The sequence below is a fragment of the Streptomyces sp. NPDC093064 genome (assembly GCF_044754605.1).
Classification (GTDB): Bacteria; Actinomycetota; Actinomycetes; order Streptomycetales; family Streptomycetaceae; genus Streptomyces.
The window spans coordinates 1-56,819 of record NZ_JBIVPK010000036.1 but is presented as its reverse complement, the minus strand read 5'-3'; the positions used below and the strand labels follow the sequence as shown (position 1 = coordinate 56,819).

The following is a 56,819-nucleotide window of genomic DNA, read 5'->3' as shown; positions in this document are numbered from 1 at the left end:
CACTAAACCTTCCGGCCCGACCTTACGGTCCATGACCACCGAAAACCGGGCGAGTTGACCGCACCTCGGGGAGAGCCATGTGTCCGCGAAACACTCAGGGCCGGAATCCATTGATTGGATTCCGGCCCTGAGCCTTCAGTAGCGGGGACAGGATTTGAACCTGCGACCTCTGGGTTATGAGCCCAGCGAGCTACCGAGCTGCTCCACCCCGCGTCGTTGTGACACCAGTATATGTCATCCGGAGGACTGCTCGCACCCACCTCACCTGCCACTGTTCGTCACACGGTTCCCGGCCGTGCGACGAGGTCACGCTCAGCCGAGCAGATGCCGGTTCGGTTCCCTGGCCGGCTCCTCGAACTCCGGCACCACGACGGCGTCCGCGCCACCGGCCGCCAGCACCCCGGTCCCGTCGGCGCCCTCGACGAACGTGTCCGGCTCCCGCCACGCGGTCACCACCCGTCGCACCCCGGCGTCCAGAATCAGCCGGGCGCACGGACGCGGCCGGGAGGCGCGGCGGGCGCACGGCTCCAGGCTGCTGTACACCGTGGCGTCCGGCAGCCGCGGATCCGCCGGGTCGACCTTGGCCAGCGCCGCCTCCTCCGCGTGCACGACCGGGTCGCCGCCCTCCCGCGAGTACCCGCGGGCGAGTTCGGTCCCGTCGGCGGCAACCACCACGGCGCCCACGCTGAACGCGGTCCGGGACGGCGGGCACTGGGCCGCCAGTTCGCAGGCGAGCCGGAGCCAGTGCCGGTCCGCGGGCACGGCGCGGCCGGCGGTGCCGGGAGCGGTGGGCTCGTAGCGCACGAGGACGACGTCCTCGATGGTCCGCGTCTCCACCAGCCGCAGCCGCCCGCCCTGGTAGGTCCCGGGCCCGAACAGCCGGGGCGCGTCCGCGTCCCCCACGAACAGGGGGGCGAGCACGAGCTGCACCTCGTCCGCGAGCTGCTGCTGGAGCAGCTGCGTGTGGACGGTCCCGCCGCCCTCGACCATGAGCCGGCGCACCCCGCGTTCGTCGTGCAGGTGCTCGAGGAGCCGGGGCCAGCCGAGTTCGGCGCCCAGCGGCACCACGTCGGCGGCCAGGCCCGTACGCCGCAGCCGCAGCGCGCCCTCGTCGGTCGTGTAGAGGATCTTCTCGCCGCCGGTGTGCCAGAAGGGCGCCCCGGGATCCAGCTCGCCGGAGGCGCTGACCGCGACCTTCAGCGGGTACTCCGGCTTCCCGGCGGCGCGGCGTGCGGCCCGCCGCTGCGGCGAGTTCAGCAGCAGCCGCGGGTTGTCGGCCCGCAGGGTGCCGGCGCCGATCAGGATCGCGTCGGCCGACGCCCGTACCTCGTCGACCCGGTCGAAGTCGGCGGGGCTGGAGAGCAGCAGGCGCTCGGGGCCGGTGTCGTCCAGGTAGCCGTCGAGCGAGACGGCGGCGGACAGCAGGACGTACGGGTGGGGCATCGACGCCCTCTCTCTCGGCGGCGGACTGGCTCCCAGTGTGACCGACCCCGCCGATCGCGAGCGGGGCCCCACCGTGGCGCAGCCGCGCACGCGACGCGGGCGGGCCGCCCGCCGGTCGGTGGGGGTCAGTGACCGAGGTGGATGCGGAACCGCAGGCGGCAGATGACGGCGTCGGTGTGGCGGCGGACGGCGCGGTCCAGGACGGCACCGCGCTGGTTCTGCAGAAGCCGCTGCCAGGGCCTGGGCAGGTGCATCTCCGGGATGAGGACCACGATCCGGTCCTGCCGCTCCTGGGCGGCCAGCGCGCGCAGATGGTCGACGAAGGGCCGGGTCAGGGAGCGGGTGCGGCTGTGCAGCACGGTGAGGGGGACACCGGGCTGCCAGGCGTTCCAGGCGGCGTGGACCTCGTCGGCGGAGGGGGCGTCGCGGTCCTCGGGGTGTACGACGGTGACGGCGCGGACCTCGTCGCTCAGTGACAACGCGGCGCTGATGGCCTCGCTGGTGAGCAGGTTGACGGCACCGACGGGAACGACGACGACCGAGTGGCGCGGCTCGGGCCGTGCGGGGACTTCGCCGAGGTGCAGGGCCGCGCCGATGCGCTGGTACGTGCGGTGCACCGACTCGAACACGGCCACCAGGACGGCGACCGCGGCGAAGACGAGCCAGCCGCCCTCGCCGAACTTCGACACCAGCTCGATGACCAGGGCCGCGAAGGTCAGCAGCGCCCCGAGGCCGTTGACGGCCGCCCGCCGGCGCCATCCGGGACCCCCGTCCAGGTGCCAGTGCCGGACCATGCCGGCCTGGGAGAGGGTGAACCCGATGAACACGCCGATGGCGAAGACCGGCACCAGTTTCTGGGTGTCGCCCTCGGCCACGACCAGCAGGACCAGGGCGGCGGCGGCGAGCACGACGACGCCGTAGCGGTAGACCTGCCGGTCGGCGCGCAGCCCGAAGACGTGCGGCAGATGGTTGTCGCGGGCCAGCAGGGAGGTCAGGACCGGCATGCCGCCGAAGGAGGTGTTGGCCGCGAGCGCGAGCAGCGTCATGGTGGCGAACTGCACCACGTAGAAGCCTGCGTTGTGACCCAGGGACGCCTCGGTGAGCTGCGCCAGGACGGTCTTGGTGCCGCTCGGCGCGACATGGAACTTGCCGATGAGCAGCGACAGCCCGATGAGCATGGCCCCGAGCAGCGCGCCGAGCGCGACCTCGGTGCGCTGCGCCCGCCGGACCCTCGGGGTGCGAAAGGTGGGGACGGCGTTCGCGATGGCCTCCACGCCGGTCAGCGCCGAGCAGCCCGAGGCGAACGCCCGCAACAGCAGCAGGACTCCGACCGCGGAGACGGCCGGGGCCGTCGGATGGACGGGCGGGACCGCCGGTGTCGGGCGCACCAGCCCGGCCACGACGACGGCGGCGATCGCCGCGACGAACACCACGGTGGGAGCGATCATCACCTTGGCGGACTCGGCGACCCCGTAGAGGTTGACCGCCGTGATCAGCCCCAGCACGATCACGCACAGCGGCACCCGGTCGCTGTACAGGACGGGGAAGGCGGAGGTGAGCGCGGCCACGCCGGCGGAGACCGACACCGCCACGTTCAGCACGTAGTCGATGATCAGCGAGGCGGCGGCGACCAGGCTGACCCGCCGGCCCAGATGCCGCCCCGCGACCGCGTACGCGCCGCCCCCGTTCGGGAACGCGGCGATCACCTGCCGGTAGGAGAACGTCAGCGCCGCCAGCAGCACCACGATCGCCAGCGTCACCGGCAGGGTGAAACCCAGGCCCTGGCTGCCGGCCACCGCCAGCACCACCACGATCGCCTCCGGCCCGTAGGCCACCGAGGCGAGCGCGTCCAAGGACAGCGCGGCCAGCCCCTGCGGCACCGTCAGCCGGTCCCGCTCCTGCCGTTTCCCCACGATCCGCCCGGCAGTGCGCCGCCGACCCGCATCCTCGGCCCTCGCGCCCACGGCTCCACCGCCCTCACGTCGCCTTCGGAACCCCAGAGGCAGGATCCCCCGCAAACCACCGAATTCGGCGCAAGAGAGGTGTTAAAGGTCGTCCAGGGTCACCCGCGTCCTGCTACACCGGAAGAGGCAGGCAGGAGGTGCCCACGATGTCCGACCACCTCGTCAGAGGGCCCATCGCGATCGTCGCCGCCCTGGTGGCACCGCTCGCGGTCAGCGCGGTGCTGCTGCCCTTCCGCGCCGGCCTCGCCAACACCGTCGTCGCTCTCGTCCTCGTCGCGGTCGTCGTCGCGGCAGCGGCCCTCGGCAACCGGCCGGCCGGCGTCCTCGCCGCGGTGTCCGCGGCCGTCTGGTTCGACTTCTTCTTCACCGTGCCCTACCAACGGCTCACGATCACGAGCACCGCCGACATCACCACCGCCGTCGTGCTGCTCGCCGTCGCCCTGACCGTCTCCCAACTGGCGGCCCGCGCCCGGCGCCTGGAAGTCGTCACCATCACCGACACCGACTACCTCGCCCAGATCCACCACGCGGCCCAACTGGCCAGGGAGGCGACCTCACCCGACGCGGTGGTCGAGGCCGTGCGCGCGCAACTCGTCGGCCTGCTCCACCTGCGCGGCTGCCGCTTCGAGTACGGCACCCTGCTCGGCCACGCCCCCCGCCTGGAATCCGACGGCTCCCTCACCGTCGGGCGCAGAACGTGGGACGTCGACCGACTCGGCATGCCCGACCAGGACATCGAACTGCGCGTCCTCGCGGGCGGCCACTTCCACGGCCGCTTCCTGCTCCGCCCGACCCCCGGCCACACCCCGCCCCTGGAGGCCCGCCTGGTCGCCGTCACCCTGGCCGACCAGGTGGGCGCCGCCCTCCAGACCACCTGGAGAACCCCGAGGCCCACAGCCTGACCCACACCGCACCCCAGGCCACGAAAACGCCGCAGCGCCCGGACCGGCCGAAGCCGAACCGGGCGCTGCGGAGCAGGTCGGAGGTGTTTCCTCCTCCTGCGGCCGTAGGCCCTGTGGGACTCGAACCCACAACCAATGGATTAAAAGTCCACTGCTCTGCCAATTGAGCTAAGGGCCCAGGCGATGTTGCCTACCCGAGCATAGCGGGAGGAGGGCCCGTCGCCGATCGGGTATCCGGGGTGCCCGGCCGGAAGTTCGGCGCGATCGGCGGTGACCGGGTGACCGTTGCGGTCGGAAGATCCCCTTGTAGCCCTTCCAGCCACCGGAGATCTTCGTGCCGGGGTGCCGGAGCAGTGGCCGCCGCCGGGGCCCGCGGTGGTCAGCGAGGCACGGGTGGTCAAAAACCGAAGGGCCCGTACGACAGGAGTCGTACGGGCCCTTCAGAGTGGGTTCACCCGGCGTCAGCCGTTGCGCTTCCAGCGCGGCTTGTCGTCGCGGCGGCCGAAGGAACCGCCGTTGCCGCCGCGGTGGTCGTCACGGCGGCCGTAGGGGCGCTCGTGGCCGCCGGAGCGGAAGCCGGGGCGGTCGCCCTGGCGGTCACGGTTGAACGGGCGGTCGCTGCCGCGGTGCCCGCCGCGCTCGTCGCGCCGGGCCGGGCGGTCGTCACGACGGAAGCCACCCCGGTCGTCACGACGGTCGAACGAGCCACGGTCGTCACGGCGGTCGGAGGAACGAGGCGCGCGGTCCCGGTCACGGTGGAAACCGCCCCGGTCGTCGCGCCGCTCGAAGGAACGGCCACCACGGTCGCCCCGGTCACCGCGGTCGTCACGGCGGAAGCCGCCCCGGTCGTCACGACGGTCGAACGAGCCACGGTCGTCACGGCGGTCGAAGGAACGGCCACCGCGGTCGCCACGGTCGCCCCGGTCGTCACGGCGGAAGCCGCCCCGGTCACCGCGGTCCCGGTCCCGGTCCCGGTCACGGTTGAAGCCACCACGGTCGTCACGACGGTCGAAGGAACGGGGCGCACGGTCCCGGTCGCGCTGGAAACCACCGCGGTCCTCGCGCCGCTCACGCCGGTCGTACGACGACGGGGCCGCCGTACGCTCCTCACGCTCGGCGCCCTCTTCCCGGTCGATGCGTTCGACGTCCCGGGCGGCCGGCTGCTCCGGCACCGACACCTCGGCCACCGCCTGCTCCTCGGCCACCGCGTCCGAGCCCTCGGACGTCACGGTCTCGCCGCGCTCGCGGGCGAGCCGGGCGACCAGCCGGTCGGCCTCGTCACGCAGCTCGGCCGCACGCCGCTGCGCGCGCTCCAGCTGCTTGGCGAGGTGGGTGACCTCGCGCTCGGCCAGCTGGGCCGCGGTGCCCGCGGACTCGGCCTGAACCTCGGTCATCGACCGAGCGCCGGTGATCTCGGCGACCTCCGGGTCGAAGGCCGCGCCGCCCTGGATGATGTGGCGCGAGGCGTCCACGCCCGCGTCCTCCATGAGGCGGAAGATCTGACGCCGCTGGTGCGGCAGGGACAGCGAGACCACCGTGCCCGTACGGCCCGCGCGGGCCGTACGGCCGGCCCGGTGCAGGTAGTCCTTGTGGTCGCCGGCCGGGTCGACGTTCAGCACCAGGTCGATGCCGTCGACGTGGATACCGCGGGCGGCGACGTCCGTGGCGACCAGGACGTTGACGTAACCGTCCTTGAAGTCGGCCAGGGTGCGGGTGCGGGCGCCCTGGGTCATGCCGCCGTGCAGCGCCTCGGCCTTCGCACCGGCCTCGCGCAGCTGCTCGGCCACGCGGTCGGCGCCCAGCTGGGTGCGCACGAAGATGATGGTGCGGCCCTTGCGGGAGGCGATGGCCGCGGTGACCGGCGCCTTGTCCTTGGGCTTCACGATCAGGATGTGGTGCGACATGGTCGTCACCGCGCCCTGTGCCGCGTCGACCTCGTGGCTGACCGGATCGGTCAGGTAGCGGTCGACGAGGGTCTTGATCTCGTTCTCCATCGTCGCGGAGAACAGCATCCGCTGACCGCCCGCCGGAACCTGGTCCAGCAGCTCGGTGACCTCGGGCAGGAAGCCCAGGTCGGACATCTGGTCGGCCTCGTCCAGGACCGCGATCTGCACATCCTCCAGGGAGCAGGCGCCGCGGTTGATGAGGTCGCGCAGCCGGCCCGGGGTGGCGACCAGGATGTCGACGCCCTTCTCCAGGGCGTAGATCTGGTTGCCCATGGAGGTGCCACCGCAGACGACCTTCATCCGCAGGCCGACGACGTCGCCGTAGGGCTGAAGGGCGTCGGCCACCTGCATGGCCAGCTCACGGGTCGGGGTGAGGATGACCGCACGCGGCCGCTTCCGCTCGGTGCGGCCGCCGGCCAGCGTGGTCAGGGTCGGCAGACCGAAGGAGAGGGTCTTGCCGGAGCCGGTGCGGCCCCGGCCCAGGATGTCCTTCCCGGCCAGGGCGTCCGGGATGGTCGCGGCCTGGATCGGGAAAGGCGTGGTCACGCCGTTCTGCGCGAGCTTGCGGACGACGCCCTCGGGCAGGCCGAGGTCCGCGAAGGTGATCTCCGGGGCCTCGTTGTTCTCGGGAGCGTCGTCGGCGTTCTCGGGCACGACGACGTGATCAGTGGCAATGGACATGCGAATGCGAAACCTTCCGGAGTCTCGTCGGCACGCGCCCGTCAACTCCGTGATTCGCGCCACGACCGCCTCGATGCGGTCCGCCACGGCAAAGGAGAGTACGCGCCACACGGCGCGCTCTGCGTGGGCGCCGGGCAAATGGGATCAAACGATCTGCCACCATACGCACCCTGCACCCCCGAAGGCAAACCGACGGCGCCGCCGCAGGTCAGCCCCTCGTCCGGTGCGGTTGCCGGCCCGGCTTGTACGAGCGTTCCCGCTGCTCCAACTGCGACCCCGTGCCATCGTGCGCCGAAGGCGACGGCTCGGCCGACGGCGGATCCGAAGACGCCGGCGGAGCGGGCGGCGAAGCCGGCGGCTGCTCGGGCGTGGCGGACGTCTGCGGGGGCACCGACACCGCCTCTGTCGGCGTCGGCTCGCCCGGCTTCGGCGGCAACCCGCCAGTGCCCGGCGCCGCCGACGCGCCCGGCTCGTCCGACGGCGAGGCCGACACGGACGGCGACTCGCCGGGCTTCCCCTTCCCCCCGTGACCACGCTTGCCGTCCCCACCGCCACCCGTGCGGCCCGCGCCACCGCCGAACACCGCGTCCTCACCGCCCGGGGCCCCGCCGCCCCGCTCTCCGGCGGAGTGCGACGGCCTGACCGCGCCGCCGGCGTCCTCCCCCACGCTCACGCAGCCGGCGGCGGCGGTGACGGCGGCGACCGCGGCGGCGAGACGGACGGATACGTACAAGGGGCGCACGGGCAGCCACCTCCGGGATGAGAAGTCACCATCCCCAACTCCGTTCACCCGCCGGAGGACACGCGACCGCACGCGGCGAGGGTCAGCCGTACCCCAGCGCGTGCAGACGTTCGTCGTCGATCCCGAAGTGGTGGGCGATCTCGTGAACCACCGTCACCTCCGTCTCCGCGACCACGTCCTCCCGTGTCTCGCACATGCGCAGCGTCGGCCCGCGGTAGATCGTGATCCGGTCCGGCAGCACCCCCGCGTACCACTCACCGCGCTCCGTCAGCGGGGTCCCCTCGTACAGCCCGAGCAGCTCGGGATCGTCGGCGGGCGGCTCGTCCTCGACGAACACCGCGACGTTGTCCATCAGCCGCGTCAGCTCCGGCGGAATCCGGTCGAGGGCCTCGGCCACCAGTTCCTCGAACTCCTCGCGCGTCATCTCCAGCACACCGTCATTGTCCGGTACCGCCCGCGCGACCATGCCGCGCACGGGCATACCGGGTGTCGGGCATGGGCATACGCGCCCAATGCCCCGCGTCCCCGCCGCAGACCCGAACCGGCCGAACCCCCTCCGCGGCATACGGAGGGCGGTGCACGCCGTCGCCCTCCGCCGCCGATCGACCCGTCCGCGCCCGGACCTCTCACTGGCGCACGAGCCGCGCCCCTGGGCACGCGCCGCCGGACTGGTGGCCGTCGTCCTGGTCGGCGCCTGGCTGGGGCTGCTCGTCGTCGGCAACGTACGGGTCCCGGTCGGCCCCATGAACACCACGATGACCCTGCGCCCGTCCCTGACCGGCGGCACGAAGATCAACGTCTCTCCGCTGGGCTCCCTGGAACTGGACAGCCATATCGCCCCCGTCCGCCTCGACGTGAACGTCGACCAGCTCGACCCGGCCCGCTCCCAGGCCCTGGTCGTCCACCCGGAACGCCTCTCCGGCCTCCAGGACGAAGTGGCGCACGACGTCGAGCACGGCACCCTCGACCTGGCCCTGCGGTCCTGCGTGGCCGTCGTCTCCGGCGCCACCGCGCTCGGCCTCGCGGTCTACCGCCGACCGCGCCGCGCCCTGGCGGCCGGCGGCCTGGCCCTGACCCTGCTCGCCGCGTCCGGGGCGACCGCGTTCGCCACCTGGAATCCCAAGTCGGTACTGGAGCCGAAGTTCTCCGGGCTGCTGTCCTCGGCGCCCTCCGTGGTCGGCAACGCCCGCAGCATCGTCACCGAGTTCGACGTTTACCAGAAGGAACTGGCACGCCTGGTGACGAACGTGACCAAGCTCTACGACGTCACCTCCACGCTCCCCGCCTACCAGCCGGACCCGACGACCATCCGGGTCCTGCACGTCTCCGACATCCACCTCAACCCGGCGAGCTGGAAGATCATCGCCTCGCTGGTGGAGCAGTACAAGGTGAACGTGATCGTCGACTCCGGCGACACGATGGACCACGGCACCGCGGCGGAGAACGGCTTCCTGGACCCGATCGGGGACCTGGGTGTCCCCTACGTCTGGGTGCGCGGCAACCACGACTCGAAGGTCACTCAGCGCTACCTGGAGCACATGAAGAACGTGCACGTGCTGGACGACGGCCGCGCCGAGACCATCGCCGGCCTGCGCTTCGCCGGCATCGGCGACCCCCAGTTCACCCCCGACCGCTCCGGCGCGCCGGGCGCCGACGCGTCCGAGGAACTGGCCGGCGCCCGTCTGGCATCGGCCCTGCGCGACCAGCGGGCCAAGGGCACCCCCGTCGACATCGCCATCGCCCACGAACCGTCCGCGGCCCGCGAGACCGACGGCACCGTGCCGCTGGTGCTGTGCGGCCACCTCCACCACCAGGGGACCGAGGTCCTCAGGTACGGCACGCGGCTGCGCATGGAGGGGTCCACGGGCGGCAGCGGGCTGCGCGCGGTCGAGAGGGAGCACCCGGCCCCGATCGAGGCGTCGATCCTCTACCTCGACCGGGACAGCCGCCGCCTCCAGGCCTGGGACGCGATCAAGCTGGGCGGCCTGGGCCTGACGACGGCCGAGGTCAGCCGCCACCTGCCCGAGGAGAACAAGCCCGGCGCCACGTCCTCCCCGACCGCGCCCACCCCCTCCACAGCCTCCCCGTCCGCGCCCTCCCCCTCCGGCTCGTAAACGGTTTTGGCGATACCCCCGGCCATCCCCTATGCTTTTCACGTCCCCGACGCGCTGAGAAGCGCCCAGGCGGGCCGATAGCCCTCATCGTCTAGCGGCCTAGGACGCCGCCCTTTCAAGGCGGTAGCACGGGTTCGAATCCCGTTGGGGGCACGCAGTACGGTGTGCGACACTTACGTTCGTTGGTTCGCACACAACCATGGTCCTGTGGAGCAGTTTGGAGTGCTCGCCACCCTGTCAAGGTGGAGGCCGCGGGTTCAAATCCCGTCAGGACCGCTGAGGTTTCACGTGAAACCTCAATGGCTGGGTAGCTCAGTTGGTACGAGCGATCGCCTGAAAAGCGATAGGTCGCCGGTTCGACCCCGGCCCCAGCCACCAGAGAAAGATCCCGCCCATCGGGCGGGATCTTCTTTTTGTTCGCCGGCACAGCCGGCAGGCAGCCGCAGCCCTTCGGCCCCGGAGCGGACAGGACTCCGACCGAGGACGGACGCGTACACCGGAGTGCCACCGCCCGCAGCCGGCGGCCCGCGGCAAAAGCGTTAGCCAGGATTTTCCTGGGGATGAGATCCTGGGTCCCGTATGTCTACGCATCCCGCCCCCGCCCTCGGCGCCCTCGCCTCCCGCCTGAACGAGTTGTCGCTGCGTGACGCGCACCGGCTCGGCCGCAGGCTCGAAGGCGCGCGCAAGATTCGCAAGCCGGAGGCGCGTGCCGCCGTTCTCGCCGAGGTCGAGGGCGAGGTCGGGAAGGCCGAGGAGCGCATGTCCGCCCGGCGTTCCCGGGTGCCGGCGATCGGCTATCCCGAGCAGTTGCCGGTCAGCCAGAAGAAGGACGAGATCGCCGACGCGATCCGCGCTCACCAGGTCGTCATCGTCGCCGGTGAGACGGGGTCCGGGAAGACCACGCAGATCCCGAAGATCTGCATGGAGCTGGGCCGGGGTGTGCGGGGCATGATCGGGCACACTCAGCCCCGCCGGATCGCCGCCCGTACCGTCGCCGAGCGTGTGGCGGAGGAGCTGGACACCCCGCTCGGTGCGGCCGTCGGCTGGAAGGTGCGGTTCACCGACCAGGTGGATCCCGACGCCACGTTCGTGAAGCTGATGACGGACGGCATCCTGCTCGCCGAGATCCAGACCGACCGCGAGCTGCGGGCCTACGACACGATCATCATCGACGAGGCCCACGAGCGGTCCCTCAACATCGACTTCCTGCTGGGCTATCTCGCGCAGCTGCTGCCGCGGCGACCGGACCTCAAGGTCGTCATCACCTCGGCCACCATCGATCCCGAGCGCTTCTCCCGGCACTTCGGTGACGCCCCGATCGTCGAGGTCAGCGGGCGGACGTATCCCGTGGAGGTGCGGTACCGGCCGCTGCTGGAGGAGGACTCCGACGACGCCGACCGGGACCAGATCACCGCGATCACGGACGCGGTGGAGGAACTCATGGCCGAGGGGTCCGGGGACATCCTCGTCTTCCTCTCGGGGGAGCGGGAGATCCGCGACACGGCCGACGCGCTCAACAAGAAGAACTACCGGTTCACCGAGGTGCTGCCGCTGTACGCCCGGCTGTCGCACGCCGAGCAGCACCGGGTCTTCCAGCCGCACACCGGCCGCAGGATCGTCCTGGCGACCAACGTCGCCGAGACCTCCCTGACCGTCCCCGGCATCAAGTACGTCATCGACCCCGGCTTCGCCCGGATCTCCCGGTACAGCCACCGCACCAAGGTGCAGCGGCTGCCGATCGAGCCGGTCTCGCAGGCCAGCGCCAACCAGCGCAAGGGCCGCTGCGGGCGTACGTCCGACGGCATCTGCATCCGGCTCTACGGCGAGGACGACTTCCTCACCCGTCCGGAGTTCACGGACGCGGAGATCCTGCGCACCAACCTCGCCTCCGTCATCCTCCAGATGACCGCGGCCGGCCTCGGCGACATCGAGAAGTTCCCGTTCATCGACCCGCCGGACCACCGCAACATCCGTGACGGCGTGCAGCTGCTCCAGGAGCTGGGCGCGCTGGACCCGGCGCAGAAGGACCCCCGCAAACGGCTCACGGAGACCGGCCGCAAGCTCGCCCAGCTGCCGGTCGACCCGCGTCTGGCCCGTATGGTGCTGGAGGCCGACCGCAACGGCTGCGTCCGCGAGGTCATGGTGATCGCCGCCGCGCTGTCCATCCAGGACCCGCGCGAGCGTCCCGCCGAGAAGCAGGCCCAGGCCGATCAGCAGCACGCCCGCTTCCGGGACGAGACCAGCGACTTCCTCGCCTACCTCAACCTGTGGCGCTACATCCGCGAGCAGCAGAAGGAGCGGGGCTCCTCGTCGTTCCGGCGCATGTGCAAGCAGGAGTTCCTGAACTTCCTGCGTATTCGCGAATGGCAGGACATCTACAGCCAGTTGCGCACGGTCGCCAAGCAGATGGGCATCCATCTGGACGACCAGGACGCGCCCGCCGACCGGATCCACGTCTCGCTGCTGGCCGGTCTGCTCTCGCACGTCGGCATGAAGGACGTGAAGGAGTCCAAGGACTCCGGGCCCGGCGCGCGCAAGGACGGCGGCCGGAACGAGTACCTGGGTGCCCGCAACGCCAAGTTCGCGATCTTCCCTGGCTCGGCGCTGTTCAAGAAGCCGCCGCGCTTCGTGATGTCCGCCGAGCTCGTCGAGACCTCCCGGCTGTGGGCCCGCGTCAACGCGAGGATCGAACCGGAGTGGGTCGAGCCACTGGCCGGGCACCTGCTGAAGCGGACCTACAGCGAACCGCACTGGGAGAAGGACCAGGCGGCGGTGATGGCGTACGAGAAGGTCACGCTGTACGGCGTTCCGATCGTCGCCCAGCGGAAGGTGAACTACGGGCGGATCGACGCGGAGCTCAGCCGGGAGCTGTTCATCCGCAACGCGCTCGTCGAGGGCGACTGGCGCACGCACCACAAGTTCTTCGCCGACAACCGCAGGCTCCTCAGCGAGGTGGAGGAGCTGGAGCACCGGGCCCGGCGCCGGGACATCGTCGTGGACGACGAGACGCTGTTCGACTTCTACGACCGGCGGGTGCCCGAACACGTCGTGTCCGGGGCGCACTTCGACTCCTGGTGGAAGCGCAAGCGGAACGAGCAGCCGGACTTCCTGGACTTCGAGCGGGAGATGCTCATCCGGGAGTCGGCGGAGGCGGTCACCAAGGCCGACTATCCGGATTCCTGGCGGCAGGAGAACCTCAAGTTCCGGGTGACGTACCAGTTCGAGCCGGGCGCGGACGCGGACGGCGTGACCGTCCACATCCCGTTGCAGGTGCTGAACCAGGTCACGGACGAGGGCTTCGACTGGCAGATCCCGGGGCTGCGCGAGGAGGTCGTCACCGAGCTGATCCGCTCGCTGCCCAAGCCCATCCGCCGCAACTACGTTCCGGCGCCGAACTACGCGAAGGCGTTCCTGGAGTCGGCGGTGCCGTTGCAGGAGCCGCTGACCACCACCATGGCGCGGGAGCTGAAGCGCATGGTCGGTGTGCCCTTCGAGGCCGAGGACTTCGACTGGTCCAGGGTCCCCGACCATTTGAAGATCACCTTCCGGATCGTCGACGAGCGGCGCCGCAAGCTGGCCGAGGACAAGGACCTCCAGGCGCTGAAGCTGCAGCTGAAGCCCAGGGCGCGCCAGGCCCTGTCGCAGGCCGCCGCGGCGACCGCGGAGCGGCAGGGCGGAGAGTCCCTGGAGCGCAAGGGCCTGACCGACTGGACCATCGGCACGCTCACCCGGGTCTTCGAGACCCGCCGGGCCGGCCAGCCGGTGAAGGCCTTCCCGGCGCTCGTCGACGACGGCGACACCGTCTCCGTACGGCTCTTCGACACCGAGGCCGAGCAGGCCGAGGCGATGTGGCGGGGCACGCGGCGGCTGATCCTGCGCAACATCCCGGTCAACCCGGCGAAGTTCGCGTCCGAAAAGCTGAGCAACCAGCAGAAGCTCGCTCTCTCGGCGAACCCGCACGGCTCGATCCAGGCGCTGTTCGACGACTGCGCGACGGCGGCGGCGGACCGGCTGATCGCGGACTTCGGCGGGCCGGTCTGGGACGAGGAGTCGTACCGGAAGCTGTACGACAAGGTGCGTGCCGACATCGTGGACACGACCGTGCGGACGGTGGGCCAGGTGCAGCAGGTGCTGGCCGCCTGGCAGGCCTGTGAGCGGCGTCTGAAGGCCGTACGCAGCCCCGCGCTGCTGCCGAACCTGGCGGACCTGCGGGCTCAGCTGGACGGCCTGGTGAAGCCCGGCTTCGTCACGGCGTCCGGGGTACGGCGTCTGCCGGACCTGATGCGCTATCTGGTGGCCGCCGACCGCCGCCTCCAGCAGATGCCGACGAACGTCCAGCGGGACACCACGCGCATGGAGAAGGTCCACGAGATGCGGGACGAGTACGCGTGGCTGCTCGAGCAGATGCCGCGGGGCCGGCCGGTGCCGTCCTCGGTCCTGGACATCCGCTGGATGATCGAGGAGCTGCGGGTGAGCTACTTCGCGCACGCGCTGGGCACGGCGTATCCGGTCTCGGACAAGCGGATCGTGAAGGCGATCGACGCGGCCGTGCCGTGATGGCACGTGCACGCTAAGTGAGTTCGACCCCGGGCTCCTGCTCCTGTACAGTCTCTTCTCGCAGCGCAACGCACGAATGGCGCCGCGAAACCTGGTCCTGTGGAGCAGTTTGGAGTGCTCGCCACCCTGTCAAGGTGGAGGCCGCGGGTTCAAATCCCGTCAGGACCGCATTGTCAAGAGGGCCCGACCCCCCGAGGGGGTTCGGGCCCTCTTCTCGTGTGCTCGCATACTCCGTCCGCGCGGCCCCTTCCGGAGGGGCGGAGGGGCCCTGTGGCGGCCTGTGGCGCGCCGCCGTGTCTTGACGGCGTCACATTCCCTCGGTACCCAAGGAGCAGGTTCCCTCAGTACCCAAGGAGCAGGCTCCGCTCCCCTGCGGTCCACTGGAGGTGGCGTATGGCGGCATCGGCCAGGCACGAGACGCGGGCGCTGCTCCGCGCACATCTCGCGGCAGCCTCGTCGTACCGCCATCTCACGCGCCGCTGCGCCGTCTGCCGTCAGCTGCTGCGACTGGAGATGGCCGGCGCCCCGTGGGCGGCCCCAGGCGCCGCGGAGGAGCCGGTGGAGGACGAGAGCCCCTCGACGGCGTGAACCGCCCCGGGGTGCACCTCGAATCCCGAACTCCCTTGCAGGCGTGGGGCGATGGAACCGGAGCTTCCACTAGCGCAGAGACACGGCCGGCAACAAGCGCCTCGGCATGTGACGGGTGTCACCGAATGGGTTTCTGAAAGTGCGGTACTTACGCCCGCCCTACACAGGGTCAATTTAATATGTGCAATTGCACCGCCCTGTGTGTTGCTCCACAGATGATCCGCCGAGCCTCCCCAGACTCCGACAAGCCCGCTCACAGAGCCACCCCGCGGGCTCCGGAAGGCACACAAAAAAGATCGCGCTGGACCCGGCGGAGTCCAGCGCGATCGACGACGCACCCTTGTTCACTTGCCTGCGGAGCTCAGACGGCTTGGGCGTGGGGCCTGTTGGGGCAGGACCCGTGTCGCTTGGAGCTGCGGTTCCGGGCGCCTCGGCCAGTGGGGGACCAGCCGGTTCGTCCGGTTATTCGGTTGTTCAGGCCTCGCTGCGCTGCTGCGGAATACCCGCGAGCAGTGCGCGGACCTCAGCCTCGCGGTATCGGCGGTGCCCGCCGAGCGTGCGGATCGACGTGAGCTTGCCGGCCTTCGCCCAGCGCGTGACCGTCTTGGGGTCGACGCGGAACATGGTGGCGACCTCAGCCGGGGTCAGCAGCGGCTCGGCATCAGGGGTGCGAGCGGTCATGAGCGGCCTCCTCGGGAGAACCGAACCTTCTCGGTTCTTTCCTCTAAATTCTGCACCTTGACCCGCGTTGCCCGAAATGGCGGACGCGAGTCGAGTCGGTTATAGGACGAACGGCTTGTCCTCGGCACTACAACTACACCATCTGTCCAGCCGCGTCGGCCAAACCGATGGAATTGCCCTCCCAGGTGTTCATCAGCGACGGAAGCCGATGGACCATGCCATAGCGGACAGTCACGCGACTGTGACGATCAGTCACAGCACGATCAGGAGTCGCCAGACCCCCCAAAGAGTGCAATGCGGAGATTCCACCCACAGTGGAGCACAGTTGGACGGATGGAGCCCTCCCCGGACTCCTTGTCCTATTTTGGCACGAGGAGTGGCAAGCGGCGCAAGGGTCGGGTAAGTGCCGTCCGTCACCCTTGATGCAAACGCCCGGATCGGAACCTACGTCCCGTCAGCTCCCGGAAACGCCCTCGACGGTACGCCGTTCACCATCCGTTCAACCGTGATCTGCGTCACCCCGGACACGAGGTCGCCCGAGGTCGCGCGAGGTCGGACGGGGTCGGACGGGGTCGGACCTGGCGTGGCGTCAGTTCGCGGAGCGCCGGTCGCGTACCGCCCGCCAGCGCTCCACGAGCCGCCCGTACGCCTCTCCCGCGGCCGCCCCGTCGCCCTGGCGCAGCGCCTCGATGCCCTCGGCCACATCGGCGGCCGAGTGGTCGCCCTCCAACTCGCCGACCGGCAGCGCGTGCACCAGCCCGCCGTAGTCCAGCTCCACCAGCGAGCGCGGATGGAACTCCTCCAGCCAGCGTCCGACGTCCACCAGGCCGTCGATCAGCGGCCCCTCGTCGATGGCGTCCTTGAGCGCCCGCAGCCCGCGCGCCACCCGCCGCCGCGCCTGCACCATCGGCGTCCGGTAGCGCAGCACCGGCACGTCGCCACCGAAGCCGCCGGGGTCCCCGGCCGCACCGGAGCCCTTGACGTACTCCCGCTCCTCGTCGGAGACCAGCACGAACCAGTTCAGCGGCACCTGCCAGGTCGCGGTGCGGATCCAGGGACGGGCGTCGGGGTTGTCGGCCAGCCAGCGCTCGTAGTCCTGGGTGGCCTGGCGACGCACCACCGGCGGCAGGACCGCGTCCAGCACGGCGGCCGGGAACTCCTCGGCGAGGTCGCCCAGGGCCTGCCAGCCGCGCAGCCGGGTACGCCAAGGGCAGACGCAGACCACCCCGTCGACGTCGAGCACGAACGCGTCCGGGCTCTCGTGCACCGGAACCGGCACCGGCGGGGTGGGCAGCAGGTCGGCCAGTGAGCGGCGCAGTTCGTCCTGGTAGGAGGGGCGGTCGGGGCGGCGGGCATAGCGCGCCCAGTGGCTGCGCTCCGGCTCCGGGAAGGCGGCCAGCGGCTCGTAGACGCGCAAGTAGGTCGCGTACGGGACGACCACGGAGGACACCTTGGGCACGCCTGCTCCCTCCCCACCGGACCGGACCCGAAACCCGCCCGGCCCGCACCCGGGTGGACGGAAAACCACTGCAAATCGTCCCACGCCCGGGTGGCGGCGTACTCCGGGGGAGGGTGATCCCCACCACCAGGGTCATGGAAGGCGGGGTCAGGGTCTAATCTCCTGCTGAGCGGCCCACCGGCCGCCGCACACCACCCCTCCTCCCGCCTCCGCCACCACAACGCGCGGGGGTCTTCGGAGGGCCAGTCCCCGCTCGCCGCTACTTCCCCGGGAGTCACCACCGTGACCGACGTGACCAACGGCGTCCTGCACACCCTGTTCCACTCGGAGCAGGGGGGTCATGAGCAAGTCGTGCTCTGTCAGGACCGCGCCAGCGGCCTCAAGGCCGTCATCGCCATCCACTCCACCGCTCTGGGCCCCGCGCTCGGCGGTACGCGCTTCTACCCGTACGCGAACGAGGAGCAGGCCGTCGCCGACGCGCTGAACCTCGCGCGCGGCATGTCGTACAAGAACGCCATGGCCGGCCTCCGTCACGGCGGTGGCAAGGCCGTGATCATCGGTGACCCGGAGCAGATCAAGACCGAGGAACTGCTGCTCGCCTATGGGCGGTTCGTCGCCTCGCTCGGCGGGCGCTACGTCACCGCCTGCGACGTCGGCACGTACGTGGCCGACATGGACCTCGTGGCGCGCGAGTGCCGCTGGACCACCGGCCGCTCGCCCGAGAACGGCGGCGCCGGCGACTCCTCGGTGCTGACCTCCTTCGGTGTCTACCAGGGCATGCGCGCCTCCGCCCAGCACCTGTGGGGCGACCCGTCGCTGCGTGACCGCAAGGTCGGCATCGCCGGCGTCGGCAAGGTCGGGCACCACCTCGTCGAGCACCTGCTCAAGGAGGGCGCCCAGGTCGTGATCACGGACGTCCGGCAGGACGCCGTGCGGCGCATCGTCGACAAGCACCCCGCGGTTCAGGTGGCGGCCGACACCGACGCGCTGATCCGCACCGAGGGGCTGGACGTCTACGCCCCCTGCGCGCTCGGCGGCGCTCTGAACGACGACACCGTGCCGGTGCTGACCGCCAAGGTGGTGTGCGGCGCGGCCAACAACCAGCTCGCCCACCCGGGTGTCGAGAAGGATCTGGCCGACCGCTCGATCCTCTACGCGCCGGACTACGTGGTGAACGCCGGCGGTGTCATCCAGGTCGCCGACGAGCTGAACGGCTTCGACTTCGACCGGTGCAAGGCGAAGGCGTCGGAGATCTTCGACACCACGCTGGCCATATTCGCACGTGCGAAGGAAGACGGAATTCCGCCGGCCGCCGCGGCCGACCGGATCGCCGAGCAGCGGATGTCGGAGGCCAGGGCCGCCAAGGCCGCCAAGGCCGCCAAGGCCGTCGGGGACGCCCGGGCCGCGGGCTGACGGTACGGCGGACGTCGCGCGTCCGCGCGGTACCTGCCGGTGGACAGTTGGAGAGAACTCTCACTTCCACCGGCGGGTCGTCTGCGGATAAGTGGTTAAAATCGCCATTGACCAGCAAGGACAGGCTTCCTCGACGGTCCTGTGCACACGCGCGTCCGGTGGGCGACGTACCGTATGGGCGTGGGCTCAGGTACCGTGGAAGCCCTACGGACCGGTCTCTCCACGGAGAGCCCGTTCCGGATCATGAACGCGTGTCAGACTCTGGGGCCGTTGAGCCCCGTCGTTGAGGGGGTCGAGCCATGGGGCGCGGCCGGGCCAAGGCCAAGCAGACGAAGGTCGCCCGCCAGCTGAAGTACAACAGCGGTGGGACGGATCTCTCACGCCTGGCCGAGGAGCTGGGCGCATCGACGTCGAATCAGTCACCGAACGGTGACCGTTTCGAGGACGATGAGCATGACGACGACCTGTACTCACGGTACGCCGAGTTGTACGAGGACGACGACGAGGACGAGGACGACAACTCCTCGCGGCAGCACCGTCGCGGCGCATAGCGTCCGCGGCGGCTCAGCCGTTTCCTGCGTGCCGTAGGCATCGCACCTCACCCGGTCCGGGGCTCACGCACCGGACCGGGTTTCGTGCGCCCGCCGACGCCCATGGGGCGCCGGCGGCCGGAGCGTGCCGGTCACGCTGCGGTTCACGCGTGGTCCCCCACCAGGGCCGCGCCCGTGGTGTGCTCGCCGCGGTCGGTGATCTCGCCGGCCACCCAGGCGTCGAGCCCGCGGTCGGCCAGGGTGGCGAGGGCCACGTCGACCGACTCCTCGGGCACGATCGCGATCATGCCCACGCCCATGTTGAGGGTCTTCTCCAGCTCCAGCCGCTCGACGTCGCCGGTCTTGGCGACCAGGTCGAAGACGGGGGCCGGGGTCCAGGTGGAGCGGTCGACCACGGCGTGCAGGCCGTCCGGGATCACCCGGGCCAGGTTGGCGGCGAGACCGCCGCCGGTGACGTGGCTGAAGGCGTGTACCTCGGTGGTGCGGATCAGCGCCAGGCAGTCCAGCGAGTAGATCCTGGTCGGCTCCAGCAGCTCCTCGCCGAGGGTGCGGCCGAGGTCCTCGACGTGCGCCTCCAGCGGCAGCCCGGCCCGGTCCAGCAGCACGTGCCTGACCAGGGAGTACCCGTTGGAGTGAAGCCCGGAGGCCGCCATGGCGATCACCGCGTCACCCGTACGGATGCGATCCGGGCCGAGCAGCCGGTCCGCCTCCACGACGCCCGTACCGGCGCCGGCAACGTCGAAGTCGTCCTCGCCGAGCAGGCCCGGGTGTTCCGCCGTCTCGCCGCCGATCAGCGCGCAGCCGGCCAGGACGCAGCCTTCGGCGATGCCCTTGACGATGGCGGCGACCCGCTCGGGGTGGACCTTGCCGACGCAGATGTAGTCGGTCATGAACAGCGGCTCGGCGCCGCACACGACGATGTCGTCCATGACCATGGCGACCAGGTCGTGGCCGATGGTGTCGTACACGCCGAGCCGGCGGGCGATGTCGACCTTGGTGCCGACGCCGTCCGTGGCGGAGGCGAGCAGCGGGCGCTCGTAGCGCTTGAGGGCGGAGGCGTCGAAGAGGCCGGCGAAGCCGCCGAGGCCGCCGAGCACCTCGGGGCGGCCGGTCTTCTTCACCCACTCCTTCATGAGCTCTACGGCGCGGTCGCCCGCCTCGATGTCGACGCCCGCGCTCGCGTAGCTGGCGCCAGTGGTCTCGGAAGACATGACCTTGGGAACCTTCGTGTCGTCTTGCGTGCTTACGGGCGGCGGATCGCGTCGGCCGCGGCCGTGGCGGCCGGCCCGGCGGCCAGCTCGGACTCCAGCAGCTGTTTGCCGAGCAGCTCGGGGTCGGGCAGCTCCATCGGGTACTCGCCGTCGAAGCAGGCGCGGCACAGGTTCGGCTTGGCGATGGTGGTCGCCTCGATCATGCCGTCGATGGAGATGTACGCCAGCGAGTCGGCGCCCAGCGAGGTGCCGATCTCGTCGATGCTCATGCCGTTGGCGATGAGCTCGGCCCGGGTGGCGAAGTCGATGCCGAAGAAGCAGGGCCACTTCACCGGCGGCGAGGAGATCCGGATGTGCACCTCGGCGGCGCCGGCCTCGCGAAGCATCCGTACCAGGGCCCGCTGTGTGTTGCCGCGCACGATCGAGTCGTCGACGACGACCAGGCGCTTGCCCTTGATGACTTCCTTCAGCGGGTTCAGCTTCAGGCGGATGCCGATCTGGCGGATGGTCTGCGAGGGCTGGATGAAGGTGCGGCCGACGTAGGCGTTCTTCACCAGGCCGCTGCCGAAGGGGATGCCGGACGCCTCCGCGTAGCCGATGGCGGCGGGGGTGCCGGACTCCGGGGTGGCTATGACGAGGTCGGCGTCGGCGGGGGCCTCCTTCGCCAGGCGGCGGCCCATCTCGACGCGGGAGAGGTAGACGTTCCGGCCGGCGATGTCGGTGTCCGGGCGGGCCAGGTACACGTACTCGAAGACACAGCCCTTGGGCTTCGCTTCCGCGAATCGGGACGTGCGCAGACCGTTCTCGTCGATGGCGACGAACTCGCCGGGCTCGATCTCCCGGACGAAGCTGGCACCGGTGATGTCCAGCGCGGCGGTCTCCGAGGCGACGACCCAGCCGCGCTCCAGGCGGCCAAGGACCAGCGGGCGGATGCCCTGCGGGTCACGGGCGGCGTAGAGGGTGTGCTCGTCCATGAAGACGAGGCTGAAGGCGCCCTTGACCTGCGGCAGGACGGTGTGGGCCGCCTCCTCGATGGTCAGCGGCTTGCCGTCGGCGTCGACCTGGGCGGCCAGCAGGGCCGTGAGCAGGTCGGTGTCGTTGGTGGCCGCGACGCGGGTGGAGCGCCCGTTGTTGTCCTTCGGCAGGTCGGCGACCAGCTCGGCAAGCCGGGCGGTGTTGACCAGGTTCCCGTTGTGGCCGAGAGCGATCGATCCGTGCGCGGTGGCACGGAACGTCGGCTGGGCGTTCTCCCACACGGAGGCGCCGGTGGTCGAGTAGCGGGCGTGTCCGACCGCGATATGACCTTGGAGGGAGCCGAGCGAGGTCTCGTCGAAGACCTGGGAAACCAGTCCCATGTCCTTGAAGACGAGGATCTGGGAGCCGTTGCTGACCGCGATACCCGCGGATTCCTGGCCCCGATGCTGGAGGGCGTAGAGCCCGAAGTACGTGAGTTTTGCGACCTCTTCACCCGGAGCCCAGACACCGAAGACGCCGCACGCGTCCTGGGGGCCCTTCTCACCGGGGAGCAGGTCGTGGTTGAGTCGTCCGTCACCACGTGGCACGGCTCCGAGTGTAGGCGAGGTCGACCACTGGTCCGAATTGGGGGATGCGCGCCGGTCCGGTACCGCTCTCGTGCCGCTTCCCGAGCCCTGTCGTCGTTTTAGCAGGTCAGAGAGCTGAATCGATGATCCATCCGCTGACGGAGGTGCCGCCGGGAAGGTACTGCGGACTTTTCCGGGGTGGCCATGAGTGAGGTGTCGCACATCATTCGGGCCGTGAACGCCGTGGGGAGCGGGTTCAGGCCAGGAGCGGAAGCAGCCCACTGAGGTCGGCCCGCTCCCCGCTCGCGCTGACCTCGGCGGACGCCACGGCGTCCTGCCACGCCAGCCGGCCGGCGGCCAGCCGGACCCAGGTCAGCGGGTCGGTCTCGACGACGTTGGGCGGGGTGCCGCGGGTGTGCCGGGGGCCCTGCACGCACTGCACGACGGCGTACGGCGGGATGCGCACCTCGGTCGATCCGCCGGGCGCGCGGGCGGCGAGCGCGTCGGCCAGCAGCCGGGTGGCGGCGGCCAGCGCCTGGCGGTCGTAGGGGATGTCCAGGCCCGGCACGGCGGCGTTCAGGTCGTCGGTGTGGACGACGAGTTCGACGGCGCGGGTGACGACGTAGTCGGCCAGCGGCAGGGCGCCCGCGCTGGTGCCGAGCAGCCGGGTGCCGGGGTGCCCGCCGACAGCGGCCGTGAAGTTCCGCTCGGCGGCGTCGAGGTAGGCGACGAGGTCGGGGTTGCGGTCGGCGAGTTCGCGGGCGTGTGCCGCGATGGCCGGGGCGTCGGCGCCGATGGCCGACGGCCAGTCGAGCAGAGTGCCGTCCTGCCGGGCAGGCTCGGGCCGGTCGAGCAGCCGGCCGACGGCCGACAGGACCATGCCGACGTGGGCGGCCAGATCCCGCACGGTCCAGTCACCGAGCCGCGTGGGCAGCGCGAGCTGCTCGGGAGACAGCGTGCGTACGGCGTCCCGCACATGACCGAACTGCGCCAGCACGGCGGCGCGGGTCTTGCCGGGGTCGTAGGTCCGGGTGCGCTTCTTGACCGTGGGCATGGCGGCGAGCCTATGCCTTCACGGCTTGGCCACCTCGGCCTGTGACCGGCGACCGCGCCCGTGCGGAACGCACAGGCGGGCCCCGCCCTGGACCGGGCGGGGCCCGCACCGCGTATGCCGAGGTGGCTTACGCCAGCAGCGCCGGGATCGTTCCCTCGTGGGCCTCGCGCAGTTCGGTCAGGGGCAGCTCGAACTCGCCCTGGACCTCGATCGCGTCGCCGTCCACGACACCGATGCGGGTGACGGGCAGGCCACGCGCGCCGCACATGTCGTTGAAGCGGACCTCCTCGGAGCGCGGCACGGCGACGATCGCGCGGCCGGCCGACTCCGACAGGAGGAAGGTGAACGCGTCCAGGCCGTCGGGTACGACCAGACGCGCGCCCTTGCCGCCCAGAAGGGCGGACTCCACGACCGCCTGCACGAGGCCGCCGTCGGACAGGTCGTGCGCGGAGTCGATCATGCCGTCGCGGGAGGCGGAGATCAGGATCTCGGCCAGCAGCCGCTCACGCTCCAGGTCGACCTTCGGGGGCAGGCCGCCGAGGTGGTCGTGGACCACCTGCGACCAGGCCGAGCCGCCGAACTCCTCGCGGGTGTCGCCGAGGAGGTACAGCAGCTGGCCCTCCTCCTGGAAGGCGACCGGGGTGCGGCGGGAGACGTCGTCGATCACACCGAGGACGGCGACTACCGGGGTCGGGTGGATGGCGGCCTCGCCCGTCTGGTTGTAGAGCGAGACGTTGCCGCCGGTCACCGGGGTGCCCAACTGCTTGCAGCCGTCCGCCAGACCGCGCACGGCCTCCGCGAACTGCCACATCACGGCCGGGTCCTCGGGCGAGCCGAAGTTCAGGCAGTCGGAGACCGCCAGCGGCTTCGCGCCCGTGGTGGCGACGTTGCGGTACGCCTCCGCCAGCGCGAGCTGGGCGCCCGTGTACGGGTCGAGCTTGGCGTAGCGGCCGTTGCCGTCGGTGGCGAGGGCGACGCCGAGGCCGGTCTCCTCGTCGATCCGGATCATGCCGGAGTCCTCGGGCATGGCCAGGACGGTGTTGCCCTGCACGAAGTGGTCGTACTGCTGGGTGATCCACTTCTTGGACGCCTGGTTCGGGGACGCCACGAGCTTCAGGACCTGGTCCTTCAGCTCCTCGGCCGTCCGCGGGCGCGGCAGCTTGTTCGCGTCGTCGGCCTGGAGGGCGTCCTGCCACTGGGGGCGCGCGTACGGGCGCTCGTAGACCGGGCCCTCGTGGGCGACCGTGCGCGGGTCGACGTCGACGATCTTGCCGCCGTGCCAGTAGATCTCCAGCCGGTCGCCGTCGGTCACCTCGCCGATGACGGTGGCGATGACGTCCCACTTCTCGCAGATCTCCAGGAAGCGGTCGACCTTCTCCGGTTCGACCACCGCGCACATGCGCTCCTGCGACTCGCTCATGAGGATCTCCTCGGGCGAGAGCGTGGAGTCGCGCAGGGGGACGTCGTCCAGGGTGACGCGCATGCCGCCGGAGCCGTTGGAGGCCAGTTCGCTCGTCGCGCAGGACAGGCCGGCCGCGCCGAGGTCCTGGATGCCGACGACCAGCTTCTCGGCGAAGGCCTCCAGGGTGCACTCGATGAGCAGCTTCTCCTGGAAGGGGTCGCCGACCTGGACCGCGGGGCGCTTGGACGGCTTGGCGTCGTCGAAGGTCTCCGAGGCGAGGATCGACGCGCCGCCGATGCCGTCGCCGCCCGTGCGGGCGCCGTACAGGATGACCTTGTTGCCCGTGCCCGAGGCCTTGGCCAGGTGGATGTCCTCGTGCCGCATCACGCCGATGCAGCCCGCGTTGACCAGCGGGTTGCCCTGGTAGCAGGCGTCGAAGACGACCTCGCCGCCGATGTTGGGCAGGCCCAGGCAGTTGCCGTAGCCGCCGATGCCCGCCACCACGCCGGGGAGCACCCGCTTGGTGTCGGGGTGGTCGGCGGCGCCGAAGCGCAGCGGGTCGACGACGGCGACCGGGCGCGCGCCCATCGCGATGATGTCGCGCACGATGCCGCCGACGCCCGTGGCCGCGCCCTGGTAGGGCTCGACGTAGGAGGGGTGGTTGTGCGACTCGACCTTGAAGGTGACCGCGTAGCCCTGGCCCACGTCCACCACACCGGCGTTCTCGCCGATGCCGACGAGCAGGGCGTCGTTCTCGGGGGCCTTCTCGCCGAACTGGCGCAGGTGGACCTTGGAGGACTTGTACGAGCAGTGCTCGGACCACATCACGGAGTACATGGCGAGCTCGGCGCCGGTCGGGCGGCGGCCCAGGATCTCCACGACCCGCTCGTACTCGTCCTTCTTCAGACCGAGTTCGGCCCAGGGCAGCTCGACGTCGGGGGTCGCGGCCGCGTGCTCGACCGTGTCCAGAGGCGTCCTGCTCATGCGGTGACCAGCTTCTTGAGGATCGAGGTGAAGAAGGGCAGGCCGTCGGTACGTCCCGTACCGATCAGCGGCTCGGTGGCGTGCTCGGGGTGCGGCATGAGGCCCACGACGTTGCCGGCCTCGTTGGTGATGCCGGCGATGTCCCGCAGGGAGCCGTTGGGGTTGCCGTCCAGGTACCGGAAGGCGACGCGGCCCTCCGCCTCCAGCTTGTCCAGCGTGTACGCGTTGGCGACGTACCTGCCGTCCATGTTCTTCAGCGGGATGTGGATCTCCTGGCCGGCGGTGTAGTCGCTCGTCCAGGCGGTCGACGCGTTCTCCACCCGCAGCTTCTGGTCGCGGCAGATGAAGTGCAGGTGGTCGTTGCCGAGCATCGCGCCCGGGAGGAGGTGGGCCTCGGTGAGGACCTGGAAGCCGTTGCAGATGCCGAGCACCGGCAGGCCGGCCCTCGCCTGCTCGATGACGGTCCCCATCACCGGCGAGAAGCGGGAGATGGCGCCGGCCCGCAGGTAGTCGCCGTAGGAGAAACCGCCCGGCAGGACGACCGCGTCGACCTGCTTGAGGTCCTTGTCCCGGTGCCAGAGGGCGACCGGTTCGGCGCCGGCGAGACGGATCGCCCGCTGGGTGTCACGGTCGTCCAGGCTGCCCGGGAAAGTGACGACGCCAATACGAGCGGTCACTTCGCGGCCCCCGCGACTACGTCATCGGACTCGACCTTGACGGTGAAGTCCTCGATCACGGTGTTGGCGAGGAAGGATTCGGCAAGATCGTGAATGCGGGCGAGCGCGGCCTCGTCGACGGGCCCGTCCACTTCCAGTTCGAATCGCTTTCCCTGACGGACGTCGGAGATGCCTTCGAAACCCAGCCGCGGCAGTGCGCGCTGCACCGCCTGGCCCTGGGGGTCGAGGATCTCCGGCTTGAGCATGACGTCGACTACGACGCGTGCCACTGGCACTCCCGGTGTGTGGTGCTGAGCAGGTTCCTTCAGACTACCCGCACAAAATTTCTACGCGAGTAGACTCGTAGGAATCTACGTGACGCCCGTCACGGCCCCACACCGTTGGGCGGTCTTCGTGAAAAGTTCTGGGAAAGTTCGGTGTTCGGCGACCGATCCGGTATTGCACCGGGACACGCGGACAGATTTAGTCGGGCTTCCCATTGCAATGCCTGGCACTGTACAAATGAATTGGCAACAGCCGATACTTTTCCCGATAACAGGCGGACAGTCGGCATCTCCGAACATCTCCGCACGTCATGCATGGCATGGCGGAGCAGGTGAGCCACAGAGGTGTCGCACGAAGGGACCGATATTCGTGGCGCAGCGTGTCGTGGTCACTCTCTTTGACGACATCGACGGCTCGGAAGCGGCGGAGACGATCGCCTTCGGACTGGACGGCAAGTTCTACGAGATCGACCTGAACCAAGCCAATGCCAAGAAACTGCGTAAGGTGCTCGCGCCGTACGTGGAAGCCGGCCGCAAACGGTCGAAGTCGGGCAAGACCTACCGGCAGACGGAGGTCGCCCCCGATCCCGCCGCCGTCCGCGCCTGGGCGCAGGCCCACAAAATGGACGTGCCAGCCCGCGGCCGCATCCCCAAGAAGGTCTACGAGGCGTTCAGCGCGGCCCAGTGACGGCCGCTCCCGAAGGCGCCCGACCGTGGCCCAGGGCCCGTCAGTGGGCCCTGGGGACAACCGACTTGCGCACACCCCCTGTTGATCAGCTAATGTCTGGAGCACGCCGAGGGGCGAGGCCGGAAGGCCGAAACCCACGGAGTCCATGCGGGTGTAGTTCAGTAGTAGAACATCCCCCTTCCAGGGGGAAGGCGCAGTGTGCAATTCCTGTCACCCGCTCTGCACCGCCGGTCCCGACCACTGCTGTGGATCAGGTAGGCTGGTGCTCGCGCCGATCGGTGGGAGCCGGTCGGAGGCAATGCGGACGTAGCTCAGTTGGTAGAGCGCAACCTTGCCAAGGTTGAGGTCGCGAGTTCGAGCCTCGTCGTCCGCTCGGGAAAAAGACCCCGGTCCATCGGACCGGGGTCTTTTCGTTGTCCCCGGGATCCGCCCTGGTCCGCGGTATCCACCCCGGTCCGCGCTGTCTCCCGGTCCGCTCTGACATTTGTCATGCCGGGTGATGACACCGCGCACTGCTGTGGCGCCCCGGCCGCCGGGACGCTGGATCCATGGACACGGACGAGCACGTGATTGAGGTGACCGGCCTCCAGCGGGTGTACGAGGGCGGATTCGAGGCGGTGCGCGGTATCTCCTTCCACGTGGCCCCGGGCGAGATCTTCGCGCTGCTGGGCACCAACGGCGCCGGCAAGACCTCGACGGTCGAACTCCTGGAGGGCCTGGCGGCACCGACCTCGGGGCGCGTACGGGTGCTCGGACACGACCCGTACGCCGAGCGGGCGCTGGTGCGGCCGCGCATCGGGGTGATGCTCCAGGAGGGCGGCTTCCCCTCCGAGCTGACCGTCGCCGAGACCGCGCGGATGTGGGCGGGCTGTGTCAGCGGGGCCCGCCCGCCCCACGAGGTGCTGGCGCTGGTCGGACTCGAGCGGCGGACGGACGTACGGGTCAAGCAGCTGTCCGGCGGCGAACGGCGCCGCCTGGACCTGGCGCTCGCGCTGCTCGGCGAGCCCGAGGTGCTGTTCCTGGACGAGCCGACAACCGGGCTGGACGCCGAAGGACGCCGGGACACCTGGGAGTTGGTGCGGGCGCTGCGCGACGGCGGGACGACCGTGCTGCTCACCACGCACTACCTGGAGGAGGCCGAAGGGCTCGCCGACCGGATCGCGATCCTGCACGAGGGACGCATCGCGGCCGCCGGGACCCCGGCCGAGGTGACCGCCGCACAGCCGTCCCGGATCTCCTTCGAACTACCCATGGGCTTCTTCCTGGGCGACCTGCCCCCGCTCGCCGAACTGGGCGTGTGCGATCACGAGTTGGACGGCCGCGCCGTACGGCTGCGCACCCACGAACTCCAGCGGACCGCCACGGAACTGCTGCTGTGGGCCCGGCGGGTCGGGGTCGAACTGCGCGCGCTCGACGTGCGGTCGGCCTCGCTGGAGGAGGCGTTCCTCGGCATCGCGCGGGACGCCGCCGCGCCTCGGACGAAGGGGTCCATGGAGCACAAGGAGCACAAGGAGCACGCAGCATGAGCGCCGCCGTCACCACCCCCGCCGGCCGGATGGCCGCGCTCGCACGCGCCGAGCTGGCCCTGCTGGCCCGCAGCCGGAGCGCCCTGGTGGCGGGCGTGCTCCTGCCGCTGGTGCTGCCGTTCAGCGTGCGGACGGCGGCCGCGCAGATGAACCTGAAGGACGCCGGGCTGACCATCGGGCTGGTCATCCTGCCCGCCGCGATCGGCTTCTCCCTGCTGTTCGCCGTGTACTCCACCCTCGTCAGCGTGTTCGTCTCCCGGCGCGAGCAACTGGTCCTCAAGCGGCTGCGCACGGGCGAGCTGCGGGACGCCGAGATCCTCACCGGGGCCGCGCTGCCGGCCGTCGCCACCGGCCTCGTCCAGTGCCTGCTGTTGACCGGCGCGTGCACCGCGCTGCTCCACGTCCCCGCCCCGGGCGCGCCCCACCTCGCCGTCGTCGGGCTTCTGTCGGGTCTGCTGCTCAGCGTGCTGCTGGCGGCCGTCACCGCGAGCTTCACCCGGACCACCGAGAGCTCCCAGGTCACCTCGCTCCCGCTGCTGATCGTCTCGATGGTGGGCTCCGGGCTGACCGTGCCGCTGGAGCTGCTGCCCGAGCGGCTGGCCCGGTTCTGCGAGCTGCTGCCGCTGACTCCGGTGATCACGCTGGTGCGCGGCGGCTGGACCGGAGACCTGAGCGTCTACGACACCCTTCGGGCCCTGGCCGTCGCGCTCGCCTGGATCGCGATCGCGGTGTTTGCTGTACGGCGCCGGTTCCGCTGGGAGCCGAGGCGCTGAGACGTGGCATGAGAGGCAGGGGGAGAGTGGGGGAAGAGACCATGCGCGGGCCCGTTGGCTGGTGGCGCGGCAAGAGCACGCCGGCGAAGGTCGAGACGTACACACGGTGGTCGTTTCACTTCTTCGCGCTGATCGAGGCGGTCACTCTCGGACTCTCGGCCTTCCGGGAAGCGGGGCCGAACCCGGGGACCTGGTTGCTGCTTCTGGCGTGCGGACACTCCTTGACCTGTGCGGTGACGGCGTCCCGGGCGCTGGACTGGACACGCGGCCGCCGTCCACAGCCCGTGCGGATGCTGTGGACGCTGGCCGCCGTCACCGCGGCGACCGCCACCGTGGCGATCGCGGTGGCGGAGCGCGCGCACGGCCCGAAGGCCGACGCGGTCGTCACCGCGGCCGGCTCAGTCTTCGGGGGCGTGCTGGTCCTGGGCGCCGGCATCCTCGCGCTCGGCGTGCGCAACCGGCAGCGTGTGGTCGCGATCGTGCTGGGCTTCGCGGCCGGCGCCGGTCTCTGCGCCTCCCCGCTGGGCATCCGCGGCATCGCCGCGCTGGTCACGGCGGGCGCGGTGCTGGTCGGCGGCGCGTTCGTCGCCTTCACCTCCGTCTTCTCCGTCTGGCTGCTGAACGCCGTCTACGCGCTCGACGAGGCCCGGGAGACCCGCGCCCGGCTCGCGGTCGCCGAGGAGCGGCTGCGGTTCGGGCGGGACCTGCACGACGTGCTGGGGCGCAACCTCGCGGTGATCGCGCTGAAGGCGGAGCTGGCCGTGCAACTGGGCCGGCGCGGCCGGCCCGAGGCGGTGGAGCAGATGATCGAGGTGCAGCGGCTGGCCCAGGAGTCGCAGCGCGAGGTCCGTGCCGTGGTCCGCGGCTACCGGGAGGCCGACCTCGCCGCGGAACTCGCCGGCGCCCAGGGCGTCCTGGCGGCGGCCGGCATCGACTGCGCGGTCACCGGCTCGCCGGCCGGTCTGCCCGCGCCGGTGCAGTCCGCGCTCGCCTGGGTCGTCCGGGAGGCCGCCACGAATGTGCTGCGGCACGGAGACGCCCAGCGGTGCACCGTGTCCCTGCGCGTCGCAGGCGGCCGGGCCGAGCTGTGCGTCGAGAACGACGGGGTGCCCGAGTCCCCCGCCGGTGACCGGCCGGGCTCCGGGCTCGCCGGTCTGCGGGAACGGCTGTCGGAACTCGACGGCACCCTGCGGGCCGGTCCCGCGGAACGCGGCCGGTTCCGGCTGACCGCCGAGGTGCCGCTGCCGCCGCCCGCCGCCGATCCCGAGACCGCCCGTCCGTTGAGCGAGGCCACCCGATGACGACGTCCCCCGTGCCCGTACGGCTGCTGCTGGCCGACGACGAGCACCTGATCCGCGGCGCACTCGCGGCCCTGCTCTCGCTGGAGGACGACCTGCTGGTCGTCGCGGAGGCGGCGAGCGGACCGGAGGCGCTGGCCATGGCGCGAGCGCACGTGCCCGACGTGGCCGTGCTGGATCTGCAGATGCCGGGCGCGGACGGTGTGAAGGTCGCCACATCCCTGCGCGCTGAACTGCCGGACTGCCGGGTGCTGATCGTGACCAGTCACGGACGGCCCGGACACCTGAAGCGGGCGCTTGCCGCGGGTGTGCGCGGGTTCGTCCCGAAGACCGTCAGCGCCCAGCGGCTCGCCGAGATCATCCGCACCGTGCATGCCGGAAACCGCTACGTCGACCCGGAGTTGGCCGCCGACGCGATCTCCGCCGGGGACTCCCCGCTGACCGCGCGGGAGGCCGAGGTACTGGAGTTCGCCGCCGACGGGGCACCGGTCGCGGAGATCGCCGAGCGGGCCGCGCTGTCACCGGGGACCGTACGGAACTACCTGTCGTCGGCCGTGACCAAACTGGGCGCGGAGAATCGACATGCGGCAGTACGGCTCGCACGGGAGCGAGGTTGGGTATAGTTGGCCTCGCGCCACGGCGCAATGCGGACGTAGCTCAGTTGGTAGAGCGCAACCTTGCCAAGGTTGAGGTCGCGAGTTCGAGCCTCGTCGTCCGCTCGGGAAAAAGACCCCGGTCCATCGGACCGGGGTCTTTTCGTCTGCTACGACCAGCTCGTTCCCGTCAGCCGCTCGTACGCCTCCACGTACTTCGCCCGGGTCGCCTCCACGACCGGCTCCGGCAGCGGCGGCGGGGGCTGCTCGCTCCTGCGGTCCCAGCCGGACTCGGCGGACGTCAGCCAGTCGCGGACGTACTGCTTGTCGTACGAGGGCTGGGCGCGGCCCGGCTGCCACTGGTCGGCCGGCCAGAAGCGGGAGGAGTCCGGGGTGAGGACCTCGTCGGCGAGGACGAGCGTGTCCCCTTCGAAGCCGAACTCGAACTTGGTGTCGGCGAGGATGATCCCGCGGTCGCGGGCGATGTCCCGGGCCCGGCCGTAGACGGCGAGCGTCGCCTGGCGCAGCTGGGCGGCCGTCTCCGCGCCGACCTGGCGGGCCACCTCCTCGTAGGAGACGTTCTCGTCGTGCTCGCCGACCTCGGCCTTGGTGGCCGGGGTGAAGATCGGGGCGGGCAGCTCGGAGCCGTCGGTCAGGCCCTCGGGCAGGGCGAGGCCGCAGACCGTGCGGGTCTGCTCGTACTCGGCCAGGCCCGAACCGGTGAGGTAGCCGCGGGCCACGCACTCCACGGGGACCATCCGCAGGGACTTGCAGATCAGGGTGCGGCCCGCCCAGTCGGCGGGAGCGCCCTCGGGCACCTCGGTGGACAGGACGTGGTTCGGGGCCAGGTCGGCGAGCCGGTCGAACCACCACAGGGACAGCTGCGTGAGGACGCGGCCCTTGTCGGGGATCTCGGTCGGCAGCACCCAGTCGTAGGCGGACATGCGGTCGCTGGCGACCATGACGAGGTCACCCGCCTCGTTCTGGTACAGGTCGCGCACCTTGCCGGTGTGCAGATGCACCAGGCCCGGAACCTGGATCGGCTCGGGCTTTTCGACGAATCCGGACACGGTTCCTCCCCGTGGTTCTGTCCAATGGTTCGATTCTCCCGTATGGGAGGGATCGGTTCCGGGCTGGGGTGGCTCCGCGGTGGCGTTCAGTCGCGCTTGCAGATGCGATCCAGGAGGTTGGCGGTGGCGCGCTGGACCCGGGCGTCGACGTGGCCGGGGCGGTCCAGGGCCGGGGACCAGGCGAACGTCCCGGAGGCGAAGACCAGGGCGCCGGAGGGGGCCCGGTACAGGGACGTCTCCTGGTGGCGCGTCACGCCCTCGCCGTCCGTGTACGGGGAGTGGGCGAGCAGGATGCGGTCCTGGTACTCGGGCAGCGGGGTGCGCGGGAAGTAGCGGTCGGCCTCGCCCGCGACCAGGCCCGCGATCTCCTCGCCCTCCTCGGCCCCGGTCCCCTCCCAGAGCCAGTGGTCGGCGTTGCGGACGATCAGCGGATGCGGCTCGGGGACGCGCCCGGCGTACTGGATGCCGACCATCTGCTGCTCGGGCCGGTCGATCTCCCGCCACAGCACCGGCCGGCCGGGGCCCCTGCGCTTGCGGCAGGTCAGCAGGCGGTCGGGGACGCCGGACGGGGAGGGACCCAGTTCGACCTGCCAGTACATGGTGTTGGCCGACAGGAACACCAGGGACGTGCCGTGCTCGCGGGCGAGTTCGACGGTGCGGCGCATGCCCGCCGACCAGTACTCGTCGTGGCCGGGGAAGACCAGGCCGCGGTAGCGGGTGGGGTCGACCCGGTCGGCGTGCAGGTCGCGGGCGTCGGCGTAGGCGAGGTCGTAGCCGTAGCGCTCGGCCCAGCGGATGACGTCGTAGGCGTGGCCCACGTGCAGGGGCAGGCCCGCGCCCGCGTAGGGGCGGTCGAAGGAGACCGTGGTCGCGGCGTCGGCCTCGCCGAGCAGTCGGCCGTGCTGGTCCCAGGCGTGGTAGAGGCTGGCGCCGGTGTGGCCGTCCTCCGGGTAGAGGTTGTAGGCCTGCCAGGTGATGTCGGGCAGGAGCAGCAGCAGGTCCGCGGGGCGGTTGTCGCGGACGGTGAACGGGATGTGGGAGCGGTAGCCGTCGGTGGTGGTGAGCACGGCCACGTACGCGCCGACGCTCCAGGAGGACGGCACCTGCAACCGCCAGGACAGCCACCAGTGGTGGCAGGAGACCGTGCGGTCGGCGGTCAGCGGCGGGGGCTGGACGATGCCGGACAGGCGCGGGCTGGTGGTGATCTTGGCGGCGCCGTCGCCGCCGTAGTGCCCGATGCGGTAGACGTCCACGCCGAACTGCTGGGGCGGGTCGACGGTGATGTGGAAGTCGATCGCCTCGCCGGGCGTGACGGCGCCGGTGGAGACGAAGCCCTTGATCTGCCGGTGGACGTCGTCGGCGGAACGGGGGCCGACGCCGGAGGTACGGGGGGCGGGAACGCGGGGGCCGCCGGGCGCCGGCTGCGGGGACGGATCGACGTACCAGGGGACGACGTGGCCGGTGTCGTCGAAGTACGTCTCGCTGCCGCGCAGCCAGGGGACGGGGCCCAGGCCGAAGGGGTCCGTCACGGCGTGCGCGAGGGCTCCCGACTCCCAGCGGCGAATCTGCTCCGATCCCATGCCCGATCCCCTCCCTCGTGCCCCCGTGGTCTGTCATGCGGCGGTGCGGGTCTGTCGGTGGCCGCGGATGCCGACGGGTCGGGTCGGCGTGTGACGGTCGGCGTGTCCGGCTGTGGCTGTCGTATGTCGCACGCGCTTGCCACGTGCGCTATCGGTCCCAGCACATCACATAACGCGCGCATCCTGTCACTATTCGTTGTGAATTGGCCGAAAGTGGAAGAGGGGCATCCGGTAACGCGGCCGCCGGGACGGCGTCGGCCCGGGTCAGACCAGCCGTACGGGCTTTTCCGGACGTATGCCCGAGTCGACCAGCCAGGTCCGCAGCGGGACCGGGTCACCGTCCTCGACCAGGGCAAGGACCTTGGGGCTGAGGTCGGCGGCCCTCACACCGTTGATCAGGAGGGCGGGGCCGTCGAGCCAGTCGAGGCCCGGGGAGGCGTCGGCGGTGTCCATCGCGGCGCAGCACACCATCGCGGTGACGTGGTCGGCGAGGAGTTCGCGGCCGGTGCGGGGTGGTTCGAGCGGGAAGAGGGGCAGCGAGTCCTCGTTGCGAAGGGGTGTGCCGCCGAGCTGGTCGGCTACCGCCGACGCCGTGCACGCCGGTGGCGCCGACGCCTCCTCGCGGGCCAGCTCGGCGCTGATGCCGGCCGCGAGGGCGGCGCCGCGCTCGCTGCCGAGGCCGGGGTCTTCGTCCGGCGGGGCGGGCTCTTCGGGGGCGGTGTGGTGCTCCGGAGTCGCATGCCGGTCGTGTTCTGCGGGGTCTGCGGGGTGTGTGTGGTCTGCGTGGTCTGCGTGGTCTGTCGGTTCTCGGTACTCGCCGTGACCTTGGTTGTCGCCGTGCTCGCCGTGCCCGCCCTGCTCGCCGTGCCCGCCGTACGGGTGGTACGCGCCGTCGCCGTGAGCCGGCCGGGCGTCGTCGGCCGGGAGGCCCGTCCGCTCGGGGAGCTTGCCGGAGGGGGGCGGAGCGGACAGGTGCTCCAGGACCCGGGCCAGGGTCGGTCCGTGCGGATCGGCGGCGGAGCCGGGGGAGCGGCGGACGCCCAGGGCGTCCAGGACGCGGTGGAGGCGAGCGGCGTCGGTACGCCATTTGCGGTCGACGACCTCGTCCGGGTACTCCTGCCAGTCCACCGGGCACCAGTCCGGGCCGCGCTCGGCGGGGCCGCCGTGGAAGAGGCGCGCGGCCAGCAGCGAGGCGGCCTCGTCGATGACGCCGGGCTCCTCCAGCAGGTCGCAGGCCGGTCGCTCGCCGAGCCGGGAGGCGAAACCCTCGGCCAGGCGGTCGCGGCGGGACAGTTCGGTGAGGGCCGCGACGACACCGGCGTCGAGGCGGGAGGGCCAGCGGCCCATGCGCCAGGCGGGGAGCGCGACCCGGGTCAGCAGCCGGTCCCAGCCCGCGTACGCCAGGCCCACCTGCTCCTGGGCGACGATCCTGAGCCCGTAGTCCACGGCCTGTGCGCGTTCCGCCGCCGCGGCCGCCACGCCGCGCTCCATCTGGGCCGCGTGCTCCCGGCAGCCGCGCAGCAGCAGCCGGGCCACCCAGCCGAGACCGACGTACACCGGGCGGATCAGGGGGCGCCGGCCGGGTGTCGAGGCGACGGCCACCGCCGCGTCCAGACCACGGACGAGACGCCGGGCCGCGGCTATGTCCGGGTGCGCCGAGGGTCCCGTACCGGCGACGACCGGGGCGAGCACGGCCCGCAGTTCGCCGACGCGCATCCACCACAGGAACGGGGAGCCGATGACGAGGACGGGCGCCGCCGCCGTCCGGCGCGGGCGGGCCGAGGAGAGCCCGCGCAGCGCGTCCGGCTCGTCATGGAGGTGATCCTCCCCCGGTGGGGGGCCGTGGGCCGGGTGCGTACGGTCCTCCAGCCAGCTGTCGCAGTCCGGGGTGAGCTCTATGGCCGACGGGGCGGGGACGCCGAGGCGGTCGGCCAGGTCGTGCACCAGGCGGTACAGGTCCGGGGCCGACTCCTCGGCTATCGGGACGGTCGGGCTCATCGCGGGGCGGGCACGGGCCACGACCAGCCCGATGCCCGCGGCCAGGAGCAGGACGACGACCGCGACGGCGCCGACCACCCAGCGGGCGACGTCCCAGCCGCGGCCCACGAGGTGCCCGGCCGAGCCGCCGGCGAGCAGGATCACGGCGAGGGCGGCGGGCAGCAGGGCGAGGGCCAGCGCCCGGCTGCGCACGCGCAGCACGGCCAGGGCCCTGGAGCGCGCGGCCTGCACAGCGACCTCCACACCCATACCGGTCACGACCGCCCGTCACCCCCTCCCGACTGTCCTGGCGTTGCTCATTCCCCCACTGTGGCACCCATGACTGACATCGCAATGCCGGTGGGCCAAGTGCCGGAATGCCTGCGCGCACCCTAGTTGGGCCCCCGGCCCGCGTCAGCCGGATGGAGCATTGCTCACTCGATGGAATGGCTTTGGTCAGAGCCGGACGACAGAGCGCAATGATCAGGCCCCGACTCATGAAGCCGGGGCCTGCCGGTGAGGAACGGGGCCGGTGGGAAGAACCGGTGCGAAGGTAGGGGCGGGCTGCCGCGCTACGCGTTCGCCGCGGCCCGCGCCGCGATGTCCGAGCGGTGCTGGGAGCCGTCGAGACGGACACGGGCGACGGCGGTGTAGGCGCGGTCGCGCGCCTCGGTCAGATCCTTGCCTGTCGCCGTGACGGACAGCACGCGGCCACCCGCGCTCAGAACGGCGTCGCCCTCGCGCCGGGTACCGGCGTGCAGCACGTACGCGTGGGGGGCGTCCTGCGCGGCCACCTCGTCGAGGCCGGTGATCGGGTCGCCGGTGCGCGGGGTGCCGGGGTAGTTGTGCGAGGCGACGACCACCGTGACGGCCGCGTCGTCGCTCCAGCGCAGGGGCTCCAGGTGGGCGAGATCACCGGTGGCGGCGGCCATCAGGACACCCGCCAACGGCGTCTGGAGGCGGGCGAGGACCACCTGGGTCTCGGGGTCGCCGAAACGGGCGTTGAACTCGATCACGCGGATGCCGCGGCTGGTGAGGGCGAGCCCCGCGTAGAGCAGGCCGGAGAACGGCGTGCCGCGACGGCGCATCTCGTCGACGGTGGGCTGAAGGACGCTGTGCAGGACGTCGTCCACGAGCTTGGGGTCGGCCCAGGGCAGCGGGGAGTACGCGCCCATGCCGCCGGTGTTCGGGCCCTCGTCGTTGTCGAGCGCCCGCTTGAAGTCCTGGGCGGGCTGGAGCGGCAGGACCGTCTCGCCGTCGGTGACGGCGAAGAGGGAGACCTCGGGTCCGTCGAGGTACTCCTCGATCACCACCCGGTCACAGGCCGCCGAGTGCGCCCTGGCCGCCTCGATGTCGTCGGTGACGACGACGCCCTTGCCGGCGGCGAGCCCGTCGTCCTTGACGACGTAGGGGGCGCCGAAGGCATTGAGGGCCGCGTCGACCTCCTCGGCCGTCGTACAGACGTACGAACGGGCCGTGGGTACGCCCGCCCCGGCCATCACGTCCTTGGCGAAGGCCTTGGAGCCCTCCAGCCGCGCGGCCTCCTTGGAGGGGCCGAACACCGGAACGCCCGCCTCGCGCAGGGCGTCGGCGACCCCGGCGACCAGCGGGGCCTCGGGGCCGACGACCACGAGGTCGGCACCCAGCTCGGCGGCCAGCGCGGACACGGCCGCGCCGTCGAGGGCGTCGACCGGGTGCAGCTCGGCGACCTCGGCGATGCCGGCGTTGCCGGGCGCGCAGTGCAACGCGGTGACGGCGGGGTCGAGGGACAGGGAACGGCACAGGGCGTGCTCGCGGGCGCCGCTGCCGATGACGAGGACCTTCACGAGGTCAGCCTAACGGCAGCGGCGCGGGGCCCTTTGTGCGGGCCGCCGAGGGGACGGCGGCGGGGTGTTCGTAGGTTCCTCCGAGCGGGGGCCGGTCGAGTGGGCCGAGCCGGGACGGGACCGAGGTCCCACAGCGCCGCTCCGCCCCTCAGCAGCTCCGCTACTCCGCCGAATACTCCTCGACCACCGTCGCGCCCAGCTCCCGCACGATCAGTTCGTGACCGGACAGGGCCGACTCGTCGAGGTCCGGGTCGTCGTCCTCGGGGATGTCGTCCTCGGGGGCGACGGGAGCCGGCTCGGGGGCGGAGGGGCGGGGCGCCGGGGCGGGCGCGTGTGCCGCCGCGGACGGCGGCCGGCTCGGGGACGAGGCGGGAGCGGGCGCCGCCGGAGCCGTGGCCTGGGGAGCCGCCGTACGCTGCGCTGCCGCGCCTCCCCCACCGCCGTAGCCGCCGCCACCGCCGCTGCCGTAGCCGCCGCCTCCGGGGCCCGCGCCGTAGCCGCCGCCCGGGGGCGGGGGCGCGGAGCCGCCCCCGCCCGTCGGGTCGACGATCGCCTCGATCTTCCACTGGACGTTGAACTGCTCGGCCAGCGCCTGGCGCAGCACGTCCTCGCTGCCGCTGCTCGCGAAGTTGTCGCGGGCGCCGGCGTTGACGAAGCCGATCTGGAGGGTGGTGCCGTCGAAACCGGAGACCTGGGCGTTCTGACTGAGCAGGATCCAGGTGAAGCGACGGCGGTTCTTCACCGTTTCGAGGATGTTCGGCCAGAGGGCGCGGGGGTCGAGCCCGCCGCCCGCCGGGGCCGGTGGGGCGGGGGACACCGGTGCGGCGGCAGGCCTCGCCGCGGGTGCCTGCTGTGCGGGCTCCGGGGCACTGGGCGCACTCGGCGCACCCGGTGCCTGCCCACCGCCCGGGGCTGCCGCGGTGGGCCAGCCGCCCGGCCGGCGGCCACCGCCAGCGGCCGCCGCGGTAGGCCAGGCACCGGGCGCGGAGGGTGCGGCGGCCGACGGGGCGGCAGGGGGGGCGGGAGCGGCCGGTGGGGCGGGCGGAGCCGCCTCCTGGGGACGGTCGCTAGGGGCGGGCGCGGGCGGTTCGGGGGGCGCGTCAGGGGCCCCCGTGCCCCGCACGGCCGCCCGAGCCGCGGCGGGCCCACCGCCCGGCGGAACAGGCGGAACAGCAGGAGCCGGAGGTGCCGGCGCCGCACCCGCGGGGCCCCCCGCCGCGGTCGGCGCTCCCCCGTGCACGTCGGGTCCGGGCACGTACCCCATCGCAGGCGCAGCCGCGCCCGTGGAGAAGCTGACGCCGCGCTCGATCCGGTCGAGGCGGGCCATCACCGACCGCTCGTCGCCGTAGGCGGCGGGCAGCAGTACGCGGGCGCAGATCAGTTCGAGCTGGAGACGGGGCGAGGTGGCGCCGCGCATCTCGGTCAGCCCCTCGTTGACGAGGTCGGCGGCTCGGCTCAGTTCGGCGGCGCCGAAGGAGCGGGCCTGGGCCTGCATCCGCTCGACGACGTCGGCCGGGGCGTCGATGAGCCCCTTCTCGGCGGCGTCCGGGACGGCGGCGAGGATCACCAGATCCCGCAGCCGCTCCAGCAGGTCGGCCACGAACCGACGGGGATCGTTGCCGCCCTCGATCACTCGGTCGACGACCTCGAAGGCGCCGGAGCCGTTACCGGAGGCGAAGGACTCGACGACGGAGTCGAGCAGCGAGCCGTCGGTGTACCCGAGGAGCGAGGTGGCCATGGCATACGTCACACCCTCCTCCCTCGCACCGGCGAGCAGCTGGTCCATGACGGACATGGAGTCACGCACGGATCCGGCGCCGGCCCGCACGACGAGGGGCAGCACCCCCTCCTCGACGGGGATGTCCTCCTTCTGGCAGACCTCGCCGAGGTAGTCCCGCAGGGTGCCCGGCGGCACCAGGCGGAAGGGGTAGTGATGGGTGCGCGACCGGATGGTCCCGATGACTTTCTCGGGCTCGGTCGTGGCGAAGATGAACTTCAGGTGCTCCGGCGGCTCCTCGACGACCTTGAGCAGCGCGTTGAAACCGGCCGACGTGACCATGTGGGCCTCGTCGATGATGTAGATCTTGTACCGGCTGCGGGCGGGCCCGAAGAAGGCCTTCTCGCGCAGGTCGCGGGCGTCGTCCACGCCACCGTGCGAAGCGGCGTCGATCTCGATGACGTCGATCGACCCCGGGCCGTTCCTGGCCAGGTCACGGCAGGAATCGCACTCACCGCAGGGGGTCGGCGTCGGCCCCTTCTCGCAGTTCAGGCAACGGGCGAGGATCCGCGCGCTGGTCGTCTTGCCGCACCCGCGCGGACCGCTGAACAGGTACGCGTGATTGACCCGGTTGTTCCGCAGCGCCTGCTGCAACGGGTCGGTGACATGCTCCTGCCCGATGACCTCGGCGAACGACTCCGGGCGATAGCGGCGGTACAGCGCGAGAGACGACACGCATACGAGGTTATAGGCGCCCACCGACAACGTGTCCGGCCGCGGACGCAAGCGCCCCCCACGCACCCGCCAGAGCCGACCTACCCTTGCTGCCTTCCGGCCCTGGGGGAGTTCAGTCAGATAGCGCCGCGTGAGGGGCTGCGCAAAGAGTACCCGATCCTGGGGACCGGGAACGAGTTCGCGAGCACTCCTCCGAGTCATGTAATGTTTCCGGCGGAGGATTCGCCTAGAGGCCTAGGGCGCACGCTTGGAAAGCGTGTTGGGGGCAACCCCTCACGAGTTCGAATCTCGTATCCTCCGCCAGTGCCTCACCGGGCACGATGTCGAGGGGCCCCCTGGAAACAGGGGGCCCTTCGACGTTGTCCTCACGCCTCGTTGTCCTGGCCTTTGTCCACAACGAGGTTTTCCGGGGCTCCCCAGATGGCGCGCTCGGTCTTCCGGGCTGCCTCCTTGAGCATGGGATCGGTCACGTGCAGATACCGCGCCCACATCCGGGCGGCGCAGCCCGGCTCCCATCCCATGATCTGATCGACGACCCGGTCCGGAACCCCAGCAGCATCAAGACGGTGCCGGCCGTGTGGCGAGCGTCATGCAGCCGGCCGTCGCGGACCCCCGCGTCTTCCAGTAGCCGCTTCCAGTCGTGATAGTCCGTGTTCGGGCTGAGCGGCCCGCCCAACCGCTTGGTGAACACGTACTCCGACCCCACCCACAGGTTCCCGGCGGCCTCACGCTCTCGCGTTTGTGCTTCCTTGGGTGAGCAGTGCCCGGTTTGCTGCCGGCGTTCTGCATCCGGCGGTACAGGCTCTCCAGGCGCTCCGGTTCCAGGCGGCCAAGCCGATGCTTGCCGATGCCGGGGATCAGGTGCACCCGAACAGCCACCTCGTAGCCGGCGTAAGTGCTCTCGCTGATCATCTCTACCCAGTGCTCGAGCCACTTCGCGACGGTCCACGGCTTACCGGGCTGACGTGCCGAACCCTCGTCGCGCTGCTTCAACCGCGTTACGATCACGGCCCGCCCGCCCGCACGCCCCACAGGAGCGTCATGCCCCACAGCCGTACGAGACGCGGCCCGGCAGCCGGCGCACTCACCTACGGCCCGGCCGGGGCGACCCGCCCCGCCGACGAGCCATGGCCGTCGGGGAACACAGGTCTGCGCCCCTATGCCCGTACCGTCGTCATCGGCCGCGGGGAGGCGGACTGGCAAGCCGCGGCGGACGCGGTGCTGCGATGGGGCGTCAAGCGGCGCAGCGGCTTCACCGTCAGTGGCCGCGACGGTGCCGGGGAGCGGGTCGTCGAGGGGGCGGAGTACCAGGTCACCGCGGCATTCGGTCCATGCGTGGTGCGGGAGCCGGTCCGGGTCGTCGCCGTCGTCGACACCCCGGACCGCTGCGGCTTCGCCTACGGCACCCTGCCCGGTCACCCCGTCAGCGGTGAGGAGGCCTTCATCGCCCACCGGTCCCCCGACGGCACGGTCGCGCTGACGATCCGCTCCCTGACCGGTGCCGCCCCACACGGGTGGTGGCGCCCGGTGTTCCCGGTGCTGCTGGTCGCGCAGCGGGTCTTCCGGCGACGTTATCTGCGCGCCCTGCTGACCCGTCGGGGAGCGGACGTGGAGTGACCCGCCGTCCTGCAGCCGACGCGGGACGGCGGGCCGGAGACGGGGCGCGGGTGGCTCGCGCCGTGGGGAACCGACGAAATGCCCTGATCAAGGACTCGCACTGCACTGAGATAGATCTTTCCCGCGAAGTTCAAGATCGTTTCCCGTGCCCCAGCTCACGCCATGGGGATCGCAGAGATCAAACTCTCTTCAAGCCCTCACGGCTCCGGGCCATCGGCGTCAGGCATCCCGACTCTCGGCCCGCCCAGTGAAGGTCAGGCCCTGGGATCAGGTGCACGTGTGTTCGCCGACGATGCCGCCTCCGTACCTTCCTCGTACACAGTCGTGACACCCCATGGCGGTAGTATCGGCCAACTTTCCGGGGGGATGCGACGGCTGGGGGCCGAGTCGTCATGGACGACATCGCCTACCCCTCGGGCTTCTCGGGAGGGGCACCCTTGTTCCGCAATACCGTTGTGCACCACCGTGGTGCGAGACCCGCCGGTATCGCCCTCACTGCATTCGCGGCTCTACTGGCCGGTACCGGCCCGTTGGCACCCAGCGTCGCCTCTGCGGCGCCTGCCGTACCTCAGGAGATCGTCGTCCCGGCGGCCCTACGCAGCACCTACACCTCGGCCTCGCTCTATGCCGCCAACACCCGGACCGGCGCGGACGGGGCCGGCAGCCAGGGCTTCTTCCATCAGCTTGAGGGCTACTCCGGTCTCGTCTGGTCGCGTTACGGCGGCGGCGCGCCGGTCGCCGTACCGAAACCGCAAGGCACGTACTGGACGGCAGCGACGGGCAGCGACGTGCTCGCGTACCGCTACCCCGACCGGGTGGAGTTGTGGGACGCCTCCGACGGGACGACCCGTACGGTGCACATCCCCGAGGGTCAGAGCGTGCTCTCCGTCTACGGCACCACCGTCGTCAGCTTCCGCAACTCCGCCGCCGGGAACGGGACATCCACTCGGGTCATGCATCTGCTGACCAGCGGCCCTGACGGAACCACCCGCGACGTGCCGATCGTCGGCGCACCGGAGGACATGGTGCTCGGCCAGCCGCAAGGGGCCGACGCAACCAGCGTGCTGTTCCAGAGCCAGCAGACCGACGGCACGAACCGGATGGTCGTCGCCGACCGGGAGACGGGCCGGGTCCAGGGCTGGACGCAGCCGCTGCCCAGCGGCTACTACCAGGCGAAGATCTCCCCCGACCACATCGTGGTGTACAACTCCCTCGCATCCACCGTGCTGGTGCTGCCCCGCTCCGACGTCTCGGCGACGCCGGTCAAGGTCGCGCTGGACAGTGGCTTCTCCAAACCGGGTCACGAACTGGCGCTCGTCGGCGACTGGTTGGTCTACCGTCCCGGTGCCACCACCACCCTCAAGGCGACGCCGATCGCGGGCGGGGCCTCCACCACCGTGGTCACGGGGTCGAACACCGGCCTGGTGACCACCCCCGACGGCACCGCCCTTGTCATCGGCCGCACGTCAGCCACCCTCGACGACCGCGGCATCCAGCACATCCACCCCGGCGACGACACCGCGCCCGTCGTCACCACGATCAAGCCACTGCCCCGGCCGATCCTCCCGATCGAGGGGCTCGTCCTGAGTCAGGGCAGGCTCGTCGACGCCGAAATGGCGAACGGCCGCCGCACCCCCTACGTCCGGAACGTGGCCGCGACCGGCACCCCCGAGTACGGCGAGCACACCCCCCTGGCCCCGACATCCGATGTGGTCATGGACGACTGCCCGGTCACGGACCCCGGCTGCGCGTCGGTCTTCGACGTCGGCGACGGGCGCATCGCCTGGCTGGAGCGCCAAAGCGGCGGATCGGACCTGCTCCGGGTCCACGGCCCCGGCAAATACGACCTCTACCAGCGCAGGGTGCCGGCCGGCGGCCAGATCACCGACGTCTCGGGCGGGTACCTGATCCACACCACCGCCGACAAGCAGTCCATCTACCGCTTGGACGACGACGGCGCCCCTCTGACGCGCACCCCCAGCGCCGCCGCCGTCTGGGGGAACCGGCTCTGGACGCCTGGTGCCACGCCGGGCAGCGTCTCGGCGCTCGACCTCGTCTCGAAGAAGACGGTCGAGACCGTCGACACCGGCGCGAGTTGCGTTCCGCGGGAGTTGCAGGCCGTGGGCCGCTGGCTGTACTGGAGTTGCGGCCCCGACGGGCCCGCCGGGGTGTACGACCGTACGAAGAAGTCCTCGGTGTCCGTCCCCTCCGGGGAGGCGCTGCTCGGCGACGGATACGTCGTCACGCACGACCGGCAGGCCGGAGAACTGGACCTCACCACGGTGGACTCCAGCTCTCCCAGCACCCGGGTCATCGGCGAACTGCCCGACACCGGGACCTCGCAGCGCCACGTCCGCTGGACCGTGGACAGGTACAGCGGCAACGTCGCGTACGTGGACGCGCAGGAACGCATCCACCTCGTGCCGTCCGGGGTCACCACCACCCAGTCCCTGATCACCCTGCGGGAGGCGGAGGCCACGTCCGTCAACGCCGAATGGTCCGCGGACCGCGCGGGCATGCGTGGGACGGCGGTCTTCGACGGCGTGTTCTCCAAGCCGGTCGCGTCCTGGACGCTCGTGGTCCGGGACAAGAACACCAACCGGGTGGTCGACCGGCGCCAGGGCGGCGACACCCGCGGGCGGCTCGACGTGCAGTGGACGGGCATGGACCCGGCCAAGCAGTACAAGACCCCGCTGCGGAACGGCCAGTACACCTGGGAGCTCACCGCGAACCCGGCGGACGGCCGGGGGGCGGCGCTGCGCCGCGTGGGGACGGTCCGGCTCGTCCACGGTCAGCCCGTCCCGCGCGACTACGCGGGGTACGGGGCGTCGCCCGACGCGATCGCGGACCTGCTGACGCTCGACTCGCATGGGACCCTCACGTTCCAGCACGGGAACGGCGCCGGGAAGTTCTCCGGCACGACGTCGGGGCGCGGCTGGTCCACCTCAGTGGTCGCCGTGCCCTTCGGGGACCTGAACAAGGACAAGTGCAACGACGTCCTCGTACGAATGGCGAACGGATCACTGCGGGCGTACCGGCCCGCATGCGGCCAGCCGCTCACGCCCTCGACCTCGTACCGGACGCTGAGCGGCGGCACCAGTTGGAAGGCCTACGACGTACTCACCGCGCCCGGGGACCTCACCGGCGACGGGCTGACCGACCTGCTGGCGCGGAAGGCGTCCACGGGCGAGATGTACCTCTTCGCGGCGAAGCCCGACGGCACGCTGGCGGCCGGGAAGAAGATCGCCTCGGGCTGGGGCTCGTACACGAAGATCATCGGAGTCGGCGACCTGAACGGCGACGGCCTCGGGGACGTGCTGGCACGGCACAAGGACGGCACTCTGTACCGGTACTACGGGACGAAGGGCGGGCTGTCGACGAAACGGGTCAAGCTGTTCTCCAAGTGGGGTGCCTCGTACAACGCGGTCGTCGGCGTTGGTGACATCACCTCGGACGGGAAGCCCGATCTGGTGGCGCGCGACACCTCGGGGAACCTGTGGCGCCAGAACGGCGACGGCCGGGGCTCGTTCGGGGCCCCCACGAAGATCGCGACGGGCTGGAAGGGCTACAAGGGACTGTTCTGAACCGGGCTCGGGACGGGGGCACACGACCGTGGTGTGCCCCCACGGACGGGCCACACGGCTGCCTCTCTTCGGTGCTCCTCCGCAATCAGGCAGTTCGCGGCGCATCATGACGATGTCCTCGATGTGCTCGCAGGTGGTGCTGGACCGTGCGCCCGCCGGCATCTCCAAGACAGCCTGCACTGCGATGTGGACCTGGTCCGACACCGCGACAGCATCCGGACGGCGAACGACCAACCGAATAGGCAGTCGGTGGACCGGCGTTCACAAGGTGCACCCGCCAACGGATCAGATGGCGAAGGGCCGCACCCGCGTGTGCGGGTGCGGCCCTCGTGACTCGGTGAGTCAGAGTCGGCGCGTCAGGTACGCGGTCAGGCTGTGGCGCCCATGTCAGCCTTGCGGCGGCGCACGACGAACACGGCGCCGGCGCCGACGGCGACCGCGGCACCGCCCGCCACCGCGATCATCGGCAGCGCCGAGTTGGAGCCGGTCTCGGCAAGGTGGCCCTGCGGGACGATCTGGTTGTCGCCGGCGGGCTTGGCCGGCAGCGGCTTCCGGCCGCCCTGCGGCTTGGCGTCGCCCGGGTTGCCCGACGTGGAGCCGGCGGCGAGGACGTCGAACTGGTAGAAGTCGTCGTCGCTGGAGTAGACGCAGTTGCCCTTGTCATCGGCGTACATGCCGATGGAGATGGCGAAGCCCATGCCGGCCGGGGCCTTGCTGTCGATGCTCAGCCGCAGGTCGATGGAGAAGGACTCCTTGGCCTGGACGTCGGTGTAGCCGAGGTAGCCGGCGCCCTCGTCCTTCTCGTTCAGGGAGATGTTCTGCCACGTGCCGGTGGCCGGGTCCTTGAACTGGAGCGTGAGGTAGCTCGTGGTGACGTCGTAGTTCTTCTCGTTGATCTGAGCGGCGAACACACCGAGGTCGACACGCTTGTAGGCGTTGTCGCCGGAGTTGTTGACGTTCAGCTTGAAATTGTGGAATCCGCTGCCCGCGACGATCTTCGAAGGCAGGCCGGACAGGCCGGTGTGCAGGTTCTTGTCCTGCTTGAAGTCCTCGGTGTCGTTGCACACCTGCGGGCCCGGCGTCTCGGACGGCGAGGTGCTGGGGCTGGGGGTGGCCGACTCCTTGTCGGTGGTGCCCTCGTCCTTCGAGTCGGACCCGTCCTTGGTGGTGTCGGACACGTCCTCGGTGGTGTCGGACACGTCCTCGGTCTTGGTGTCGGACCCGCCCTCGGTCTTGGTGCCCGATCCGTCCTCGGTCTTGGTGTCCGATCCGTCCTCGGTCTTGGTGTCGGACCCGCCCTCGGACCCGCTCGAGGCAGCCGACTCGCTGTCGGTGGGGGCGGGGGTGCTGGAGGAGGAGTCAGGGTTGCCCTCCGTCGCGAAAGCGGCCGGGGCCGCAAGAAGGACAGCAGGCGTGATGGCGGCCGTAGCGGCAGCGAGAGCCAGGTAGCGGCGAAGCTTCATGCGAACCTCAGAAACGGGGGTGACCAACGTGTTCGCACAAGAGATCGCTGGGAAACTCAAAGGGTTGCGCAATATTCTGAGCGGCGGGGTGTGAGGTGCATCACGAGCACGGAAACAACAACGGTTGTATGCCCGGGCCGCGCCTCAGCCAAAGTGTCTTCGGCCAGGTCAGATCAGTGCCTCACCAGGCACGATGTCGAAGGGCCCCACCGTTCGCGGTGGGGCCCTTCGACGTTGTCTCATGTACCGAGCGCACATCCGGGCCGCTCCCCCGGGCTCCCAACCCATGATCGCGTCGATCACGACGTCCGGGACTCCGAGGATCAGGAGCACGGTCGCAGCGGTGTGGCGAGCGTCATGGAGGCGGCCGTCTCGAACTCCGGCGTCCCGAAGCAGTCGCTTCCAGACGTGGAAATCGGTGTTCGGGCTGAGGGGGCCGCCGGTCGGGGAGGCGAAGACGTACCCCTTGCCCTCCCAGTCGACACCGGCCACGACCCGCTCCCGCTCCTGTGCTTCCTGGTGCCGGCGGAGAATCTTGATCAGCGGATCGGGCAGGCCGATGGAACGCCGTCCTGCGCGGGACTGGTGGACCTGTGCTCACGCCGGGTCTGTTCCTTCCTGGATCCGGGAACTCATACTCATTCAGGCAGGTCGTTGCCTGATGCGTCGGGCTCCAGTTTCACGATGGGGAACTTGCGCGATGTCCTGGTCTCATACTGCGCGCTGTCAGACCAATACGCCGACCAGATCCCGTAGAGACGTTCCCAATCCGGCGACGCATGCGTGACAACGGTAGGGGTCGCCTTGAGGATCCGTTCCCCCACCTCGATGGTCACCTCGGGCATGGCGGCGACGTTGCCCACCCACGCTGGATCTCTTTCCGCGCCACGCGCGGTGCCGCAGACGAGGAAACAGTTACCGTCGGCCGCGTACACCAGGGGGTTCACCCGTTCCTGGCCGGTACGACGGCCGACCGTGTGCAGGAGCAACAGATGCTTGCCCTCGAAGAAGCCTCCCACAGTGCCGCCCTGCGCCCGGAACTGGGCAATGACCTGCTTGTTTATCTCATTTACGTCAGTCATGTCCGCCTCTCTGCGGCCGAAGACCTCCCTTGCTAGTAGCTAACCAGCGAGGTACGCGGTTGCGCATGTTGGCCGGACCGACGTCGGTGAAGTGGCACGTCTCATTCAGCACCGTTCACCGCCGTTCAGACGAGACGCCGAGCAAGCTCGTATTCACCGCCGGCCCAGAGGGCCGGCCCGCGAAAGCGGCCCGGCCCTCTGGCGTCAGCCCGTCCCTTTTCCGCCTCGGACGCGCCACCGTTCATGGCCGTTCAGGCGGGGCTTCCTCGTCATCGTTCACGGCGGTCGCTTTCGCGGGCCTCCGTGTCGTGGTTCACGCGTGCCGACCGTTCTCGGCGTCTGGCTTCCGCGGCTTCGGCGATCAGGTGAGCCGCGTCGGCGGGGAGCGCCAGGTTCTTCTCCAGCCATACGGCATCCGTGCCCTGGGTGTGGGTGGCGAGGACCCAGGCGGCGTAGAGGCGTTCACGGGAGGGCGCGGCCGGGGTCTTCAGGGTGGCGCGGAGCGCCTCCTCGGGGAAGCCGTCCAGGGTGTGGGCGGTGAACCACGAGGTGTCGACCGGCTCTGCGGCCTGGGGACGTGGGCGCCGGAGCGGACGGGGACGGACCCGTCTCAGCCTCGTGCCGACGAGCAGGGCGACGAACGCCGCGGCCAGCACGGCAGCGGCCACGCCCATGCGATCGGCGGCGGGGAGCCTCGTCCACACCGGCAGCAGATAGGCCACCACGCGATCGCCGTGGTGCGGGTAGGGCAGGATCACCGCAGGACCTCCCTCACCCCTCCATCCTCACTCCGCCTCCGGACCTCGGCCAGGCCCCCCGACCCGGCTCAGCCGATCTGGATGGCCTTGACCACCAGCAGCAGCACGGCGATCACCAGGTAGCCCCGCAGCAGGCTCATTCCGAGTCTGAGTCCGGGGGACCAGACGATCGGCTCCAGCAGCGCCAGGGGAGGCATGCGCCAGCTTTCGCGTTCGGGGCGGGGGATCCTCGGAGGCGGAGGCAGGGCCGTGCCTCGGCGGGCGCGGACGACGCGCAGCCCCACGGCCGCGCCCAGCAGCCCCACGACCAGCACACCGGTGAGCCACAGCGCGACCCGGGCGGTGTCCAGCGTCGGGAACAGGGTCGTCGCGACGAGGATTCCGGACAGCATCAGGAGCACCCCGATGGTGGTCGAGGCCACCACGTTGAGCCAGCGCGGATTGACCCAGGGGCCGAGGACCGCCCGGTCGTTGCACAGCAGCAGGAGGAAGACCGACGCGGAGGGGAGGAGCAGTCCCGCCAGGGCCTGAACGGCGGTCGTGATCAGCCCGAGGGGCGCACCGGGGATCAGCACGATGGCGGCGGCGAGCAGGACCATCCCGGCGTAGGTCCCGTAGAACGCCTTGGCCTCGCGGAAGCTGCGGTGTAGGGAGTGGCGCAGGTTGAACATGTCGCCGAAGGCGTAGCTGGTGGCCAGGGTGACCGCCGCGGCGCCGATGATCGACGCGTCCAGGAGCACGACGGCGAACATCACCCCCAGCACGCGGCTGTGCCCGCCCAGGGCCTCGGCGACACCCAGCGCGTCGGTGAAGTGCCCGGCCGCGCCCGTACCGCTCACGGCGAAGTCGGCGACGACGACGATCGCGACGGCACCGCCGATCACGACGAGGGACCCCAGCACGGTGTCCGCGCGCTCATGGCCGACGAACCGCGGTGTGATGCGCTTGTCGATGATGTTGGACTGCTGGAAGAACAGCTGCCAGGGGGCGACGGTCGTACCGACGATCGCGATGATCAGCAGGACGGCCTCGGAGGTGACCCCGCCTCGCACGCCCGGGACGACCAGGTGGTGGACGGCCGCTCCGTAGCGCGGGTGGCTCATCAGCGCCAGCGGCACCAGCAGCAGGCTGACGGCGATGAAGGCGAGCATCGCGCGTTCCCAGCGCCGAAAGCTGCCCGTCGCCGTGATCGCGACCAGGGCGAGGGCGGCGACCGGCACGGCAATGTACTTGTCGACGCCGAGGTAGCTCAGGGCGAGCGAGACTCCGATGAACTCGGTGACGATCGTCAGGAAGTTCAGCACGAACAGGTCGCCGACGCTGAACCAGCCCCAGAACCTGCCGAAGCGCTCGTTGATCAGCCGGGCGTGCCCGACACCGGTGACGGCGCCGAGCCGGACCACCATCTCCTGGTTGACGATGAGGACGGGGATGAGGAGCAGGAGCACCCACAGCAGGCTGTAGCCGTAGTTCTGGCCCGCCTGGGCGTACGTGGAGATCCCGCCGGCGTCGTTGTCGCCGACCATCACGATCAGGCCGGGGCCGACGATCGCCAGGAACGTCAGCAGCCGCCGCTTCAGGCTGCGGCTGGAGTCCGCCTCCTCCAGCCGGATACGTCCCAGGGCACCCTCGATGTCGCCGAGGTGGGCATCGTCCAGCACCGCTGTGGGGCGGGCGTGGGGATGGGGATGGGCGTGAGGGCCGGTGGGCCTTGGTGTGGGGGCGCCGTCACGTCCCGGCGTCGCGGCGCGCTCCGGGGCGCCGGGGCCGCCGACCGGTGGCCTGCCCGGGGCTGCGGGGTGCGCACCGTCCTGCGCCTGTGAACGCGGGCCGGGCGTGGGCCGACCCGCGCCCCCGCCCCCGCTCCCGGCCGGGGGCGGACCGGAGGTGCGCGGACGGTCCTCCGGACGGGCGCTGGACCCGGGCCGACCGTCATCCGGACGTGCGCTGGGCCTGGGCCGACCGTCATCCGGACGCACGCCGGGCCTGGGCGGGCGGTCCTCCGGGTGGGCGCCGGGCGGCGGCTGCTGCGGTGGGCGCCGGTCGGGCCGGGGCCCGCTCATGGTGAGGGCTCCTCACGCTCCTCCAGACCCATCGCGCCGCCGGCCTCGACGGTGCCGCCGACCCCCGTGATGCCGCCGACCCCCACAGCGCTGCCGGCCTCAGCGGTCCGGTGGGCGTCCGGTGGCGGAGCCACCTCCCGGCGCCGCCAGTCCTCCGGCAGCGTCGCCTCCAGCACGTCGTCGACCGTGATCACGCCGAGCAGGACCCCTTCGTCGTCCACGACCGGCAGGGTGATCAGGTTGTAGTCCGTCATCAGCAGGGCCACGTCCACCAGGTCCGTGTCCGGGCCGACGCGCACGGGATCGGCCTCGCTCACCTCGGCCAGCCGGACCGCGGGATCGCTCTGCAGGATGGTGACCAGCTGGACCCAGCCGAGCAGCCGTCCTTCCTCGTCGGCGGTGTAGACGCTGGTCAGCGCCTCCGGCTGAAGCCGGCTCCCCCGCCGGACCGCCGCCTCGGCCTCGCTCGCCGGCGTGTCCGGGGGCAGGGCCAGGAAGTCCATCCCCATCAGGCCCCCGGCGCTGTCGGGGTTGAAGCCCATCAGGGTCAGCACCTTGGCGCGCTGTCCGGCGGGCAGCAGTTCCAGCACGGTACGGCGACGGCCCTGCCGTAGATCGTCGATGGCGTCGGCCGCGTCGTCCGCCCGCATCCGCGCCAGTACGGCGGCGATCTCCACGTCGGTGCGGGCGTTGAGCAACCGGGAGGCCCGGTCCTCCTCCAACTCCTCGAAGACGTCCGCCTCCAGCTCCGGGTCCTGCCGGACGTCGCCGAGGATCTCGCGTTCCTCGTCCCGGGAGGCGTCCTCGAGCAGGTCGGCGATCTCCGCCGGCCGCAGGCGCCGGATCCGGGCCGTGGGGCGGCGGACCAGCGCGCTGCGGCTGTGTCCGATCAGCGGCTCGAACGCCTTCCAGTCCCGGCACGCGTGCCCCGTCGAACGGTCCCCGAAGATCCCCAGCAGCCGGTGCGGTCGGTGCGTGTCCACGCCCGACAGCAGCCACTGGCCGTCCCGTTCGACCAGTTCCACGTCCTGCGCGCGGACCAGGCGCGCCTCGCCGACGTCGATCAGCCGGTGGCCCAGCACGTCCGCCCGTAGCAGCACCTCGCCCTCGCGGCGTTCGAACGGCCGCAGGTCCAGCCGTGCGCTCTCGAGTTCCACCAGGCCCTCGGCGTCGAGCGCGGCCACCTGCTCGACCGGGACGAACAGCTCACGGCCGCCCACGCCGACCACGAGCCCGGACACCACCGGGTAGTCGGCACCGCGCAGCCGGACGATCACGTCGGAGAGCCGGCCGAGCGACCGGTCGCCCCGGTCCACCACGGGGCGCTTCACCAGCAACGACAGATGGACGGGCGCCCGCTCGCGGTGTGCGGTCGGCCGCGGCGAAGACGGACTGACGGTCATCGCTCTGCCCTGCCCGAAGGTCGGTTACCCCCGCGACCAACGGTATTGAATGACAACAAACGCACGCAAACGCCCCACCTGGGGCGGGCTGGTGTCCCAGCGGGAGCCGGGCTTCCACGACGTGCGGCGGGCATACGGAGAACCGACACTGGTGGTATGCCGAACTGGCCGGGGCGGGCCAGGACCGTGGCTCTCTCCGTGCCGGCCACCGAAGCTCGAAGGAGACGGCCATGACCACCGCACGGGAGATCATGCACACCGGTGCCACATGCGTCCAGGAGAGCGAGACGCTGGAGGACGCGGCGCGCCGGATGAGGGAGCTGGACGTCGGAGCCCTGCCGATCTGCGGGCCCGACGACCGCCTCCACGGGATCATCACGGACCGCGACATCGTGGTGCAGTGCCTCGCCAAGGGGAAGGACCCCCGGACCATGACGGCGGGGGAGCTGGAGCAGGGCAAGCCGATCACGATCGACGCGAACGCCGACAGCGGCAGTGTCCTGCGGACCATGGAGGAACACCGGATCCGCAGGCTGCCCGTCATCGAGAACCACCGCCTGGTCGGCATGATCTGCGAGTCGGACCTCTCACGCACTCTGCCGGAGACGCAGGTGGGCCACTTCGTCGGGGCCGTCTGCACGACCGCCTGACACCGAGGGGCACCCACCAGGACGACAGGGCGCCCAGAAGGACGAGCGAGAGCTCCGACCGGATTCCGATGGGAGCCCTCGTCGTGTCAGCCCACGGTCGCGCCGTCGTCCAACTGACCCAGTTTTTCGGCGAGCTGGAAGAGGGCGGGCAGGGCGGCGGCGACGGCGGCCCGATCGGCGTCTTCCAGGGCGGCCAGTGCGGCGTCCATCCGGCGTTCGTGGGCGGTGGTCCACGCGGCGAGCTGGTCCCGTCCGGCGTCGGTGAGAGTGACGACGGAGGCACGGCGGTCGGCGGAGTCGACCTCGCGCGCGACCAGGCCCGTGGTGATCATCTGACCGATCAGTCCGCTGACGGTGCTCGGCGCGAGTCGCTGGCGGGCCGCGAGATCGCTGATCCGGGCGGGCGAGTGCTCACCGAGCACCTGGAGCAGCTCGACCTGGGCCATGGGCAGCTTCTCCCACGGATAGTCGGTCCGGATCGAGGCCCGCAGGGCGCGACGCAGGCGGGTGACAGCCTCGGTGAGCAGCCGGGCGTCCGGCGCCTCGGTGGCGGGGCCGGGCAGGGGAGGCTCGGAGCGGGACTGCGCGGACATGCGGCAAGGGTAGCCGGGCCCCCGTGCGCGCCCGCCTGCTCGTACTGCCGCCGGGTTCTCCACCGGCTCACGCGAGTTGTCCACCGTCCTCACGCACCGGGTCCCGGAAGGGACCGGCGGTGATCGCCCCGGTCCGGCCCCAGCCAGGCCGAGACGACGGCGACGGCCGACACCGTCACCAGAATCGACGCGGACCACCGGGCGCCGGCCTCGGTTCCGCCGCCGGCCGCAACGTGCAGGGCGAGGGTGACCAGCGCCACGCCCAGGGCGGTGCCCAGACCGCGGGTCATGTTGACCAGGCCGCCACCGGTGCCGGAGGAACGGGCGGGGATCGCGCCCATGATCAGGGCGTTGTTGGCCGGGGTGAACGTCCCCAGCCCCACGCCGACCAGGGCCAGCAGCGGCACCAGCCAGGCGATGGTGAGGGGAACGGCCAGGAGCGCGGCCGTGGCGAGGAGGAATACGCCGGCTCCGGTCAGGCACCGGCCACGGTCGGTCAGGGAACGCGGCAGCAGCCGGTCGCCGCCGGTGGCGCCGAGGGCGAACCCGGCGGGCAACGCGGTCAGCACCAGTCCCGCGGTCAGCTCCGAGGCCCCCCGCGCGGTCAGCACGACCGGCACCAGCACCAGCGGGCCGAACAGCACCAGGTATCCGCTGAGCGCCCCGACCAACCCGAACGCGACCGCGCGGACCCGCAGCAGAGCGAGGTCGAGCAAGGGCGCGGCGGTCCGCCGCTGACGACGGGCGAAGCCCCAGCCGGCCAGAGCCGCGATGCCGAACAGCAGGACCACGCCCCAGGCGGGCACCGGCAGACCGGAGGCCGCGGACACGCCGAGCAGCGCGCAGGTCGTCGCCACGGCCAGCAGCGCCAGCCCGGCCCAGTCGAAGCGCGCGACCTTCGTACGGGCCCTGGTGCGCGGCAGCAGATAGTGCCCACTCACCAGCGCGACCACCCCGACCGGCACGTTCACCCAGAACACCCAGCGCCAGCCCAGGGTGGACACCAGTGCGCCGCCCACGGTGGGCCCCAGGGCGAGCCCCAGCGCCTGTGCGGCGGCCTGCACGCCGAGCGCGCTGCGCATCCGTCCGCGGGGTGCGCTGGTGGTCACGAGCGCGACGCTGTTGGCCTGCATCAGCGCCGCCCCGGCCGCCTGCACCACCCGGAAGCCCACCAGCGCCGCCAAGGAGGGCGCCAGTCCGCAGGCGGCGGACGCCAGTGTGAAGACGGCGAACCCGTACAGGTACAGCAACTTGCGGCCGTGCGCGTCCGCCAGCCGCCCGGCCGGCACCAGCAGCGCCACCAGGGCCAGCAGATACGCCAGCGACACCCATTCGACCGCGGCGAGCGAGGTGTGGAACTCGGTGCGCAGGCTGCCGTAGGTCAGCGTCACGATGCTCGCGTCCAGCTGACCCATGAACGCCCCGAAGCACACCGTGGCCACGGCCAGCCACCAGGCGTTCGGTCGTGACCGGATCCCCTCCGGGCGGGCCCGCTCCGCGGTGAGCACGGCGGGCCAGCGCGGACGGGACGGGCTGTGCGTCGTATCCGGAGCCATGACTTCAGATTACATCGGTCACCGAACTATTCGGGATCCGTCTGATCCTGCCCCCGCCGTCACCGGCCCTCCGCCACCCCTGAGCCCTCTGAGTCCTGTGAGTCCTCCTCCACCTCTAAGTCCTCCATCACCGCGGCCGTGTCGAGCCCCGCGCGGCGCAGGGTCCGGTGCACGGTGCGCCGGGCTCCGCGAATGGTGAGCGCGGTCGCCGGCCACCGCGTGACGACCCGCAGCAGGGCGTAGGCGCACGCAAGGTCGAGGTGGGTGGCCTCGCTCATGTCCACGATCCACTCGTCGGCCTCGCTCAGCGGCGGGGCTCCGAGTCGTTCCTCCAGTGGCCGCAGGACTTCCGCCCCGATGTCCCCGGTGAGTGCCAGTTCGGCCCGTCGGCCGTCGGTCGCCCTGACCACCAGGGGCGACACCGGGAGATGCGCGGCTGCCATGGCGGCCTCCTTCGCGTCCGCCACACTCCGTCCACCTCCATGGTGGCCCCGCGGCCACGTCCGTGGCGGCCGTGGGGCCCCGGCTCCGGGGAACGATCGGCTCAGGCCCTCTTGCGTGCCGTGCCTCCGCCCGGTCGCGCCGTCGTCGTGGTGCGGCGGGTGTCGCGGGCGGTGGACATGGACGAGGTCTCGGTGTGGGGGGTGCGGGGCTGGCGGTGGCGGGGCGACGTGCGCCGGGGCGGGCGGGTCAGGGTGATCTGGCGTACGAACTGCTGGAAGCAGGCCAGGGAGGCCAGGCCCGGCAGGGCTGCCGCGGCGATGTCCACGATCGTCCTGGGCGCCTGCAGCACGCACAGAAGCATCGCGATGGACGAGAAGATCAGCACCACGCTCCAGGAGTGGACGGCGCGGCGCTGGTGCAGCGCGGCCCGCAGCACGGACAGCGAGGCGACCAGCCAGGGACCGTAGACCAGCAGGGGCCACCAGGACGCGATGCCGTCCTGCATCCGTGCCACGGCCACGACGCGCAGGGGATCGTAGGCAACCATTCCGCCGAAGAAACTCACCGAGGAAGCGATCACCGCGGTCAGCGCGGCGATGACGTGACTGGCGGTCCGCAGGACGTTCGGACGCTTGCGTTCCCGGACCTTTCGATGGCGTCGGGCGACCTCCTCCAGCGGAGGCAGTTCCGCCGTGATCGCCTGGAGGTTCTCCAGGGGCGTGCCGGTGTTCGGAGCGGGCTCGGTGACCGGTGTCTCGTCCCGGGCGACGGGGACGTCCGGCCGGTGCTCCTCCATGGCGTCCTGGAGCATGAAGGCCAGTTCCTCGGCGGGGTCCCAGGCCGCGTCCGGCGGCTCCAGGGGAGACGTGAAGAACTCCGCCGGGCCCCGGTGCCGGCCGGTGCCCGCCCCCTGGTATCCACCCGTAGGGCTCGGGTAACCGGGATAGCCCGAATAGTCAGTCGAATGGCCGGAACGATGATCGGTACGTTCGTCGTACATGACGCGGCGGCTATTCCGCTCCCGAGAGACGGGACCGGCTCTCCGACCCGAGCCAGCGGCGCGCGAGGTCGGCTTCCAGTGTGCTCATCGCGTCCAGGAAATCCCGCAGCAGGGGCTCCGTCACCTTGAGAGCGACCGGAAAACCTCCCCTGGTCAGGGTGCCGTTGACAGCGGCCGACGAGTGCACCTGGGCGGGAAGGTAGGTGTAGGGACCCAGCGCCACCGCGTGTGCGGCGACCGGGTCCTCTCGCTCCTGACCCCCGAACAGACCCCAGTACCCTTCCCTGGTTGCCTTAGTCATGTCCCGACTAACGCCGTCCGACTTCCCCGGATGCGCGGCAAATGGGTGAAGGAATTCCCTGATTAGCCCTATATGTGCGATGGGATGTCTCATCCGTACACATGAAGAGACGGGTGGGAGCCGGTGAGCCGCCGTTCGGCGTGCGGCACGTCGACAATACGGCTCCGGAGGCGCATGTCACGGGTATCGACCCGCCGCGTTCCGCACGCGCGACGCACCGGCCGGCGTCCCGCAGCCGCTAGTGCTGCGACCGAAAAGGTTCACCGGCTCGCGACGCCCGGCACGGCTCCCCCAAGCTCTTCGAGCAGGGGGGGACCCCCAGCCGCGTTGTCGCATCACCCGAGTACAT

43 protein-coding genes, 10 tRNA genes, 1 other RNA gene and 2 pseudogenes are annotated in these 56,819 nt (G+C 71.2%); 24 read left to right on the top strand and 32 right to left on the bottom strand.

Features of this window, described 5'->3' with window-relative positions; translation table 11 throughout:
* Positions 1–139: 139 nt before the first annotated feature.
* The 3 genes from ACIQFZ_RS31410 to ACIQFZ_RS31400 form a co-directional block, all read right to left on the bottom strand.
* Positions 140–213 (bottom strand) — tRNA-Met (locus ACIQFZ_RS31410).
* Positions 214–312: 99 nt separating this feature from the next.
* Positions 313–1,443, bottom strand: a complete 1,131-nt coding sequence (locus ACIQFZ_RS31405; protein WP_402692800.1) for a dihydrofolate reductase family protein — start codon at positions 1,441–1,443, stop codon at positions 313–315.
* A 125-nt stretch (positions 1,444–1,568) separates the two neighbouring features.
* Entirely contained in the window at positions 1,569–3,356 is a 1,788-nt protein-coding gene (locus ACIQFZ_RS31400; RefSeq protein WP_365434083.1) for an APC family permease, read from the bottom strand.
* 197 nt (positions 3,357–3,553) lie between these two features.
* On the opposite strand from ACIQFZ_RS31400, the gene ACIQFZ_RS31395 reads away from it, so the two are divergent.
* Positions 3,554–4,309, top strand: coding sequence for a DUF4118 domain-containing protein (locus ACIQFZ_RS31395; protein WP_402692799.1), 756 nt, complete (start codon positions 3,554–3,556; stop codon positions 4,307–4,309).
* 105 nt (positions 4,310–4,414) lie between these two features.
* Here ACIQFZ_RS31395 and ACIQFZ_RS31390 read toward each other — a convergent pair.
* Positions 4,415–4,487: transfer RNA gene (locus ACIQFZ_RS31390), tRNA-Lys, on the bottom strand.
* Positions 4,488–4,770: 283 nt separating this feature from the next.
* Positions 4,771–6,936: a DEAD/DEAH box helicase gene (locus tag ACIQFZ_RS31385; protein ID WP_383056671.1), complete on the bottom strand. Its 2,166-nt coding sequence runs from the start codon at positions 6,934–6,936 to the stop codon at positions 4,771–4,773.
* A gap of 278 nt (positions 6,937–7,214) precedes the next feature.
* On the opposite strand from ACIQFZ_RS31385, the gene ACIQFZ_RS31380 reads away from it, so the two are divergent.
* Together ACIQFZ_RS31380 and ACIQFZ_RS31375 are read left to right on the top strand one after the other, a co-directional pair.
* The gene (locus ACIQFZ_RS31380; RefSeq protein WP_365431157.1) at positions 7,215–7,466 is read left to right on the top strand and encodes a hypothetical protein; all 252 of its coding nucleotides are present in this window, start codon (positions 7,215–7,217) and stop codon (positions 7,464–7,466) included.
* Entirely contained in the window at positions 7,463–7,699 is a 237-nt protein-coding gene (locus ACIQFZ_RS31375) for a hypothetical protein (protein WP_383056674.1), read from the top strand. Before ACIQFZ_RS31380 ends, ACIQFZ_RS31375 begins: the two co-directional genes overlap by 4 nt.
* 61 nt (positions 7,700–7,760) lie before the next feature.
* On the opposite strand, the gene ACIQFZ_RS31370 is transcribed toward ACIQFZ_RS31375, so the two are convergent.
* On the bottom strand, positions 7,761–8,111 hold the full coding sequence (locus tag ACIQFZ_RS31370) for a metallopeptidase family protein (protein ID WP_225076323.1): 351 nt from the start codon (positions 8,109–8,111) through the stop codon (positions 7,761–7,763).
* A gap of 79 nt (positions 8,112–8,190) precedes the next feature.
* On the opposite strand from ACIQFZ_RS31370, the gene ACIQFZ_RS31365 reads away from it, so the two are divergent.
* The 7 genes from ACIQFZ_RS31365 to ACIQFZ_RS31335 all read left to right on the top strand — a co-directional run bounded on the left by ACIQFZ_RS31365 (position 8,191) and on the right by ACIQFZ_RS31335 (position 14,937).
* The gene (locus ACIQFZ_RS31365; protein ID WP_383056675.1) at positions 8,191–9,792 is read left to right on the top strand and encodes a metallophosphoesterase; all 1,602 of its coding nucleotides are present in this window, start codon (positions 8,191–8,193) and stop codon (positions 9,790–9,792) included.
* Between the two features lie 80 nt (positions 9,793–9,872).
* A tRNA-Glu gene (locus ACIQFZ_RS31360) sits at positions 9,873–9,945 on the top strand.
* A 48-nt stretch (positions 9,946–9,993) separates the two neighbouring features.
* Positions 9,994–10,068, top strand: a tRNA-Asp gene (locus ACIQFZ_RS31355).
* A gap of 25 nt (positions 10,069–10,093) precedes the next feature.
* Positions 10,094–10,170, top strand: a tRNA-Phe gene (locus ACIQFZ_RS31350).
* A 201-nt stretch (positions 10,171–10,371) separates the two neighbouring features.
* Positions 10,372–14,349 (top strand): ATP-dependent RNA helicase HrpA, encoded by a 3,978-nt coding sequence (gene hrpA / locus ACIQFZ_RS31345; RefSeq protein WP_402692798.1) that lies wholly within the window; start codon positions 10,372–10,374, stop codon positions 14,347–14,349.
* Between the two features lie 93 nt (positions 14,350–14,442).
* A tRNA-Asp gene (locus tag ACIQFZ_RS31340) sits at positions 14,443–14,517 on the top strand.
* Positions 14,518–14,742: 225 nt separating this feature from the next.
* Positions 14,743–14,937, top strand: a complete 195-nt coding sequence (locus tag ACIQFZ_RS31335) for a DUF6274 family protein (protein ID WP_402692797.1) — start codon at positions 14,743–14,745, stop codon at positions 14,935–14,937.
* A gap of 474 nt (positions 14,938–15,411) precedes the next feature.
* Here ACIQFZ_RS31335 and bldC read toward each other — a convergent pair whose 3' ends face one another.
* Both bldC and ACIQFZ_RS31325 read right to left on the bottom strand, forming a co-directional pair.
* Positions 15,412–15,618, bottom strand: a complete 207-nt coding sequence (gene bldC / locus ACIQFZ_RS31330; RefSeq protein WP_003949541.1) for a developmental transcriptional regulator BldC — start codon at positions 15,616–15,618, stop codon at positions 15,412–15,414.
* Positions 15,619–16,207: 589 nt separating this feature from the next.
* Positions 16,208–17,077, bottom strand: a complete 870-nt coding sequence (locus ACIQFZ_RS31325; RefSeq protein ID WP_365420877.1) for a hypothetical protein — start codon at positions 17,075–17,077, stop codon at positions 16,208–16,210.
* Positions 17,078–17,359: 282 nt separating this feature from the next.
* Between ACIQFZ_RS31325 and ACIQFZ_RS31320 the strand changes: the two genes are divergently transcribed.
* Complete coding sequence (locus tag ACIQFZ_RS31320; RefSeq protein WP_402692796.1) at positions 17,360–18,490, top strand: Leu/Phe/Val dehydrogenase; 1,131 nt, start codon at positions 17,360–17,362, stop codon at positions 18,488–18,490.
* A gap of 299 nt (positions 18,491–18,789) precedes the next feature.
* On the top strand, positions 18,790–19,041 hold the full coding sequence (locus tag ACIQFZ_RS31315) for a DUF3073 domain-containing protein (protein ID WP_361419022.1): 252 nt from the start codon (positions 18,790–18,792) through the stop codon (positions 19,039–19,041).
* A gap of 143 nt (positions 19,042–19,184) precedes the next feature.
* On the opposite strand, the gene purM is transcribed toward ACIQFZ_RS31315, so the two are convergent.
* The 6 genes from purM to purS all read right to left on the bottom strand — a co-directional run bounded on the left by purM (position 19,185) and on the right by purS (position 26,179).
* Entirely contained in the window at positions 19,185–20,252 is a 1,068-nt protein-coding gene (gene purM, locus ACIQFZ_RS31310; RefSeq protein WP_365420870.1) for a phosphoribosylformylglycinamidine cyclo-ligase, read from the bottom strand.
* A 32-nt stretch (positions 20,253–20,284) separates the two neighbouring features.
* Entirely contained in the window at positions 20,285–21,814 is a 1,530-nt protein-coding gene (purF, locus tag ACIQFZ_RS31305; RefSeq protein WP_365420868.1) for an amidophosphoribosyltransferase, read from the bottom strand.
* Positions 21,815–22,049: 235 nt separating this feature from the next.
* Positions 22,050–22,847, bottom strand: coding sequence for a sterol carrier family protein (locus ACIQFZ_RS31300; RefSeq protein WP_402692795.1), 798 nt, complete (start codon positions 22,845–22,847; stop codon positions 22,050–22,052).
* 127 nt (positions 22,848–22,974) lie between these two features.
* Positions 22,975–25,233, bottom strand: coding sequence for a phosphoribosylformylglycinamidine synthase subunit PurL (purL, locus tag ACIQFZ_RS31295; protein WP_365420862.1), 2,259 nt, complete (start codon positions 25,231–25,233; stop codon positions 22,975–22,977).
* Positions 25,230–25,910 carry a phosphoribosylformylglycinamidine synthase subunit PurQ gene (gene purQ / locus ACIQFZ_RS31290; RefSeq protein ID WP_402692794.1) on the bottom strand — a complete coding sequence of 227 codons (681 nt, stop codon included), beginning with the start codon at positions 25,908–25,910 and terminating at the stop codon, positions 25,230–25,232. The genes purL and purQ overlap by 4 nt, the downstream gene beginning before the upstream one ends.
* Positions 25,907–26,179, bottom strand: coding sequence for a phosphoribosylformylglycinamidine synthase subunit PurS (gene purS, locus ACIQFZ_RS31285; RefSeq protein ID WP_190176121.1), 273 nt, complete (start codon positions 26,177–26,179; stop codon positions 25,907–25,909). The genes purQ and purS overlap by 4 nt, the downstream gene beginning before the upstream one ends.
* 364 nt (positions 26,180–26,543) lie before the next feature.
* Between purS and ACIQFZ_RS31280 the strand changes: the two genes are divergently transcribed.
* From ACIQFZ_RS31280 to ACIQFZ_RS31245, 8 genes are all read left to right on the top strand, one after another.
* On the top strand, positions 26,544–26,861 hold the full coding sequence (locus tag ACIQFZ_RS31280; RefSeq protein ID WP_365420856.1) for an Lsr2 family protein: 318 nt from the start codon (positions 26,544–26,546) through the stop codon (positions 26,859–26,861).
* A 147-nt stretch (positions 26,862–27,008) separates the two neighbouring features.
* A tRNA-Gly gene (locus ACIQFZ_RS31275) sits at positions 27,009–27,080 on the top strand.
* Between the two features lie 81 nt (positions 27,081–27,161).
* A tRNA-Gly gene (locus ACIQFZ_RS31270) sits at positions 27,162–27,234 on the top strand.
* Positions 27,235–27,409: 175 nt separating this feature from the next.
* Positions 27,410–28,387: an ABC transporter ATP-binding protein gene (locus tag ACIQFZ_RS31265; protein ID WP_402692793.1), complete on the top strand. Its 978-nt coding sequence runs from the start codon at positions 27,410–27,412 to the stop codon at positions 28,385–28,387.
* Complete coding sequence (locus tag ACIQFZ_RS31260; RefSeq protein ID WP_365420850.1) at positions 28,384–29,160, top strand: ABC transporter permease; 777 nt, start codon at positions 28,384–28,386, stop codon at positions 29,158–29,160. The genes ACIQFZ_RS31265 and ACIQFZ_RS31260 overlap by 4 nt, the downstream gene beginning before the upstream one ends.
* Positions 29,161–29,201: 41 nt before the next feature.
* Positions 29,202–30,461, top strand: a complete 1,260-nt coding sequence (locus tag ACIQFZ_RS31255) for a histidine kinase (RefSeq protein WP_365420847.1) — start codon at positions 29,202–29,204, stop codon at positions 30,459–30,461.
* Positions 30,458–31,081, top strand: a complete 624-nt coding sequence (locus ACIQFZ_RS31250; RefSeq protein WP_365420844.1) for a response regulator transcription factor — start codon at positions 30,458–30,460, stop codon at positions 31,079–31,081. The genes ACIQFZ_RS31255 and ACIQFZ_RS31250 overlap by 4 nt, the downstream gene beginning before the upstream one ends.
* A 23-nt stretch (positions 31,082–31,104) precedes the next feature.
* Positions 31,105–31,177: transfer RNA gene (locus tag ACIQFZ_RS31245), tRNA-Gly, on the top strand.
* A gap of 44 nt (positions 31,178–31,221) precedes the next feature.
* Here ACIQFZ_RS31245 and ACIQFZ_RS31240 read toward each other — a convergent pair.
* The 6 genes from ACIQFZ_RS31240 to ffs form a co-directional block, all read right to left on the bottom strand.
* The gene (locus tag ACIQFZ_RS31240; protein ID WP_365420841.1) at positions 31,222–32,121 is read right to left on the bottom strand and encodes a phosphoribosylaminoimidazolesuccinocarboxamide synthase; all 900 of its coding nucleotides are present in this window, start codon (positions 32,119–32,121) and stop codon (positions 31,222–31,224) included.
* An 86-nt stretch (positions 32,122–32,207) separates the two neighbouring features.
* Positions 32,208–33,701: a N,N-dimethylformamidase beta subunit family domain-containing protein gene (locus ACIQFZ_RS31235; RefSeq protein ID WP_365420838.1), complete on the bottom strand. Its 1,494-nt coding sequence runs from the start codon at positions 33,699–33,701 to the stop codon at positions 32,208–32,210.
* A gap of 264 nt (positions 33,702–33,965) precedes the next feature.
* Entirely contained in the window at positions 33,966–35,957 is a 1,992-nt protein-coding gene (locus tag ACIQFZ_RS31230; protein WP_402692792.1) for a hypothetical protein, read from the bottom strand.
* Positions 35,958–36,250: 293 nt separating this feature from the next.
* Positions 36,251–37,504 carry a phosphoribosylamine--glycine ligase gene (purD, locus tag ACIQFZ_RS31225; RefSeq protein ID WP_365420832.1) on the bottom strand — a complete coding sequence of 418 codons (1,254 nt, stop codon included), beginning with the start codon at positions 37,502–37,504 and terminating at the stop codon, positions 36,251–36,253.
* A 160-nt stretch (positions 37,505–37,664) separates the two neighbouring features.
* On the bottom strand, positions 37,665–39,956 hold the full coding sequence (locus ACIQFZ_RS31220; protein ID WP_402692791.1) for a DNA polymerase III subunit gamma and tau: 2,292 nt from the start codon (positions 39,954–39,956) through the stop codon (positions 37,665–37,667).
* A 44-nt stretch (positions 39,957–40,000) separates the two neighbouring features.
* Positions 40,001–40,099: signal recognition particle sRNA small type (gene ffs / locus ACIQFZ_RS31215), an RNA gene on the bottom strand.
* A 72-nt stretch (positions 40,100–40,171) separates the two neighbouring features.
* Between ffs and ACIQFZ_RS31210 the strand changes: the two genes are divergently transcribed.
* Positions 40,172–40,259: transfer RNA gene (locus ACIQFZ_RS31210), tRNA-Ser, on the top strand.
* A gap of 62 nt (positions 40,260–40,321) precedes the next feature.
* On the opposite strand, the pseudogene ACIQFZ_RS31205 reads toward ACIQFZ_RS31210, so the two are convergent.
* Positions 40,322–40,946: pseudogene (locus ACIQFZ_RS31205) on the bottom strand (tyrosine-type recombinase/integrase); the annotation flags it as partial.
* Between the two features lie 51 nt (positions 40,947–40,997).
* Here ACIQFZ_RS31205 and ACIQFZ_RS31200 point away from each other — a divergent pair.
* Both ACIQFZ_RS31200 and ACIQFZ_RS31195 read left to right on the top strand, forming a co-directional pair.
* Positions 40,998–41,573, top strand: a complete 576-nt coding sequence (locus tag ACIQFZ_RS31200; RefSeq protein ID WP_402692790.1) for a DUF1990 family protein — start codon at positions 40,998–41,000, stop codon at positions 41,571–41,573.
* Positions 41,574–42,103: 530 nt separating this feature from the next.
* Complete coding sequence (locus tag ACIQFZ_RS31195) at positions 42,104–45,157, top strand: FG-GAP repeat domain-containing protein (RefSeq protein WP_383056691.1); 3,054 nt, start codon at positions 42,104–42,106, stop codon at positions 45,155–45,157.
* Positions 45,158–45,525: 368 nt separating this feature from the next.
* On the opposite strand, the gene ACIQFZ_RS31190 is transcribed toward ACIQFZ_RS31195, so the two are convergent.
* The 6 genes and pseudogenes from ACIQFZ_RS31190 to ACIQFZ_RS31165 form a co-directional block, all read right to left on the bottom strand.
* Positions 45,526–46,620: an LAETG motif-containing sortase-dependent surface protein gene (locus ACIQFZ_RS31190; protein ID WP_383056692.1), complete on the bottom strand. Its 1,095-nt coding sequence runs from the start codon at positions 46,618–46,620 to the stop codon at positions 45,526–45,528.
* 240 nt (positions 46,621–46,860) lie between these two features.
* Positions 46,861–47,240 (bottom strand): annotated as a pseudogene (locus ACIQFZ_RS31185) (tyrosine-type recombinase/integrase); the annotation flags it as partial.
* Positions 47,241–47,258: 18 nt separating this feature from the next.
* Entirely contained in the window at positions 47,259–47,702 is a 444-nt protein-coding gene (locus ACIQFZ_RS31180) for a nitroreductase/quinone reductase family protein (RefSeq protein WP_365775915.1), read from the bottom strand.
* 269 nt (positions 47,703–47,971) lie between these two features.
* Positions 47,972–48,460 (bottom strand): hypothetical protein, encoded by a 489-nt coding sequence (locus ACIQFZ_RS31175; protein WP_365430922.1) that lies wholly within the window; start codon positions 48,458–48,460, stop codon positions 47,972–47,974.
* Between the two features lie 68 nt (positions 48,461–48,528).
* Positions 48,529–50,121, bottom strand: coding sequence for an NRAMP family divalent metal transporter (locus tag ACIQFZ_RS31170; protein ID WP_402692789.1), 1,593 nt, complete (start codon positions 50,119–50,121; stop codon positions 48,529–48,531).
* A gap of 398 nt (positions 50,122–50,519) precedes the next feature.
* Positions 50,520–51,926, bottom strand: coding sequence for a magnesium transporter MgtE N-terminal domain-containing protein (locus ACIQFZ_RS31165; protein ID WP_402692788.1), 1,407 nt, complete (start codon positions 51,924–51,926; stop codon positions 50,520–50,522).
* Between the two features lie 230 nt (positions 51,927–52,156).
* On the opposite strand from ACIQFZ_RS31165, the gene ACIQFZ_RS31160 reads away from it, so the two are divergent.
* Entirely contained in the window at positions 52,157–52,576 is a 420-nt protein-coding gene (locus tag ACIQFZ_RS31160; RefSeq protein WP_365430916.1) for a CBS domain-containing protein, read from the top strand.
* An 86-nt stretch (positions 52,577–52,662) separates the two neighbouring features.
* On the opposite strand, the gene ACIQFZ_RS31155 is transcribed toward ACIQFZ_RS31160, so the two are convergent.
* The 5 genes from ACIQFZ_RS31155 to ACIQFZ_RS31135 form a co-directional block, all read right to left on the bottom strand.
* Positions 52,663–53,169 (bottom strand): MarR family transcriptional regulator, encoded by a 507-nt coding sequence (locus ACIQFZ_RS31155; RefSeq protein WP_365430914.1) that lies wholly within the window; start codon positions 53,167–53,169, stop codon positions 52,663–52,665.
* An 89-nt stretch (positions 53,170–53,258) separates the two neighbouring features.
* Positions 53,259–54,725 carry an MFS transporter gene (locus tag ACIQFZ_RS31150; RefSeq protein ID WP_402692787.1) on the bottom strand — a complete coding sequence of 489 codons (1,467 nt, stop codon included), beginning with the start codon at positions 54,723–54,725 and terminating at the stop codon, positions 53,259–53,261.
* Between the two features lie 59 nt (positions 54,726–54,784).
* On the bottom strand, positions 54,785–55,168 hold the full coding sequence (locus ACIQFZ_RS31145; RefSeq protein WP_402692786.1) for an STAS domain-containing protein: 384 nt from the start codon (positions 55,166–55,168) through the stop codon (positions 54,785–54,787).
* A 101-nt stretch (positions 55,169–55,269) separates the two neighbouring features.
* Entirely contained in the window at positions 55,270–56,169 is a 900-nt protein-coding gene (locus tag ACIQFZ_RS31140; protein WP_383056698.1) for a DUF2637 domain-containing protein, read from the bottom strand.
* Between the two features lie 10 nt (positions 56,170–56,179).
* Positions 56,180–56,470 carry a hypothetical protein gene (locus ACIQFZ_RS31135; RefSeq protein WP_402692785.1) on the bottom strand — a complete coding sequence of 97 codons (291 nt, stop codon included), beginning with the start codon at positions 56,468–56,470 and terminating at the stop codon, positions 56,180–56,182.
* Between the last annotated feature and the right edge of the window lie 349 nt (positions 56,471–56,819).

Excerpts from the sequence above, each read along its gene's own strand:
- ACIQFZ_RS31165 (WP_402692788.1), bottom strand. The coding sequence starts at position 51,926 with ATGACCGTCAGTCCGTCTTCGCCGCGGCCGACCGCACACCGCGAGCGG.
- ACIQFZ_RS31150 (WP_402692787.1), bottom strand. The coding sequence starts at position 54,725 with ATGGCTCCGGATACGACGCACAGCCCGTCCCGTCCGCGCTGGCCCGCC.
- ACIQFZ_RS31255 (WP_365420847.1), top strand. The coding sequence starts at position 29,202 with ATGCGCGGGCCCGTTGGCTGGTGGCGCGGCAAGAGCACGCCGGCGAAG.
- ACIQFZ_RS31250 (WP_365420844.1), top strand. The coding sequence starts at position 30,458 with ATGACGACGTCCCCCGTGCCCGTACGGCTGCTGCTGGCCGACGACGAG.
- ACIQFZ_RS31395 (WP_402692799.1), top strand. The coding sequence starts at position 3,554 with ATGTCCGACCACCTCGTCAGAGGGCCCATCGCGATCGTCGCCGCCCTG.
- hrpA (WP_402692798.1), top strand. The coding sequence starts at position 10,372 with ATGTCTACGCATCCCGCCCCCGCCCTCGGCGCCCTCGCCTCCCGCCTG.
- purL (WP_365420862.1), bottom strand. The coding sequence starts at position 25,233 with ATGAGCAGGACGCCTCTGGACACGGTCGAGCACGCGGCCGCGACCCCC.
- ACIQFZ_RS31265 (WP_402692793.1), top strand. The coding sequence starts at position 27,410 with ATGGACACGGACGAGCACGTGATTGAGGTGACCGGCCTCCAGCGGGTG.
- ACIQFZ_RS31365 (WP_383056675.1), top strand. The coding sequence starts at position 8,191 with ATGCCCCGCGTCCCCGCCGCAGACCCGAACCGGCCGAACCCCCTCCGC.
- ACIQFZ_RS31135 (WP_402692785.1), bottom strand. The coding sequence starts at position 56,470 with ATGACTAAGGCAACCAGGGAAGGGTACTGGGGTCTGTTCGGGGGTCAG.
- ACIQFZ_RS31335 (WP_402692797.1), top strand. The coding sequence starts at position 14,743 with ATGGCGGCATCGGCCAGGCACGAGACGCGGGCGCTGCTCCGCGCACAT.
- ACIQFZ_RS31190 (WP_383056692.1), bottom strand. The coding sequence starts at position 46,620 with ATGAAGCTTCGCCGCTACCTGGCTCTCGCTGCCGCTACGGCCGCCATC.
- ACIQFZ_RS31260 (WP_365420850.1), top strand. The coding sequence starts at position 28,384 with ATGAGCGCCGCCGTCACCACCCCCGCCGGCCGGATGGCCGCGCTCGCA.
- bldC (WP_003949541.1), bottom strand. The coding sequence starts at position 15,618 with ATGACCGCTCGCACCCCTGATGCCGAGCCGCTGCTGACCCCGGCTGAG.
- ACIQFZ_RS31160 (WP_365430916.1), top strand. The coding sequence starts at position 52,157 with ATGACCACCGCACGGGAGATCATGCACACCGGTGCCACATGCGTCCAG.
- ACIQFZ_RS31180 (WP_365775915.1), bottom strand. The coding sequence starts at position 47,702 with ATGACTGACGTAAATGAGATAAACAAGCAGGTCATTGCCCAGTTCCGG.
- ACIQFZ_RS31315 (WP_361419022.1), top strand. The coding sequence starts at position 18,790 with ATGGGGCGCGGCCGGGCCAAGGCCAAGCAGACGAAGGTCGCCCGCCAG.
- ACIQFZ_RS31300 (WP_402692795.1), bottom strand. The coding sequence starts at position 22,847 with ATGCCCACGGTCAAGAAGCGCACCCGGACCTACGACCCCGGCAAGACC.
- purM (WP_365420870.1), bottom strand. The coding sequence starts at position 20,252 with ATGTCTTCCGAGACCACTGGCGCCAGCTACGCGAGCGCGGGCGTCGAC.
- ACIQFZ_RS31405 (WP_402692800.1), bottom strand. The coding sequence starts at position 1,443 with ATGCCCCACCCGTACGTCCTGCTGTCCGCCGCCGTCTCGCTCGACGGC.
- ACIQFZ_RS31140 (WP_383056698.1), bottom strand. The coding sequence starts at position 56,169 with ATGTACGACGAACGTACCGATCATCGTTCCGGCCATTCGACTGACTAT.
- ACIQFZ_RS31155 (WP_365430914.1), bottom strand. The coding sequence starts at position 53,169 with ATGTCCGCGCAGTCCCGCTCCGAGCCTCCCCTGCCCGGCCCCGCCACC.
- ACIQFZ_RS31385 (WP_383056671.1), bottom strand. The coding sequence starts at position 6,936 with ATGTCCATTGCCACTGATCACGTCGTCGTGCCCGAGAACGCCGACGAC.
- ACIQFZ_RS31200 (WP_402692790.1), top strand. The coding sequence starts at position 40,998 with ATGCCCCACAGCCGTACGAGACGCGGCCCGGCAGCCGGCGCACTCACC.
- ACIQFZ_RS31145 (WP_402692786.1), bottom strand. The coding sequence starts at position 55,168 with ATGGCAGCCGCGCATCTCCCGGTGTCGCCCCTGGTGGTCAGGGCGACC.
- ACIQFZ_RS31235 (WP_365420838.1), bottom strand. The coding sequence starts at position 33,701 with ATGGGATCGGAGCAGATTCGCCGCTGGGAGTCGGGAGCCCTCGCGCAC.